53 protein-coding genes and 1 tRNA gene (2 of these 54 running past the window's edge) are annotated in these 57,671 nt (G+C 68.7%); 12 read left to right on the forward strand and 42 right to left on the reverse strand.

The annotated features are described in order from the left end of the window. From AB0J62_RS28725 to gltB, 10 genes are all read right to left on the reverse strand, one after another. Window positions 1-722, reverse strand: partial view of a branched-chain amino acid ABC transporter permease gene (locus AB0J62_RS28725; protein WP_363877547.1) — the beginning only. The gene continues 994 nt to the left of window position 1, outside the view; 722 of the gene's 1,716 nt are visible here — the first part of the coding sequence; it begins with the start codon at window positions 720-722; its stop codon lies beyond the left edge, outside the window. Continuing rightward, window positions 719-2,035 (reverse strand): branched-chain amino acid ABC transporter permease, encoded by a 1,317-nt coding sequence (locus AB0J62_RS28730; protein ID WP_363877549.1) that lies wholly within the window; start codon window positions 2,033-2,035, stop codon window positions 719-721. Before AB0J62_RS28730 ends, AB0J62_RS28725 begins: the two co-directional genes overlap by 4 nt. A gap of 84 nt (window positions 2,036-2,119) precedes the next feature. After that, on the reverse strand, window positions 2,120-3,361 hold the full coding sequence (locus tag AB0J62_RS28735) for a branched-chain amino acid ABC transporter substrate-binding protein (RefSeq protein ID WP_363877552.1): 1,242 nt from the start codon (window positions 3,359-3,361) through the stop codon (window positions 2,120-2,122). A 179-nt stretch (window positions 3,362-3,540) separates the two neighbouring features. Next, window positions 3,541-4,122 (reverse strand): response regulator, encoded by a 582-nt coding sequence (locus AB0J62_RS28740; RefSeq protein ID WP_134098654.1) that lies wholly within the window; start codon window positions 4,120-4,122, stop codon window positions 3,541-3,543. An 18-nt stretch (window positions 4,123-4,140) separates the two neighbouring features. Beyond that, window positions 4,141-4,713: a transcriptional regulator gene (locus AB0J62_RS28745; RefSeq protein ID WP_363877555.1), complete on the reverse strand. Its 573-nt coding sequence runs from the start codon at window positions 4,711-4,713 to the stop codon at window positions 4,141-4,143. A 236-nt stretch (window positions 4,714-4,949) separates the two neighbouring features. Further along, window positions 4,950-5,032: transfer RNA gene (locus AB0J62_RS28750), tRNA-Leu, on the reverse strand. A 785-nt stretch (window positions 5,033-5,817) separates the two neighbouring features. After that, a complete protein-coding gene (gene pyk, locus AB0J62_RS28755; protein ID WP_363877557.1) occupies window positions 5,818-7,269 on the reverse strand; it encodes a pyruvate kinase in 1,452 nt (483 codons plus the stop codon). Between the two features lie 99 nt (window positions 7,270-7,368). Next, entirely contained in the window at window positions 7,369-8,919 is a 1,551-nt protein-coding gene (locus tag AB0J62_RS28760; protein ID WP_363877559.1) for a metallophosphoesterase, read from the reverse strand. A gap of 19 nt (window positions 8,920-8,938) precedes the next feature. After that, a complete protein-coding gene (locus AB0J62_RS28765; RefSeq protein WP_363877561.1) occupies window positions 8,939-10,405 on the reverse strand; it encodes a glutamate synthase subunit beta in 1,467 nt (488 codons plus the stop codon). Beyond that, window positions 10,405-14,943 (reverse strand): glutamate synthase large subunit, encoded by a 4,539-nt coding sequence (gltB, locus tag AB0J62_RS28770; protein WP_363877563.1) that lies wholly within the window; start codon window positions 14,941-14,943, stop codon window positions 10,405-10,407. The genes AB0J62_RS28765 and gltB overlap by 1 nt, the downstream gene beginning before the upstream one ends. 249 nt (window positions 14,944-15,192) lie before the next feature. Between gltB and AB0J62_RS28775 the strand changes: the two genes are divergently transcribed. Continuing rightward, a complete protein-coding gene (locus AB0J62_RS28775) occupies window positions 15,193-16,023 on the forward strand; it encodes an aminoglycoside phosphotransferase family protein (RefSeq protein ID WP_363877565.1) in 831 nt (276 codons plus the stop codon). Here AB0J62_RS28775 and AB0J62_RS28780 read toward each other — a convergent pair. Continuing rightward, window positions 15,960-16,742: a hypothetical protein gene (locus AB0J62_RS28780; RefSeq protein WP_363877567.1), complete on the reverse strand. Its 783-nt coding sequence runs from the start codon at window positions 16,740-16,742 to the stop codon at window positions 15,960-15,962. The two genes, AB0J62_RS28775 and AB0J62_RS28780, sit on opposite strands and share 64 nt — an antisense overlap. A 26-nt stretch (window positions 16,743-16,768) precedes the next feature. Between AB0J62_RS28780 and AB0J62_RS28785 the strand changes: the two genes are divergently transcribed. After that, on the forward strand, window positions 16,769-17,794 hold the full coding sequence (locus tag AB0J62_RS28785) for a 1-aminocyclopropane-1-carboxylate deaminase (RefSeq protein ID WP_363877569.1): 1,026 nt from the start codon (window positions 16,769-16,771) through the stop codon (window positions 17,792-17,794). A 3-nt stretch (window positions 17,795-17,797) separates the two neighbouring features. Here the strand turns inward: AB0J62_RS28785 and AB0J62_RS28790 are convergent, their stop codons facing one another. From AB0J62_RS28790 to hisI, 13 genes are all read right to left on the reverse strand, one after another. Beyond that, window positions 17,798-18,622, reverse strand: coding sequence for a hypothetical protein (locus AB0J62_RS28790; protein WP_363877572.1), 825 nt, complete (start codon window positions 18,620-18,622; stop codon window positions 17,798-17,800). Between the two features lie 91 nt (window positions 18,623-18,713). Continuing rightward, window positions 18,714-19,439: a VIT1/CCC1 transporter family protein gene (locus tag AB0J62_RS28795; protein ID WP_363877574.1), complete on the reverse strand. Its 726-nt coding sequence runs from the start codon at window positions 19,437-19,439 to the stop codon at window positions 18,714-18,716. Then, window positions 19,432-20,472, reverse strand: a complete 1,041-nt coding sequence (gene lgt / locus AB0J62_RS28800; protein ID WP_363877577.1) for a prolipoprotein diacylglyceryl transferase — start codon at window positions 20,470-20,472, stop codon at window positions 19,432-19,434. The genes AB0J62_RS28795 and lgt overlap by 8 nt, the downstream gene beginning before the upstream one ends. 64 nt (window positions 20,473-20,536) lie before the next feature. After that, window positions 20,537-21,232: a thioredoxin domain-containing protein gene (locus AB0J62_RS28805; RefSeq protein ID WP_363877579.1), complete on the reverse strand. Its 696-nt coding sequence runs from the start codon at window positions 21,230-21,232 to the stop codon at window positions 20,537-20,539. Further along, on the reverse strand, window positions 21,229-21,708 hold the full coding sequence (locus tag AB0J62_RS28810) for a MauE/DoxX family redox-associated membrane protein (protein WP_363877581.1): 480 nt from the start codon (window positions 21,706-21,708) through the stop codon (window positions 21,229-21,231). Before AB0J62_RS28810 ends, AB0J62_RS28805 begins: the two co-directional genes overlap by 4 nt. Further along, window positions 21,705-22,322, reverse strand: coding sequence for an SCO family protein (locus AB0J62_RS28815; RefSeq protein ID WP_363877583.1), 618 nt, complete (start codon window positions 22,320-22,322; stop codon window positions 21,705-21,707). The genes AB0J62_RS28810 and AB0J62_RS28815 overlap by 4 nt, the downstream gene beginning before the upstream one ends. A 64-nt stretch (window positions 22,323-22,386) precedes the next feature. Beyond that, the gene (gene trpA, locus AB0J62_RS28820; RefSeq protein ID WP_363877585.1) at window positions 22,387-23,211 is read right to left on the reverse strand and encodes a tryptophan synthase subunit alpha; all 825 of its coding nucleotides are present in this window, start codon (window positions 23,209-23,211) and stop codon (window positions 22,387-22,389) included. Continuing rightward, window positions 23,204-24,415 carry a tryptophan synthase subunit beta gene (gene trpB / locus AB0J62_RS28825; RefSeq protein WP_363877587.1) on the reverse strand — a complete coding sequence of 404 codons (1,212 nt, stop codon included), beginning with the start codon at window positions 24,413-24,415 and terminating at the stop codon, window positions 23,204-23,206. The genes trpA and trpB overlap by 8 nt, the downstream gene beginning before the upstream one ends. Before the next feature lie 76 nt (window positions 24,416-24,491). Further along, window positions 24,492-25,298 (reverse strand): indole-3-glycerol phosphate synthase TrpC, encoded by an 807-nt coding sequence (gene trpC / locus AB0J62_RS28830; RefSeq protein WP_363877590.1) that lies wholly within the window; start codon window positions 25,296-25,298, stop codon window positions 24,492-24,494. Between the two features lie 13 nt (window positions 25,299-25,311). After that, entirely contained in the window at window positions 25,312-25,569 is a 258-nt protein-coding gene (locus AB0J62_RS28835; RefSeq protein ID WP_363877592.1) for an HGxxPAAW family protein, read from the reverse strand. Between the two features lie 55 nt (window positions 25,570-25,624). Then, on the reverse strand, window positions 25,625-26,155 hold the full coding sequence (locus tag AB0J62_RS28840; RefSeq protein WP_363877594.1) for a Trp biosynthesis-associated membrane protein: 531 nt from the start codon (window positions 26,153-26,155) through the stop codon (window positions 25,625-25,627). Next, entirely contained in the window at window positions 26,152-27,654 is a 1,503-nt protein-coding gene (locus AB0J62_RS28845) for an anthranilate synthase component I (RefSeq protein ID WP_363877596.1), read from the reverse strand. The genes AB0J62_RS28840 and AB0J62_RS28845 overlap by 4 nt, the downstream gene beginning before the upstream one ends. Then, complete coding sequence (gene hisI / locus AB0J62_RS28850) at window positions 27,651-27,980, reverse strand: phosphoribosyl-AMP cyclohydrolase (protein WP_363877598.1); 330 nt, start codon at window positions 27,978-27,980, stop codon at window positions 27,651-27,653. Before hisI ends, AB0J62_RS28845 begins: the two co-directional genes overlap by 4 nt. 64 nt (window positions 27,981-28,044) lie before the next feature. Here hisI and AB0J62_RS28855 point away from each other — a divergent pair, with 64 nt between their 5' ends. Then, window positions 28,045-29,148, forward strand: coding sequence for a dipeptidase (locus AB0J62_RS28855; RefSeq protein ID WP_363877600.1), 1,104 nt, complete (start codon window positions 28,045-28,047; stop codon window positions 29,146-29,148). Window positions 29,149-29,157: 9 nt separating this feature from the next. On the opposite strand, the gene AB0J62_RS28860 is transcribed toward AB0J62_RS28855, so the two are convergent. Continuing rightward, window positions 29,158-30,024, reverse strand: a complete 867-nt coding sequence (locus tag AB0J62_RS28860; RefSeq protein ID WP_363877602.1) for a GNAT family N-acetyltransferase — start codon at window positions 30,022-30,024, stop codon at window positions 29,158-29,160. Between the two features lie 165 nt (window positions 30,025-30,189). On the opposite strand from AB0J62_RS28860, the gene AB0J62_RS28865 reads away from it, so the two are divergent. After that, complete coding sequence (locus AB0J62_RS28865; protein ID WP_363877605.1) at window positions 30,190-31,197, forward strand: hypothetical protein; 1,008 nt, start codon at window positions 30,190-30,192, stop codon at window positions 31,195-31,197. A 129-nt stretch (window positions 31,198-31,326) separates the two neighbouring features. Beyond that, window positions 31,327-31,641 (forward strand): Fe-S cluster assembly protein HesB, encoded by a 315-nt coding sequence (locus AB0J62_RS28870; RefSeq protein WP_363877607.1) that lies wholly within the window; start codon window positions 31,327-31,329, stop codon window positions 31,639-31,641. A 184-nt stretch (window positions 31,642-31,825) separates the two neighbouring features. Here the strand turns inward: AB0J62_RS28870 and AB0J62_RS28875 are convergent, their stop codons facing one another. Both AB0J62_RS28875 and AB0J62_RS28880 read right to left on the reverse strand, forming a co-directional pair. Beyond that, on the reverse strand, window positions 31,826-33,622 hold the full coding sequence (locus AB0J62_RS28875) for an ABC transporter ATP-binding protein (RefSeq protein ID WP_363877609.1): 1,797 nt from the start codon (window positions 33,620-33,622) through the stop codon (window positions 31,826-31,828). After that, window positions 33,619-35,460 carry an ABC transporter ATP-binding protein gene (locus tag AB0J62_RS28880; protein ID WP_363877611.1) on the reverse strand — a complete coding sequence of 614 codons (1,842 nt, stop codon included), beginning with the start codon at window positions 35,458-35,460 and terminating at the stop codon, window positions 33,619-33,621. Before AB0J62_RS28880 ends, AB0J62_RS28875 begins: the two co-directional genes overlap by 4 nt. Window positions 35,461-35,553: 93 nt before the next feature. Here AB0J62_RS28880 and AB0J62_RS28885 point away from each other — a divergent pair, with 93 nt between their 5' ends. Continuing rightward, window positions 35,554-36,195 (forward strand): TIGR03085 family metal-binding protein, encoded by a 642-nt coding sequence (locus AB0J62_RS28885; RefSeq protein ID WP_363877613.1) that lies wholly within the window; start codon window positions 35,554-35,556, stop codon window positions 36,193-36,195. On the opposite strand, the gene AB0J62_RS28890 is transcribed toward AB0J62_RS28885, so the two are convergent. The 4 genes from AB0J62_RS28890 to AB0J62_RS28905 all read right to left on the reverse strand — a co-directional run bounded on the left by AB0J62_RS28890 (window position 36,181) and on the right by AB0J62_RS28905 (window position 40,997). After that, entirely contained in the window at window positions 36,181-36,762 is a 582-nt protein-coding gene (locus AB0J62_RS28890; RefSeq protein WP_363877615.1) for a VTT domain-containing protein, read from the reverse strand. The genes AB0J62_RS28885 and AB0J62_RS28890 overlap by 15 nt on opposite strands. Next, entirely contained in the window at window positions 36,759-37,523 is a 765-nt protein-coding gene (locus AB0J62_RS28895; RefSeq protein ID WP_363877617.1) for an MBL fold metallo-hydrolase, read from the reverse strand. Before AB0J62_RS28895 ends, AB0J62_RS28890 begins: the two co-directional genes overlap by 4 nt. A gap of 3 nt (window positions 37,524-37,526) precedes the next feature. Beyond that, window positions 37,527-39,632 carry an alkaline phosphatase family protein gene (locus AB0J62_RS28900; protein WP_363877619.1) on the reverse strand — a complete coding sequence of 702 codons (2,106 nt, stop codon included), beginning with the start codon at window positions 39,630-39,632 and terminating at the stop codon, window positions 37,527-37,529. A 66-nt stretch (window positions 39,633-39,698) separates the two neighbouring features. Then, entirely contained in the window at window positions 39,699-40,997 is a 1,299-nt protein-coding gene (locus AB0J62_RS28905) for a family 43 glycosylhydrolase (RefSeq protein ID WP_363877621.1), read from the reverse strand. A gap of 176 nt (window positions 40,998-41,173) precedes the next feature. Here AB0J62_RS28905 and dacB point away from each other — a divergent pair, with 176 nt between their 5' ends. Genes dacB through AB0J62_RS28920 form a run of 3 tightly spaced genes read left to right on the forward strand, consistent with a single transcriptional unit; the run spans window position 41,174 to window position 44,653 of the window. Beyond that, a complete protein-coding gene (dacB, locus tag AB0J62_RS28910; RefSeq protein ID WP_363877623.1) occupies window positions 41,174-42,745 on the forward strand; it encodes a D-alanyl-D-alanine carboxypeptidase/D-alanyl-D-alanine-endopeptidase in 1,572 nt (523 codons plus the stop codon). 40 nt (window positions 42,746-42,785) lie between these two features. After that, window positions 42,786-43,736: a GNAT family N-acetyltransferase gene (locus tag AB0J62_RS28915; protein WP_363877625.1), complete on the forward strand. Its 951-nt coding sequence runs from the start codon at window positions 42,786-42,788 to the stop codon at window positions 43,734-43,736. Beyond that, window positions 43,733-44,653: a GNAT family N-acetyltransferase gene (locus AB0J62_RS28920; protein ID WP_363877627.1), complete on the forward strand. Its 921-nt coding sequence runs from the start codon at window positions 43,733-43,735 to the stop codon at window positions 44,651-44,653. The genes AB0J62_RS28915 and AB0J62_RS28920 overlap by 4 nt, the downstream gene beginning before the upstream one ends. Here AB0J62_RS28920 and AB0J62_RS28925 read toward each other — a convergent pair. Together AB0J62_RS28925 and AB0J62_RS28930 are read right to left on the reverse strand one after the other, a co-directional pair. Next, window positions 44,616-45,248, reverse strand: a complete 633-nt coding sequence (locus AB0J62_RS28925) for a hypothetical protein (protein WP_363877629.1) — start codon at window positions 45,246-45,248, stop codon at window positions 44,616-44,618. The genes AB0J62_RS28920 and AB0J62_RS28925 overlap by 38 nt on opposite strands. Continuing rightward, window positions 45,241-45,714 (reverse strand): sigma factor-like helix-turn-helix DNA-binding protein, encoded by a 474-nt coding sequence (locus AB0J62_RS28930; RefSeq protein ID WP_363877631.1) that lies wholly within the window; start codon window positions 45,712-45,714, stop codon window positions 45,241-45,243. Before AB0J62_RS28930 ends, AB0J62_RS28925 begins: the two co-directional genes overlap by 8 nt. Before the next feature lie 76 nt (window positions 45,715-45,790). Between AB0J62_RS28930 and AB0J62_RS28935 the strand changes: the two genes are divergently transcribed. Continuing rightward, window positions 45,791-46,384, forward strand: coding sequence for an ArsR family transcriptional regulator (locus tag AB0J62_RS28935; RefSeq protein ID WP_363877633.1), 594 nt, complete (start codon window positions 45,791-45,793; stop codon window positions 46,382-46,384). Further along, on the forward strand, window positions 46,381-47,637 hold the full coding sequence (locus AB0J62_RS28940; protein WP_363877635.1) for an MFS transporter: 1,257 nt from the start codon (window positions 46,381-46,383) through the stop codon (window positions 47,635-47,637). The genes AB0J62_RS28935 and AB0J62_RS28940 overlap by 4 nt, the downstream gene beginning before the upstream one ends. A 77-nt stretch (window positions 47,638-47,714) precedes the next feature. Here the strand turns inward: AB0J62_RS28940 and AB0J62_RS28945 are convergent, their stop codons facing one another. From AB0J62_RS28945 to AB0J62_RS28965, 5 genes are all read right to left on the reverse strand, one after another. Then, on the reverse strand, window positions 47,715-49,331 hold the full coding sequence (locus AB0J62_RS28945) for an MDR family MFS transporter (RefSeq protein WP_363877637.1): 1,617 nt from the start codon (window positions 49,329-49,331) through the stop codon (window positions 47,715-47,717). Continuing rightward, window positions 49,331-49,837: a MarR family winged helix-turn-helix transcriptional regulator gene (locus AB0J62_RS28950; protein WP_134098576.1), complete on the reverse strand. Its 507-nt coding sequence runs from the start codon at window positions 49,835-49,837 to the stop codon at window positions 49,331-49,333. Before AB0J62_RS28950 ends, AB0J62_RS28945 begins: the two co-directional genes overlap by 1 nt. Window positions 49,838-49,917: 80 nt before the next feature. Next, window positions 49,918-50,373, reverse strand: a complete 456-nt coding sequence (locus AB0J62_RS28955; protein ID WP_130450943.1) for a MarR family transcriptional regulator — start codon at window positions 50,371-50,373, stop codon at window positions 49,918-49,920. A 2-nt stretch (window positions 50,374-50,375) separates the two neighbouring features. Then, on the reverse strand, window positions 50,376-51,137 hold the full coding sequence (hisF, locus tag AB0J62_RS28960) for an imidazole glycerol phosphate synthase subunit HisF (protein WP_363877640.1): 762 nt from the start codon (window positions 51,135-51,137) through the stop codon (window positions 50,376-50,378). A gap of 15 nt (window positions 51,138-51,152) precedes the next feature. Beyond that, window positions 51,153-52,364, reverse strand: a complete 1,212-nt coding sequence (locus tag AB0J62_RS28965; protein ID WP_363877642.1) for an aminopeptidase — start codon at window positions 52,362-52,364, stop codon at window positions 51,153-51,155. A gap of 145 nt (window positions 52,365-52,509) precedes the next feature. Between AB0J62_RS28965 and AB0J62_RS28970 the strand changes: the two genes are divergently transcribed. Then, window positions 52,510-53,733 carry an SGNH/GDSL hydrolase family protein gene (locus AB0J62_RS28970; protein WP_363877644.1) on the forward strand — a complete coding sequence of 408 codons (1,224 nt, stop codon included), beginning with the start codon at window positions 52,510-52,512 and terminating at the stop codon, window positions 53,731-53,733. Here AB0J62_RS28970 and AB0J62_RS28975 read toward each other — a convergent pair whose 3' ends face one another. The 4 genes from AB0J62_RS28975 to AB0J62_RS28990 form a co-directional block, all read right to left on the reverse strand. Further along, a complete protein-coding gene (locus AB0J62_RS28975; protein ID WP_134098564.1) occupies window positions 53,734-54,666 on the reverse strand; it encodes a lysophospholipid acyltransferase family protein in 933 nt (310 codons plus the stop codon). Then, the gene (locus AB0J62_RS28980; protein ID WP_363877647.1) at window positions 54,666-56,219 is read right to left on the reverse strand and encodes a lactate racemase domain-containing protein; all 1,554 of its coding nucleotides are present in this window, start codon (window positions 56,217-56,219) and stop codon (window positions 54,666-54,668) included. Before AB0J62_RS28980 ends, AB0J62_RS28975 begins: the two co-directional genes overlap by 1 nt. A gap of 81 nt (window positions 56,220-56,300) precedes the next feature. Next, window positions 56,301-57,500: a zinc-binding dehydrogenase gene (locus AB0J62_RS28985; RefSeq protein WP_363877649.1), complete on the reverse strand. Its 1,200-nt coding sequence runs from the start codon at window positions 57,498-57,500 to the stop codon at window positions 56,301-56,303. Continuing rightward, window positions 57,497-57,671, reverse strand: the final stretch of a protein-coding gene (locus AB0J62_RS28990; RefSeq protein WP_363877651.1) for an HAD-IB family hydrolase. The gene runs 2,117 nt beyond the window's last position; the window shows 175 of its 2,292 coding nt (coding positions 2,118-2,292); its start codon lies beyond the right edge, outside the window; the stop codon is at window positions 57,497-57,499. The genes AB0J62_RS28985 and AB0J62_RS28990 overlap by 4 nt, the downstream gene beginning before the upstream one ends.

Raw genomic sequence — 57,671 nt, forward strand, 5'->3', positions numbered from 1 at the left:
TTCTGCGTGAACGGGAACAGGAACGCCACCACGAACGCGGCCAGCGTCAGCACATTTTTGTGCCGCTGCCCGACGTGTCCGACGAAGCTCATCGCACCGGTGCGGAACAGCGCCGTCGCCACCACGGCGATGAACACCAGACACAGGATGAACGACCAGGCGTCCTGCAGGCCGAGCGCGTACGCCGCGGCGAACAGCACCGCGGCCATCAGCACCGCGATCAGCAGGATCTCCGCCCAGCCCGGCAGCCTGGCCTCACTCAGGTCCCGCAGCTGCCGCAACGGCAGCAACCAGCCCGAGACCGCGATCAGCAGGGCACCCACGAGCGAGATGTACGCGCCGGGGTTGACGTTGATCAGGCCGTCGGACTCGGTGCCGATCGCAACCAGGATCAGCACCATGTAGAGCGACAGACCGGCACCGAGGGTCCGGATGCCGAGCGTGGCGTCCAGCCACGCACCCAGCCTGGTCAGCGGACCCTTCTCTGCCAGCAGCAGCACCAGCGCGAGCACCGCGCCGATGATCGTGAGGATCTGCAGGCCGCCCGGGTAGAAGTTGATCGACAGGTCGTTCAGGATCTGGCCGTCGTAGCTCCAGGACAGGAACGATCCGGCGATCAGCAGCACCACACCGGCCAGGCCCATCGGCCACGCGATCGGGTTGCCCGGCCCGGCGGCCGGCGCTTCCGTTGCCTCCGGCACCGGAGTTTTCACATCCGTCATGCGCGGTCCACCACCCTCGCGCCGAGCAGGCCCTGCGGCCTGAAGACCAGAACCAGAATCAGGATGACGAAGGCCCACACGTCCTTCCAGGTACTCCCGCCGAACTGGCCCGGGATGTACTGCGTGGCCATCGCCTCGACCACACCGAGCACGAGACCGCCGACGACGGCGCCGTACACGTTGCCGATACCGCCGAGGACCGCCGCGGTGAACGCCTTCAGACCGGCGAGGAAGCCCATCCGGAAGTCGATGTTGTTGTTCTGCAGGCCCTGCGAGACGCCCGCGATCGCCGCGAGCACCGCACCGAGGGCGAACGCGACCACGATGATCCGGTCGACGTTGATACCCATCAACCGAGCCGTGTCCGGATCCTGCGACACGGCCTGCATACCGCGGCCGAGCCGGGTCCGGTTGATGAAGAACCACAGCAGTCCGGCGCAGACCACGAGCGCCGCGACCGTGAAGATCGCGGACCGCTGGATGGTCACGCCGCCGACCTGCAACGCGCTACCCGTCACCACGTCGAGCTGCGGGAACGGGATGCGCTGCTTCGCGCTCGGCCACTCGACCTTGTTGATCAGCTCCTTGAAGATGATCCAGCCGATCTCCGCGGCCAGCGCCGACGCGACTGCCGTGGCAGCCACGGCCTGCACGCCGATCTGGACCCGCGCGCCCTTCTTAGCGGCCAGACCGGCCAGTACGCCGGCCGCCGTACCGATGACAGCGCCGCCGACGATCGCGGCGACGACGTACAGCGCCGAGACGTCGGGGTTGATCAGCCGTACGACGATCCACACCACGACCGCGCCGACCGCGGCGCCGAGCAGCGGGGCCCGGTCGTTCCACTTGGACACCGGGTGGTTCAGGTTGACCTTGGCCAGCCGCGAACCGACGACGTACCCGATGGCGACCGCCAGACCGGCGAACACCACCACGGTCCAGCCCGGACGCTCGTAGAACAGGCGGATGAACTCCTGCAGGAACACCGAGATACCGATGGCGGTGATCAGCGGCGCCAGGCGTGGCGCGTTCCGCAGGGGACGGTACGCGACACGTTCCATCGACACCGCGGTGCCGACCGACGCGATCATCGCTCCGATGATCATGACCGGCAGGATCCACACGCCGGTGTGACCGTTGAAGAACAACAAGTACGTGGTCAGCGCGCCGAACGCGCCGATCATGAAGACCTCGCCGTGGGCGAAGTTGATGAGCTGCACGATGCCGTAGACGACGGTGTAACCCACCGCGATCAAGGCGTACAGCGAGCCCAAGGTCAGCCCGTTGACGAGCTGCTGGAAGAACTGGTCCACGTCGACCTCCCATCTGCCTCAGTTATGACACGCCACGGGGGTGGGAGGATCGCTCCCACCCCCGAGACATGAGGTCGACTTCGCTTACTTGTCTTCGAACGCCTTGGTCTCGACGGTGGTCCACTTGCCACCGGCAACCTTGTAGACGGTGAGCACCTTCGAGGTGGTGTCGCCGTACTGGTCGAAGGAGACCTTGCCGGTCACGCCGTCGAACGAGACCTTGCTCATCGCGTCGACCGTCGCCTGACGCGCGGACTCGACGTCCTTGGCGTCCTTCAGCGAGGTCTTCAGCGCCGCGATGATCGCGTTCGCCGCGTCGAAGGAGTAACCGCCGTACGCCGCGTACGGGTCCTTGTAGCCCGCCGCGTTGTAGTCGGAGACGAACTTCTTCGCCGACTCCAGCGTGTCGACCGGCGCACCGACCGAGGTGGCCAGGTCGTTGTCGCTGGTCTTACCGGCCAGGGTGATGTACTTCGGGTCGTAGATGCCGTCGCCGCCCATCAGCGGGACGTTCAGACCGGCGGCCTTCATCTGCTGCGAGAGCGGACCGGCCTGCGGGTACTCACCACCGTAGTAGACCGCCTGCGGGCCGGACGGCTTGATCGACGAGATCACGGCCTGGTAGTTCGAGTCGTCCGGGTTGATGGTCTGGGCCGCGACGACCTGACCACCAAGCTTCTTGAACTCCTCGGTGAAGGTGCCGACCAGGCCCTGACCGTAGGCCTTCTTGTCGTGGATCGTGGCGACCTTGGTGATCTTGGCCGTCTCGTACAGGTACCGGGCCGCGAACGGACCCTGCACCGCGTCGGTGGTGCAGGTGCGGAAGTACGTCGGGTACGGCCGCTTCGGGTCGGTCTGCCAGTTGGCGCCCTGGGTCAGGCCCGGGCCGGTGTTGGCCGGCGAGACCTGGACGATCTTCGCCGAGGCGAGAACCGGCTGGACCTGCTGGCTGACGCTGGTGTTCAGCGTGCCGACGACGCCGATCACGTCGTTGTCACCGGCAAGCGCGGTGGCCGCGTTCTTACCCGGGTCCGGCTTGGCCTCGTCGTCCTTCGGCACGACCTCGAGCTTCCAGCCCGGAATCGCGTTGGAGTCGTTGGCCTGCTTCACGGCCAGCTCGACGGAGTGCTGGATACCCAGACCCAGGGCCGACAAGTCTCCGGACAGCGGCGCGATGACGCCGATCTTGGCTGTCTTCGTCGAACCCCCGGAGCTCCCCCCGGAGTCGTTGCCACTGCGTGAGCCGCAGGCAGTCAGGGCCAACGACGCAACGATCAGCGACGCGCCGACCCTTACTACGGAACGCTGGTGCACTGTTCCTCCCATGTCTGGATAGTCCGGCAAATCCCCGGACTCCCGCGTTTGCCGCGAGCATCCGCAGGTTAGACCTCGCGTGGCTCTTCAGGCGATGTGACAGAGCGTGTGTTGTGAGGTCGTTACAGCGGTAAGCAGCATGAGTTCGAATGGTGCTGTACCACCGCTCAGCCCGTTGAGCGGAGAGTGATTCAATCGCTACTGCCAGCCTCGTCAACGACCAACTGCGCGACCTGACGCATCGAAACTCTTTTGTCCATTGCGGTTTTCTGGATCCACCGGAACGAGTCCGGCTCGGACAACCCGAACTTGGTCTGCAGGATCGACTTGGCCCGGTCGACCAGCTTGCGGGTCTCCAGCCGCTCGGCCAGGTCCGCGACCTCGCGCTCCAGCTCGGCGAGCTCGACGTACCGGGACGCGGCGATCTCGATCGCGGGCAGCAGGTCGGCCTTGGAGAACGGTTTCACCAGGTACGCCATCGCGCCGGCGTCCCGCGCCCGCTCGACCAGCTCCCGCTGCGAGAACGCGGTCAGCATCAGCACCGGCGCGATCCGCTCCCCCGCGATCTTCTCCGCCGCACTCAACCCGTCCAGCTTGGGCATCTTCACATCGAGAATCACCAGATCCGGCCGCTGCTCCTCGGCCAGCCGGATCGCCTCTTCCCCGTCCCCCGCCTGCCCGACGACGTCATACCCCTCTTCCGCGAGCATCTCAGCCAGATCCATCCGAATCAGAGCCTCGTCCTCAGCGATCACCACACGCTTAGCAGTCACGCCCACACCTTAGCGACCTCACCCCTTAACCCCCACGAACCCGTCCAACACCGCCACGGCATCCTTCCTGCTGACCGCGATGGTGTCTCTGCGCGACTGCCGCCAAGCAATGCCCAGCAGGTCCAGCGCGTCAGTCAGAATCTTCCGGATATCGTCGGACTGGTTCGAGAACTGGTAACGGACGTAGTAGTAGCGCTTCTCCCGTCCCGGCTTGCTCGCCCAGTTCACCACCCGGCAACCGTCCGAGTGGAACAGCCCACGCACGAGCTGTTCGGGGTACTTGGCAACTATCTCCCGCTGCCACTCCTCGAGCTCGATCTTCCGCAGATGCTTCCTGCCAGAACCGTGCTGCGGAAACACACACGGCCAGTGGTTCCACCGCGCCTCGACCCGAATCGCGCCACCGCCTCCGCGCATACAAGGACTCGCAGTCGGCTTCACGCGCCGGATGGTCTCGGCAATCTCTCGGTTGAGCTCTGTATAACGCTCGTCGTTGACGATCTGTAGGGTGAACACACCTCGACGGGCACGTGCGATTGATCCGTCCCCGAGGTACCACCCGAGCAACAGCGCGTATGCCGCTTCGTCCAACTCCGCCCCGTCACAGCGCGGGCAAGGCGTCGCGGGATAGCCCCAAGCCCCGCGAGCCCGGCCTTCCACTTGATATCGCCGCCGCCAGGTCCGAATGGTCCGCAACGCGACACCGTGGATCTCCGCGTTCACGCGATCAGGCACACCGGCGTCAGACATCCGCAACGCCGACTCGACCGTCTCCCGCGACCTGAAGTGAGCCATGCCACATCGTCGCGAAGACCACCGACAGTTTGTGCCGGGTGTGGGATTCGAACCCACACGCCCTTGCGAGCAATGGATTTTGAGTCCATCGTGTCTGCCATTCCACCAACCCGGCAAGGCTGCAGGAAAACTGTAGCGGTTCCCCGGCCTGTTTTCCGCATCGGGCTCGCCCACGCCGACCCCGCTACAGCCCACCCCATCACCACACTCGGCAATCACCGGCCCTGCAATCCACCACCGGCGGCCCGACCAACCACCCCCCGGCCTATGCCCGACTGGACCACCACCGACTCAACCAGCCGTGCAGCAACCAACCGCCTAGCCTGATCTCCTGGCGCGTCGTTCACCCGTCTTGCCTGTACCTCGCGCCCCCGGCAATCCGTCAGCTCCTCGCCGGAGCCGACCACATCTCAAATCTCGGCTCTTCGCCCTTGCTCTTTCCCTGCACGAGCCCCACCGAGCTATGAGCCGGCCGCTCAGACCAGCCACTTCTCCATCCCTGCTCTTGCTCTGCATGAGCCCTACCGAGCCGCCAGCCGGCCCACCCAAGCCAGCCACGTCTCAATCTCTGTTCTTCGCGCTTGCTCTTTCCCTGCACAAGCCCCCACCGAGCCGCCAGCCGCCCACTCAAGCCAGCCACTTCTCAGACCTCTGCTCTTCATGAGCCCTGCGAACTGACGGCCGCCCGGCCAAGCCAGCCACTTCTCAATCTCTGCTCTTCGCCCTTGCTCTTTCCCTGACGAGCCGAACCAACGGTCAGCTGACGCCCAGGCCGGGCATTTCATAGATCTCTGTCTTTGTTCTTGTCCTGCATGCGTTGGGGCGGACGGTCAGTTGACCGTCCGCCCCAGCTACATCTCTAGTTCTTCTTTGCTTTTGTGCTTGTTCCTGCTCGGAGTCCTACGGGTTTTGGCTGCGGTAGGCGGGGGCTATTCCTTCGATGGCGTCGCCCATGCGGTGGACTCGGAGGGCGTTGGTGGAGCCGGGGATGCTGGGTGGGGAGCCGGCGACGATGACGACCAGGTCGCCCTTCTGGAGCTTGCCGAGTTCCAGTAGGCGCTGGTCTACTTGGCGGACCATTTCGTCGGTGTGTTCGACGGTCGGGACGATGTACGTCTCGATGCCCCACACGACGCTCAGCCAGGAGCTGACCGACGGGACCGGGGTGAAGGCGAGCAGCGGCACTTCGGTGCGGTACCGCGCCAGCCGCAGCGCCGTGTCACCCGACTGCGTGAACGCGATCAGGTACTTCGCGTCCAGTCGCTCGGCGACATCCGCGGCGGCCCGGGCGATCACACCGCCCTTGGTCTTCGGCTCCCACTCGATCGCCTGGACGCGGCTGAGACCGTGCTCCTCGGTGGACTCCACGATCCGCGCCATCGTCTTGACGGTCTCGATCGGGAACCGGCCGACGCTGGTCTCGCCGGACAGCATGACCGCGTCCGCACCGTCGAGTACGGCGTTCGCGACGTCGGAGGCCTCCGCCCGCGTCGGGCGTGGCGCGGAGATCATCGACTCGAGCATCTGGGTGGCGACGATGACCGGCTTCGCGTTCAGCCGGGCCTGGTCGATGATCAGCTTCTGGACCAGCGGGACCTCCTCGAGCGGGAGCTCCACGCCGAGGTCGCCGCGGGCCACCATGAACCCGTCGAACGCCTCGATGATCTCGTCCAGGTTGGCGACCGCCTGCGGCTTCTCGATCTTGGCGATGACCGGGAGCCGCAGCCCCTCCTCGTCCATGATCTTGTGCACGAGCTGGATGTCGGCCGCGTCCCGCACGAACGACAGCGCGATCATGTCGGCCGGCAGGTGCAGCGCCCAGCGCAGGTCCTCGACGTCCTTCTCGGACATCGCCGGCACGCTGACCGCGACACCTGGCAGGTTGATGCCCTTGTGGTTCGACACCGGCCCGCCGACGGTGACCCGGCAGACCACGTCGGTCTCGCTCACCTCCTCGGCCACCAGCGCGATCCGGCCGTCGTCGATCAGCAGCTGGTCACCCGGCCGCACGTCACGCGGGAGGCCGTCGTACGTCGTCCCGCAGATGGTCTGATCGCCCGGCACCTCCCGGGTGGTGATCGTGAAGCGTTCGCCGTAGGTCAGCGTTGCCTTGCCCTCGGCGAACTCGGCCAGCCGGATCTTCGGGCCCTGCAGGTCGACCAGGATGCCGACGTTGCTCCCGGTCTCCGCCGCAGCGGTGCGGATCCGCTGGTAGATACGCTCATGCTCGGCATGGGCCCCATGGCTCAGGTTGAGCCTTGCGACGTCCATACCTGCTTGGACGAGTTCCGTGATGCGCTCCGGGGCGGCCGTAGCCGGGCCGAGCGTACAAACGATCTTTGCGCGACGCACGTCACAAAACCCTACTCCTGCAAACCACTGCCCCCGCTGGTCCACCCCCGTTACTGGACGGTTAACACCTGATGGCAATCGTCGGCAGAGCCTGAATCGTCAAGAACTCAAGGGGTTGTAGGGCCCGACCGTCACATCACCGCTGGGTTGCGCGGTGACCGTCTGCAGACCGACCGGCAGCCCTTTCTGGTACGTGATGAGGGTGACCTCACCCGGTTTCCGCAGCGTGTAGCCCAGCGCGAACGCGTAGGCCGCTCCCCCGGTCGTCCCGTTCGTGTACGTCGTGACCTCGCGGTCGCCGACCGGCCTGGTCGTGGGACCGACCTGGCGGTGCAAATGACCGGACACCAACAGCGACGCACACCCGCGCTCGGCGGTGGCTGCGTACGACGAGGGGTCGTGCACGACCATCGTCGAGATCGGCTTGTCCTCCGGCTGGTCGCAGGCGATGTCCGCGAGCCGCTGCGACTGGTGCTCGATCGTCTCGTCCCCCGGGGTGTCCGCGCTGCCGAGCCCGGTCTTGGTCGGGTCGCTGTCGCCGAGGAACCGGATCCCCTCGACCTCGACGGGCTTGCTGTCGAGCACGGTGAACCCGGCCTTGCGCATGAATTCCTCGACGTGTCCGCCGGCGTCGTGGTTGCCCGCCACCGCGACCACCTTGAAGTCCTTGAAGTGCTGGCGCAGCGAGTTGATGCTGAACGCTTCCCAGCTCTGTCCCGACGACGTGTCGTCACCGGCGTCGATCAGCAGCTTGGCGCCGCCGGCCTTCGCCACCTCGGACGCGAATCCGTCGATCCCGATGTTGTCGTGCCGGTCCGACACCAGCAGGGCGACCGTCTGCTCCTTGCTCGGCTGGTGGATCTCCGGCGCGACGTCGGCGACCCGGTTCTTGAGCCGGCCGTACAGCTCGGTGGACTTCCGGTACGTCTCGACCAGCGTCCGGATCACCCCGACGCCGCCGGTGGTCGAGAACCCGGACGCGACCTCGACCTTCTTCAGCCGGTTGTCGAACGACATCTCCGGCAGCAGCTTGAACAACGGCTGCCAGTGCGTCGGCGGTACTTCGGCCGGCCGCATCCGGCCGGGTCCGTAGATCGAGGCGATCGTGATCAGCATCGCGACCAGGACGACGATGGCGCGGTGCTCGAACCGGCGTTCGTGGCGGTGGACGAGGTGCCAGAGCTCGCGCCGGCGGCGTACGCCGAGGGCCGTCCAGAGCGTCGCGACCACGACGACAACCAGCAGACCGGTACCGGCTCCGGCGACCGCGTTGTCGACGGCCATCTGCTGGATGACCTGCTTGATCTGCCCGATTTCACCGTCGGGCTGAGACGCGATCAGGGTGTCGCGGGTGAGCAGCTCGGTGAGGTTGTCGGCATCCGTCTCCTGGACGTCGATGTTGACGCCGATGCTGCCCGGAGTGTCGGCCGGGATCCGCAGCCGCGGGAGTACGGCGCCGAGGTCGAGCGTCGCGTACCCGTCGAAGGTGGGCGACACCGTCGCCGCGTGCGCGCCGATCGTGACCCGCTCGGAGTCGTTCACGAAGCCGAGCAGACCCACCACGACCGACGTCACCACGAAGACCAAGCTGAGCGCGGCCCACGGCGCTATCGCCCTGAGCCGCGCTCTTGTCACCAACCGCTTGAACACACCTACAACCTAGCGAAGCTCACACGGCGAGCGGTCGTGCTGTCGGCGGGATCGGGGTCGGGAGGGTCGACGAGCCGGTGAGGTGACTGTCCACCCCGTTGGCGCAGGAGCGGCCCTCGGCGATCGCCCAGACGATCAGGGACTGACCGCGACCGGCGTCACCGCAGGCGAAGACGCCCGCGACCGAGGTCTGGTAGTCCTTGTCCCGCTTGACGTTGCCGCGCTCGTCGAGCTCGACGCCGAGCTGCTCGAGGAAGCCCTCGCGCTCCGGGCCGAGGAAGCCCATCGCGAGCAGCACGAGCTGCGCCGGGATCGTCCGCTCGGTCCCCTCGACCGGGTTGAACCGGCCCTCGGAGAACTCGACCTCGACCAGCTTCAGACCCGAGACGTTGCCCTCGGCATCGGCCTCGAAGTTCACCGTCGAGACGGCGTACACGCGGTCGCCGCCCTCCTCGTGCGCGGAGGCGACCCGGTAGATCATCGGGTACGTCGGCCACGGCTGGTGGTCCGGCCGGTCGTCGCCCGGGCGCGGCATGATCTCCAGCTGGGTCACCGTCCGGGCGCCCTGCCGGTGTGCCGTACCCAGGCAGTCGGCGCCGGTGTCGCCGCCGCCGATGATCACCACGTCCTTGCCGGTCGCAACGATCTGGTCGTCGACGGTCTGCCCGAGCGCGACCCGGTTGGCCTGCGGCAGGTACTCCATCGCCTGGTGGATGCCGCCGTACTCACGACCCGGCACCGGCAGGTCGCGGGCCGCGGTGGACCCGGTCGCGATGACGACAGCGTCGTACCGCTGCTTGAGCTGGGTGCCGGTCACGTCCACGCCGACGTTCACGCCGGAGCGGAAGACCGTGCCCTCCTCCTTCATCTGCTGGATCCGGCGGTCGACCTGGATCTTCTCCATCTTGAACTCGGGGATGCCGTACCGCAGCAGGCCGCCCGGGGCATCGGCGCGCTCGTAGACCGCGACCGTGTGCCCAGCGCGGGTCAGCTGCTGCGCGGCGGCCAGACCCGACGGACCGGAGCCGACGACCGCGATCGTCTTGCCGGTCAGCCACTCCGGCGGCTGGGGCCGGACGTCGCCTGCCTCCCAGGCCTTGTCGATGATCGCGACCTCGACGTTCTTGATCGTCACCGGGTCCTGGTTGATGCCGAGCACGCAGGCGGTCTCGCACGGCGCCGGGCACAGCCGCCCGGTGAACTCCGGGAAGTTGTTGGTCGCGTGCAGCCGCTCGATCGCGCTCGACCAATCGTCGCGCCAGACCAGGTCGTTCCACTCCGGGATCAGGTTGCCCAGCGGGCAGCCGTTGTGGCAGAACGGGATACCGCAGTCCATACAACGGCCGGCCTGCTTGGTGATGATCGGCAGCAGCGCCTTGCCGGGCCCACCGGGGTAGACCTCTTTCCAGTCCTGCTTGCGTTCCTCCACCGGCCGCCGGTCGGCGACCTCGCGCGGGGTGGTCAGGAATCCCTTGGGATCAGCCATCAGATGGCCTCCATCATCGCTCGCGTGGTGGCGTCCTCGTCCAGCCCGTCGCGCTCGGCGGCCGCCTTGGCCGCCAGCACCCGGGCATAGTCGCGGGGCATCACCGTGGTGAACCTGGCGGCCGCGGCAGGCCAGTCGGCGAGCAGCTTGGCCGCCCGTTCCGATCCGGTCTCCTCGAAGTGTCTGCGGACCAGGTCGTGCAGCAGTTCGGACTCGTCCGTGGTGACCGGGTGCAGATCCACCAGTTCCGGGTTCACCAGGGTGTGGTCCAGGTCGATCACGTGGGCCACGCCGCCCGACATGCCGGCCGCGAAGTTCCTTCCGACAGCGCCCAGTACGACGACGCGGCCGCCGGTCATGTACTCGCAGGCGTGGTCGCCGACCGACTCGACGACCGCGGTCGCACCGGAGTTCCGGACGCAGAACCGTTGCCCGACGCCACCGCTGATGAACAGTTCACCCGACGTCGCGCCGTACGCGATCACGTTGCCGGCGATGATCTGGTCGGCCGCGTCGAACCGCGCGCGGCGGTCCGGGCGGATGACCACGCGGCCGCCGGACAGGCCCTTGCCGACGTAGTCGTTGGCGTCACCCTCGAGTCGCAGGGTGACACCGCTCGGCACGAAGGCGGCGAACGAGTTGCCGGCCGAACCGGTGAAGGTCAGATCGATCGTCCCGTCGGCCAGGCCGGCCGCGCGGTACCGCTTGGTGATCTCGTGGCCGAGCATGGTGCCGACGGTGCGGTTGACGTTCCGGATCGCGAGCTGCGCCCGGACCGGTTCGCCGTTCTCCAACGCGGGCTGACAGATCCGGATCAGCTCGTTGTCCAGCGCCTTGTCGAGGCCGTGGTTCTGCTCGACGACCTGGTGCCGCGACGCACCTTCCGGCAGCGACGGCACGTGCAGGATCGGCGCCAGGTCGAGGCCGTCCGCCTTCCAGTGGTCGACCGCGCGCTGCACGTCCAGCACCTCGGCGTGCCCGATCGCCTCGTCAAGAGTCCGGAATCCCAACTCTGCAAGGTATTCCCGGACTTCCTCGGCGATGAACTCGAAGAAGTTCACGACGAATTCAGGCTTGCCGGAGAAGCGCTCCCGCAGTACCGGGTTCTGCGTCGCGACGCCGACCGGGCACGTGTCGAGGTGGCAGACCCGCATCATGATGCAGCCCGACACCACCAGCGGCGCGGTCGCGAAACCGAACTCCTCGGCGCCGAGCAGCGCCGCGATGATCACGTCCCGACCGGTCTTCAGCTGGCCGTCGGTCTGTACGACGATGCGGTCGCGCAAGCCGTTCAGCAGCAGCGTCTGCTGCGTCTCGGCGAGACCCAGCTCCCACGGACCACCGGCGTGCTTGAGCGACGTCAACGGCGCCGCGCCGGTCCCGCCATCGTGGCCAGAGATCAGCACGACATCCGCGTGGGCCTTGGAGACACCCGCGGCGATCGTCCCGACACCGACCTCGGAGACCAGCTTCACGTGGATCCGTGCCGCCGGGTTCGCGTTTTTCAGGTCGTGGATCAGCTGGGCCAGATCCTCGATCGAGTAGATGTCGTGGTGCGGAGGCGGCGAGATCAGGCCGACACCCGGCGTCGAGTGCCGGGTGCTCGCCACCCACGGGTACACCTTCGGGCCGGGCAGCTGCCCGCCCTCGCCGGGCTTCGCACCCTGCGCCATCTTGATCTGGATGTCGTCGGAGTTCGTCAGGTACTCCGCGGTGACGCCGAAGCGTCCCGAGGCGACCTGCTTGATCGAGCTCCGCCGGCTCGGGTCGTACAGCCGGTCGGCGTCCTCGCCGCCCTCACCGGTGTTCGACTTGCCGCCGAGCTGGTTCATCGCGATCGCCAGCGTCTGGTGCGCCTCGGCGCTGATCGAGCCGTAGCTCATCGCACCGGTGGAGAACCGCTTGACGATCTCGCTGACAGGCTCGACCTCGTCGATCGGGATCGGCTCCCGGTCGCTGCCGAACCCGAACAGACCGCGCAGCGTCATCAGCCGCTCGGACTGCTCGTTCACCCGCGACGTGTACTGCTTGAAGATGTCGTAGCGGCCGGTCCGGGTGCTGTGCTGCAGGCGGAAGACCGTGTCCGGGTCGAACAGGTGCGGCTCGCCCTCGCGGCGCCACTGGTACTCGCCGCCGATCTCCAGCTTGCGGTGCGCGGGCAGGATCCCGTCCGCCGGGTACGCGCGCAGGTGCCGCTGGCGTACCTCCTCGGCGATCGTGTCCAGGCCGACGCCACCGATCCTCGACGACGTACCGGTGAAGTAGATGTCGACCAGGAACGGGGACAGCCCGTTCGCCTCGAAGATCTGGGCGCCGGTGTACGACGCGACCGTCGAGACACCCATCTTCGACATGACCTTGAGCACGCCCTTGCCGAGCGACTTCACCACGTTGCGCACAGCCTGCTCGGGCTCGATACCCGGCAGGTAGGTGCCGTGCCGGCAGAGGTCCTCGACCGATTCCAGCGCAAGATACGGGTTGATCGCGGCCGCGCCGTACCCCATCAGGAGCGCGACGTGGTGCACCTCGCGGACGTCACCGGCCTCGACGACCAGACCGACCTGGGTGCGGGTCTTCTTCCGCACCAGGTGGTGATGCACCGCGGAGGTCAGCAGCAGCGACGGGATCGGCGCGCTGTCGGCGTTCGAGTGCCGGTCGGACAGCACCAGGATGCGGGTGCCGTCGCTGATCGCGGCGTCGGCCTCGGCGCAGATCTCGTCGAGGCGGGTCCGGAGCGCCTCGCCACCGCCTTCGACGTCGTACACACCGCGCAGGACCGTGGTGGCCAGGCCGGGCATGTCGCCGTCGAGGTTGATGTGGCGGAGCTTGGCCAGCTCGTCGTTGGTGATCACCGGGAACGGGATCACCACCTGCCGGCAGGAGGCCGGGCTCGGGCTCAGCAGGTTCGACTCCGGGCCCAGGGACGACGACAGCGAGGTGACGAGCTCCTCGCGGATCGCGTCCAGCGGCGGGTTCGTGACCTGGGCGAACAGCTGCGCGAAGTAGTCGAACAGCAGCCGCGGCCGGTCGCTCAGCACCGCGATCGGCGTGTCGGTGCCCATCGAGCCGATCGGCTCGGCGCCGGACTTCGCCATCGGGGTGAGGATGAGGCGCAGCTCCTCCTCGGTGTACCCGAAGACCTGCTGGCGCCGGGTCACCGACGCGTGGCTGTGGACGACGTGCTCGCGCTCGTGCAGGTCCTCGAACCGGATCAGGCCGCCGTGCAGCCATTCGTCGTACGGGTGCTCGGTCGCGAGCGCGTTCTTCACCTCGGCGTCGGTGATGATCCGGTGCGCGTCGACGTCGACCAGGAAGATCCGGCCCGGCTCGAGCCGGCCCTTCTCGGTCACGGTGGCAGGGTCGATGTCGAGCACGCCGGCCTCGGAGGCCAGGACGACCAGGCCGTCCTCGGTCACCCAGTAACGCGAAGGGCGCAGGCCGTTGCGGTCCAGGACCGCGCCGACCTTGGTGCCGTCGGAGAAGACCACCGACGCCGGGCCGTCCCACGGCTCCATCAGCGTCGAGTGGAACTCGTAGAACGCGCGCCGCTTCGGATCCATCGTGGTGGCGTTCTCCCACGCCTCCGGGATCATCATCAGCATCGCGTGCGGCAGCGAGCGGCCGCCGAGGTGCAGGAGCTCGAGCACCTCGTCGAAGGACGCGGAGTCCGAGGCGCCCGGCGTACAGATCGGGTAGAGCTGCTCGAGGTCGCCCGGGATCAGGTCGCTGGCGAGGAGAGCCTCGCGGGCGCGCATCCAGTTCCGGTTGCCCTGGACGGTGTTGATCTCACCGTTGTGGGCGATGTACCGGTACGGGTGGGCCAGCGGCCAGGACGGGAACGTGTTCGTCGAGAACCGCGAGTGCACGATGCCGATCGCCGAGGCGAGATCGGGGTCGGTCAGCTCGGGAAAGAACTTGTCCAGCTGGTCGGTGGTGAGCATCCCCTTGTAGGTGATGGTCCGGCCGGACAGCGACGGGAAGTAGGTGTCGGTCTCCTTCTCGGCGCGCTTGCGCAGCCGGAACGCCATCCGCTCCAGGGCCAGGCCGAGCACCCGGCCGGTCTTCGCGGTGACGAACAGCTGCTTGAACGTCGGCATCACCGAACGCGCGGTCGCGCCGAGCAGGTCAGGCGTGGTCGGGATGTCCCGCCAGCCGACGACACTCAGCTGCTCCTCGGCGGCTAGCTCCTCGATCCGGTTGATCGCCTTGGCGGCGTCGTCGGGATCGGCCGGCAGGAACGCGATACCGGTCGCGTAGCTGTGCGGCGCGGGCAGCTCGAACTCGCACACCTTGCGGTAGAAGGCGTCCGGGACCTGCAGCAGGATGCCGGCGCCGTCGCCGGAGTCCGGTTCTGCGCCGGACGCACCGCGATGCTCGAGATTGCGCAGCGCGGTCAGGGCCTTGGCCACGATGTCGTGGCTCGGTTCACCGGTCAGGGTCGCGACGAACGCAACACCACAAGCATCATGCTCGTGCTGCCCGTCGTAGAGTCCCTCGCTGGGGCGGTGCCGGTCAAAGATGGGGGGGCGACCATACATCCAGGAGCTCCCGTCGTCCTACGGTCAAACAACTGGCCGCGGGACAACATTGGCCCAAGCCGGGTGTCCCGAGACTACCTCATGACGCCCACCAGATGGACTTTCCGTCCACCGCGCAACGCCTTGATGACCCACAGTAAGCAAGCGCTCACTACTAGCCTCCTATCTTCCCAGCCCACCGCCCGCACAACCACCCACGAGGCCTGAAATTCACCTGTCGAGATCGCCGGATCCTGATAGGCCGTTCCCATGTACTGGCAGCTGTCCTGGCAGCCCTCCTCCGACTGGCAACCGCTGACCTCCGGCACCGGACAGGCCACCGGCGGCGTCTGGCTGACTCCCGGCGGCCAGGTGGTCAAACGCCTGCTGCCCGGCGTCGAGGATCCACGCCATCACGCCTACTGGGAGCGCCAGGCGCTGGTCGCCGAGTCCGGCATCGTTGCCGGTACGCCGGGGCTTCGGGCGCCCGCCTGCTTGGGTGTGGATCGAGACGCGGCGGGGATCACGCTGCGGATGGCCTACACGCCTGCCGCCTCCTGGACTGCAGAGGGGCTGGCAGGGGCTCTGGGGCGGTTCGCGGGCCTTTCGGTGGGTGAGCCTGACTGGGGTGCTCGGGACGTACTGCGGGACCGTCTGCGGACCGTGGAGCTGCGGGGTGGGTGGGATGCGCTGAAGCGGGCCGGCCTGAGTTCGCCGGCGATTCAGGAGCTGTGGGCACGGCGCGAGTCAGCGCTGGCCGTGCTGGACGGGCTTCCACGGGTGCCTACGCACGGAGACGCGCATCCGGTGAACCTGCTCGGACGGGACGGCGATGACGTGGTCGCAATCGATTGGGAGCAGTTCGGGTTAGGGCCCGCCGGGTTCGACCTCGGGTATTTGGCGCTCGCGGTCGACACCCCGCTGGACGCGTTGGTCGCCGCCCACGGTGGCGACGTACGGCGTGGGGCCGCGCTGGTGGCGGCGTACACCGGCGTATCACGCGCCGCGTGGGCACTCACGCAGCCGGACCCTGGATATCACGTCGAACGATTGACCAGGTTGTCGCCGATCGTCGACGAGGCGCTCAGCCACGCCTCGTGAAAAGCCTGGTAGGTCGGGAAGCGGCTGGTCGTGGCTTCGGAGAGGACGGCGTGGAGGGGTGGGGGCGGGGTGTTGAGGAGGAGCTGGGCCGTGCGTGCCATCACGTAGGCGGTGGTTCGGGTGTCGATGGGGGCGCCCAGGACGTGCTCCTCGGGAGCCATGTAGCGGCTGGAGCCGAACATGCGGCCCATCGTGTTGACGAACGGGCCGCGGTGGTAGCTGTCGAGGTCTATGACCGTCAGGCGTTGGGCCGGGAAGTCGTACAGCATCGAGGAGTCGTAGAAGTCGCCTTCGACCCAGCCGGCCGCGTCGAGGGCGGCGTGGAGGTCGTACAGCGTGTTGAGGGCGGCGAGGATCTCCCCGGTGGGGAGCGCCTTGAAGCGGTCGCGGGAGGCGCCGAGTAGTTCGCCGTCGCGCCATTCGTAGACGAGCACCGGGCCGGCCGGCGACTCGATCATCGCGTGCATGGTCGGCAGGGCGGGATGGTCGACCGAGCGCGCGAGTTCGACTGCGTTGCGCAGGAGGGCCACCCGGCCGTCGAAGTCGAGGAACGGCTGGGGGTCGGCGGGGTCGCCGGCGGTTTTGACGAAGTACCGGGTGTCGGCGGTCCGCACGCCGAACGAGATGTTGCCGGAGTCGTGGGCGGGGAAGCGGGTGAAGATGGTGCCTAGCTGGTCCAGGTAAGTAGCCGGGGGGACGTCGATCGCACCGGGGAACATCCCGCCGACCCTAGTGGAGGAACGCCATGGCACTGAGCGAATTTCCGAGGTATCCGTTGTTGTTCGGGCCCAGCCCGGTGCATCCGCTCGAGCGGTTGTCGGCGTACTTGGGTGGGGCGAAGGTGTGGGCCAAGCGGGAGGACTGCAACTCGGGGCTCGCGTACGGCGGGAACAAGACGCGGAAGCTCGAGTACATGATCCCGGACGCGCTTGCGCAAGGAGCCGACACGTTGGTGTCGATCGGCGGGTACCAGTCGAACCACACCCGCCAGGTCGCCGCGGTCGCCGCGAAGGTGGGGCTGAAGGCGGTGCTGGTCCAGGAGAACTGGGTGGACTGGCCGGATGCGCTCAACGACCGGGTCGGCAACATTCTGCTCAGCCGGATCATGGGCGCCGAGGTGCGGCTCGATCCGGCCGGGTTCGGGATCGGGTTCAAGGACAGCTGGAAGCAGGCTCTCGAGGATGTGCGGGCACGCGGCGGTACGCCGTACGCCATCCCGGCCGGCGCCTCGGACCATCGGCTCGGTGGACTCGGGTTCGCGCAGTGGGCGTACGAGGTAGAGCAGCAGGAGCGGGAGCTCGGGATCTTCTTCGACACGATCGTGGTGTGCTCGGTGACCGGGTCGACGCATGCCGGGATGATCGCCGGGTTCGCCGGGCAGGACCGGCCGCGGCGGGTGATCGGGATCGACGCGAGCGCGAAACTGCAGGAAACGCGTGATCAGGTCGAGCGCATCGCCCGGGCGACCGCTTCGCTGATCGGGTTGGGCCGCGAACTGCGGGACGACGAGATCACGGTGCTGGAGGGCTGGGCCGGGGACGAGTACGGCATCCCCGTGCAGTCGACGCTCGACGCGATCCGGCTGACCGGGCAGCTCGAGGGGATGATCATCGACCCGGTGTACGAGGGGAAGTCGATGGCAGGCCTGATCGACCTGATCCGGAACGGCGACATCCCCAAGGACTCCACCGTCCTGTACGCCCACCTCGGCGGGCAGCCCGCGCTGAACGCATACAGCGGGCTGTTCACCCAGAGCCAGCCGATCGCCTGACAGTCACCAGCCGCCCGCGAAGAAGCCTTCCAGGCCGGGTAGCGGATGGGCTGCAGTGGTCGCGTTCGCCAGCACGATGACGGCCAGCGCCAGCGCCAACAGCGGGACGAACACGCCGTACGCCGCCTGCAGTCGCCTGGACCGCCGCTCGGCCCGATCCGTCCGCCTGAACCCGCGCCACAACAGGACCGTGAGAACGACGAGCACGATGACCACGATCGTGCCCTCGACGGCCATCACCGCGTGGAACTTGACGTAGTCATCGGTGATCACTGCAAGAGCGGGCGAGTGCTGCCCGGTGGCCAACTGCTGCCTGATCTGGTCCAGCGTGCCGGGCAGCGGGCCGCCCGAAGCGCTCGGGGCGCCGAACAGCATCGGCAGCAGCGAGCCGAACGGCGCCGCCATTCCATGGATGTTGGCCATGACAGTCGCGAGCGAGACCACCGCGAGAGCTGTGGCCAGGACACCGCTCACCGCGAGACCCGCGGCCCGAAGACCGCCGACCCGGAGGAACGCCTGCCAGCTCAGCACCGCGAGAACGATGAAGACCGCCAGCAACGCCCCGCCGAGTACTGCCTTGGCGACGTGGTAGCGGAACCAGTAGTCGACGATCCTCTGCAGGTCGGAGTCGAAGCCTGCGTTGCCAGCATGCCAATAGCCGACGAATGCGCTGCGGAAGGTCGCGATGAGCTGCCCCTCGCTGGCGAGGTCAGTGGTCGCCCGGGTGCTCGCCAGCGGGGCCGGAGCCATCACGAAAGCGACGACGAGCGCCGCCGCGCTGGCCGCGACACAGGCGAGCGCGTGCCACGGGCGGAGGAAGGTGCTCATGCGCTCAACTTAGGCGGACCTGTCGGGTGCGAACCATCACTCTCGATCGACTCCGCAGGTAGCGCCGGCGATACCCCGCCGTCGGTTCCGGTCAGCCGATTCCTGGTCCGACCAGGGTGCCGACGAAGTAGGTGAGGGCGGCTGCGGCGGCGCCGAGGAGGAGCTGGCGGAGGCCGGAGTACCACCAGGAGCGGCTGGTGACGCGGGAGACGACCGCGCCGCAGACGAACAGGGCCGTCAGGGAAAGGATCAGGGACGGTACGACGCTGCCCGCGCCGAACAGATACGGCGCCAGCGGGATGAAGGCGCCGACCGCGAAGCAGATGAACGACGAGGCGGCCGCGATCACCGGGTTCGGGAGATCAGCGGGGTCGATGCCGAGCTCTTCGCGGACGTGTTCCTCGAGGGCCTGCTCCGGATTCGCGTGGAACTGCTTGGCGACCTTGCTGGCCAGGTCCGGGTCGAGGCCCTTCGCGCGGTACGTCTCGGCGAGCTCGATCTCCTCGTCGACGGGGTGCTTGTGGATCTCCTTGCGCTCGATCTCGATCTCGGCGTGGGCGAGCTCGCGCTGGGAGGCGACCGAGGTGTACTCCCCCGCCGCCATCGAGAACGCGCCCGCGGCCAGGCCGGCGAGACCCGCCAGGATGATGAACTTCGAGCCGGAGCTGGTGCCGCCGTCCATGCCGGCGATCAGCGCGAAGTTCGACACGAGGCCGTCCATCGCGCCGAACACGGCCGGCCGGAGCCAGCCGCCGTTCACATCACGGTGCGTGTGGTCCCCGTGATGCTCATTCGAAACCTGAGGCGACTCAGTCACGAGACCTATCTGAGTCGGTGCCGTTCTTCACGTCAACCTTCGGCTGCGCTTCCGCCTCGGCTGCCGGCTCTCCGGCCGGGGGCTCGTTCGGAGTCGGTGCGTCGGGTGCCTCGTCTGTGGTCGCATTCGCGTCTGTCGCCGCTTCGGTCGGCTCGGCGGAGGCGTCCGTGGCCGGTTTGCCGGCGGCGGGGCCGGTGGCGATGTCTTCCTGGCCGGGGTGCCGCTTGGCGCTGACGATGAAGGCGACTACGGCGAGGACGAACAGGATGAGGGCGGTCCAGACGTTCAGGCGCAGGCCCAGGAAGTGGTTCACGGTGTCGATGCGCATGTTCTCGATCCAGGCGCGGCCGGCGGTGTAGCCGGCGACGTACAGGAAGAAGGCGCGGCCGTGGCCCAGTTTGTAGCGGCGGTCCACCAGGATGACCAGGGCGACGACACCCAGGTTCCAGACCGCTTCGTACAGGAACGTCGGGTGGAAGGTGGCGAAGTCGGCGTACCCGGCCGGACGGTGTTCGGGTGAGATCTCCAGGCCCCACGGCTTCGTGGTCGGGCGGCCGAAGAGTTCCTGGTTGAAGTAGTTGCCGAAGCGGCCGAACACCTGCGCCAGCGCGATCCCGGGCGCCATCGCGTCCGCGACCGCCAGGAACGGGACCTTCGCACGCCGGCAGGCGATCCAGGCCCCGAGCGCGCCGAATCCGACCGCGCCCCAGATGCCGAGCCCGCCGTGCCAGATCTTCAGCGCGTCGATCGGGTGCCGGCCCTCGCCGAAGTACAGCTCGGCGTCGGTGACCACGTGGTAGATCCGCGCGCCGACCAGCCCGAACGGGATCGCCCAGAACATGATGTCGGCGAGCACCGGCGCGGACCCGCCGCGCGCCACCCAGCGGCGGCGACCGAGCCAGTACCCGACGAAGATGCCGGCCAGGATGCACAGCGCGTACGCGCGGATCGGAAGGCCGAAGACGTGCCAGACACCCTGGCTCGGGCTGGGGATGAACGCCGGAACCATCACGGCGGGAATCAGACTAGACATGGCAAGGGGGAACGCTACTCGACCGACCAGACCACTGCCAGGAACGCACGGTCACGATGGGGCCTCAGCTTGCAACCGCGTCGACGGCGTTCTGCAGCCCCTCGGAGCTGAGCTGGTCCGGCGGCAACTGCTTGCCGTTGACGTAGACCGTCGGCGTCCCGGACACGCCGCGCTCGTCGGCCGCCTTGCCCACCGACTCGAGCCAGCCCGCGTAGGTGTTGTTCTGCAACGCCTGCTGGAACTTCTCGTCACCGACGTCGAGCTGCTTGCCGAGTTCGATCAGCTGGTCCGTGGTCCAGGACTTCGAGAAGTCGCCGTACATCTCGTCGGCGAAGCTCAGCGCCTTGCCGTTGGCGGCAGCCGCAGCGAAGGCATTGGCCAGCCGCGGCGAGGCGTCGGGATTCACGAACTGCAGCGGCCAGTAGGTCAGCGTCGCCGTACCATCCTGGACGAGCTTGTCGACGGTCGCACCACTCGCCTCCTCGAACTCCGCGCAGTGCGGGCAGCGGAAGTCGAGGTACAGGTCGATGTTGACCTTCGCGCCGGCCTTGCCGACCGTGATGCCCTTACCGGACGTGCCCGGGCCGGTGATGACCGTGGGCTCGGGCCGGCCGTTCGAGCTGACCTCGACCTTGGAGTGACCGCGGTAGTACTGCACGCCGACCCCGCCGGCGAGCGCCAGGACCAGGACGATCACCACGACGATCCCGGGTGAGATCCGGCGCTTGTTCTGCTGCAGCAGCGGATTGGTGGTGCTCACGACGCGGTGACTCCTTGCCGTTCTGGTGATTCAGCTACGACTGCGAACTTGCTGACCGGGTACAGCCACAGCCAGACCGCCAGCGCCAGCAGGCCGACGTCCCGGAGAATCTCCTGCAGGTACTTCGTCTGCCCCGCGGCGACCTGACCGCCGCCGCCGAAGCAACCGCAGTCGATCGACAGGCCGCGCGCCCAGGCGGACGACACCGCGGCGATGAACACGATCATGAAAACACCCGCGGCGACGGCCGACGCGCGGACACCGAAGCCGACGATCAACAGCAACCCGATCGCGATCTCCAGGAAAGGAAGCCCCCAGCCGACCGGCTGGACCAGTGACGAGGGCAGCAGCTCGTACGCCCGGACCGCCTGGGCAGCCGTCTCCGGATCGGTGACCTTCAACGCGCCGGCGACCAGCATCACACTGCCGAGGACGAGCCGCGCGACGAGCGAGACCCAGGGGAACCAAGCCTTCACTGGTTGTCCGCCACCAGCTTGCCGAAGTCGTGCGCCAGATCACCGATGGCGGCGTTGGACAGCCAGATCACGTTGGCCTTGTCGTTCTTGCCGAAGCCGATCACCTGCGCTCCATGACCGACCTCGTACCCTCCGGACGGAAGCTTCTGCATCCCTTCCACCGGTACGCCGACCGCCTTCGCGACGTCCTTGATCGACGTCAGCGACCCGGTCAGCCCGGTGAACGACGGGTCGAACCGGTCCAGGTACTTGCGGATCACCGGACCGCTGTCGCGCGACGGGTCGGTGGTGATGAACAGCATCTGGATCTGGTCGCGCGTCGACTGATCGAGCTTCGTCAGCGCCGACGCCACATCGGCCATCACCGTCGGGCACACGTCCGGGCAGTTCGTGTAGCCGAAGAACACCAGCGTGACCGGCTTCTTCGTCGACGTGACCAGGTTGAACGGGTTCCCACCGGTGTCGGTCAGCGTGGTCGCGGGCATCGAGTACGGCTGGTCGAGCGTGGCGCCGCGCAACCCGTTGGGGTCCTGGCTGCTGCGGATGATCGCCCCGCCCGGATTGTCGGCCTTCTCTTGCTTGCCACTGCAGCCCGCGAGGGCGAGCAGAGCCACCGCGGCCAGGAGAAGGGCCCCTCCCTTGATCGGCCGCACAATTCTGGTTCGACTCACGGCGGTTCTAACGTTCGGCGGGCGCGCGGGGTTCCCGGCGTACGCCCTCGGCCAGGTCCTCGGTCAGTGCCCGGACACCGGCCGCGCCGCCGTCGCCCAGGGCTCTCACGAGCGCCGCGCCGACGATCACCGCGTCCGCGAAGGCACCCATTCCCGCAGCCTGGTCGCCGTTCGAGATCCCCAGCCCGACGCCGACCGGCAGCTCGGTCGCCGCCTTGACCCGCGCCACCAGCGGCGCCGCGAGCTCCGACGGCTTGTCCCGGGCGCCGGTGACACCCATCACAGCGGTCGCGTAGACGAAACCGCGACAGGCGGCCGTCGTCATCGCGATCCGCGCGTCCGTCGAGGACGGCGAGACCAGGAACACCTTGTCCAGTTCGTGCTTGTCCGCGGCCGCGATCCACTCCGCGCCCTCGTCCGGGATCAGGTCCGGCGTGATCAGGCCCGCTCCCCCGACGCCGGCGAAATCGGCGGCGAAGCGGTCCACGCCGTACCGCTCGATCGGGTTCCAATACGTCATCACCAGCACCGGGACGTCGGAGTACGCCGCGATCTTCTCGACCGTGCTGAGGACGTCGCGGGTCCGTACGCCGCCCGCGAGCGCGATCTCGGTGGCCCGCTGGATCGTCACGCCGTCCATCACCGGGTCGCTGTAGGGCAGGCCGAGTTCGATCACGTCCGCGCCGCCGTCGACCAGTGCCTTCAGGCCGTCGAGGGCGCCGTCGTACGACGGGAAGCCGGCCGGCAGGTACCCGACCACGGCCGCCCGGCCCGCGGCGTTCGCGGTCCGGATCGCGACGCCGGCCTTGCCCAGGGCAACGAGCTCACTCATCGCCGGCCTCCGTCCCGCCGAGGCCGAACCAGGTGGCGGCCGTGTCCATGTCCTTGTCCCCACGACCGGAGAGGTTCACCAGAATAGTTGCCTCAGGCCCCAATTCCTTCGCGATGTCGAGCGCGCCGGCGACCGCGTGCGCGGACTCGATGGCCGGGATGATGCCCTCGGTCCGGGACAGCAGCTGGAACGCGTCCATCGCCTCGGCGTCGGTGATCGGCCGGTACGATGCGCGCCCGGTCTCCGCCAGCCACGCGTGCTCCGGACCGACGCCTGGGTAGTCCAGACCCGCGGAGATCGAGTGCGACTCGATCGTCTGCCCGTCGTCGTCCTGCAGCAGGAACGACCGCGCACCATGCAGTACGCCGACCTGCCCGGCGGTGATCGTCGCCGCGTGCCGACCGGTCTCGAACCCGTCGCCGCCCGGCTCGATGCCGTACAGCTTCACCGACTCGTCCGGGATGAACGCGGTGAACAGGCCGATCGCGTTCGACCCGCCGCCGACCGACGCGACCGCGGCGTCCGGCAGCTTGCCGAGCAGCTCGAGCGACTGCTCCCGCGCCTCGTCGCCGATGCCGCGAACGAAGTCGCGGACCATCGCCGGGAACGGGTGCGAGCCCGCCGCCGTACCGAGGATGTAATGCGTCTTGTCCACGCTGGCGACCCAGTCGCGCAGCGCCTCGTTGATCGCGTCCTTCAGTGTCCGGCTGCCGGTCTTGACCGAGATCACCTCGGCGCCGAGCAACCGCATCCGGGCGACGTTCAGCGCCTGGCGCTCGGTGTCGACCTCGCCCATGTAGACGACGCACTCCAGGCCGAGGTACGCGCACGCGGTCGCCGTCGCGACGCCGTGCTGGCCGGCGCCGGTCTCGGCGATCACCCGCGGCTTGCCCATCCGCTTGGTCAGCAGCGCCTGGCCGATCGCGTTGCGGATCTTGTGCGCGCCGGTGTGGTTCAGGTCCTCGCGCTTCAGCAGGATCCGCGCGCCGGCCGCGTCGGACAGCCGGGTCGCGTCGTACAGCAGGCTCGGGGCGCCGATGTACTCGCGCAGCATCCGCTCGAACTCACCGGTGAACTCCGGGTCGGCCATGGCGTCGCGCCAGGCCTGGGTGAGCTCGTCGAGCGGCGCGATCAGCGCCTCCGGCATGAACCTGCCGCCGAAACGGCCGAAGTGCCCGAACTGGTCGGGCAGCACAGTAGACATCCGACAAACCTTCCAAACCCGGCACTAAGGCGCGGGAGAGTTTCGGCCCCGCACCGTTTGGACCGGGCGGGAAGTGCTAGTGCCGCTGCTGGATGGCGGGGTGCGATCCGGCGGCGACGAGGTCGGCGACCGAGGCGCGAGGATCGCGGCCGGTCACCAGGGTTTCACCGACGAGGACGACATCGGCCCCGGCGCGCGCGAACTCGATTACATCATGCGGCCCGCGGACCCCGGACTCGGCCACCCGGACCAGCTCGGTCGGGATCGTCGGCGCGACCCGCGCGAACGTGTCCCGGTCGACCTCGAGCGTCTTCAGGTTGCGGTTGTTCACGCCGATGAGCTGAGCGCCGGCGTCCACCGCACGCCGGGTCTCCTCCTCGTCGTGCACCTCGACCAGCGGGCACAGGCCGATCGAGTGCGCACGCTCGATCAGCGAGACCAGGGCCTCCTGCTCCAGCGCGGCCGCGATCAGCAGGATCATGTCGGCGCCGGCCGCCCGGGCCTCCCAGAGCTGGTACGACGAGATGACGAAGTCCTTGCGCAGGACCGGCACGTCGACCCGGCCGCGGACCGCGCGCAGGTCGTCGAGGCTGCCGTTGAACCGGCGCTCTTCGGTGAGGACCGAAATAGCGGACGCGCCGCCCAGTTCGTATTCCCCGGCCAGCGCGGCGGGGTCGGTGATCTCGGCCAGCTCACCCTTGGACGGGCTGGACCGTTTCACCTCGGCGATCACCGCGATCCCGTCACCGCGGAACACCGGCATCGGGTCCTTGGCGTCGGGCTTGCGCTGGGCCTCCTGCTTCAGATCGTCCAGGCTGACCCGCGCCTGGCGCTCCGCAAGGTCCTCGCGGACCCCAGCGAGAATGTCGTCAAGCACAGTCATGTCCGTCCGCCCCTCAGTGGTCGCCGTCAGTCGGGACCCCGAAGCCCAGCAACTGCAGCACCTTACCGGCCAGCGCACCGAGCACCGCGATCGCGACGGAGATCCAGAACAGCACCCAGTTCGGCCCGAGCACCATCGCGATGGCGCCGAGCGTGAACGCGACCAGCACGATCACCACCGCGGTCCACGCCGCGGGGCTGTTGCCGTGCAGATCGTGGGGAGCTTCCTCCTCGATCCGATTGGCTCCTTGATCCGCCACCGTATTGTCCATGTTGGCGCCACTCCTCCTCGTCGTCCTGTCCTATTGTGGCGGTAGCCCGCCGCGATCAGAGAGTCGGGTCCTCCCCGGCGTCGATCGCCTTCCACTGATCGGCCGGTGAGGCAGCCGGATCACGCTCGTATCGTGCCGTCGGCCGCCGCCACCGGTGGGCCGTCGCAGCGGTGATCAGACCCGCCGCGACCAGGGCGATGCCGCCTGCCAGTGCGAACCACGGCGCCACTCCCAGGCTCTGCGTGACCTGGTCGGCGATCACATCGCTCAACTCGGGCCGCAGCCTGCTCAGCTCGGCGCCGCCAGGGCGCACGGTCAGCGCGACGATGACCGCGACCGCCCCGAGCAGCGCCACCAGACCGCCCAGAACTCTCCGCAGCAGCGTGCCGGCCAGCTTCGTGACCACGACCGCGACCACCGAGGCCAGCGCCAGCGTGACCGGCGCCTTGGTGATCGTGTAGCCGTTGAACACCACGTCGGCGCGCCCGTTGCCCGGGTTGGCCGAGACCCACGTCAGGTATCCGGACAGGCCGAGCAGCACCAGCGCCACCAGCGCGAGCAGGTCGACTATCCGTTGCGCCTTCATACGTCACTGCATACGTCGCTGAAGGTTCCCGCGACCGCGATCGCGTTGAGTACGGCGGCCGCCTTGGTCCGGCACTCCGCGTCCTCCGAGGCCGGGTCGGAGTCCGCGACGATCCCGGCGCCGGCCTGCACGTACGCCGTTCCGCCGCGCAGTACCGCGGTCCGGATCGCGATCGCGGTGTCCGCGTCGCCGGCGAAGTCCAGGTAGCCGACCACCCCGCCGTACACGCCGCGGCGGGTGACCTCGAGCTTGTCGATGATCTCCATCGCCCGCGGTTTCGGTGCCCCGGACAACGTTCCGGCCGGGAACGCGGCGGTGAGCGCGTCGAACGCGGTCATGCCGGCCTTGAGCTGCCCGGTGACCGTCGACTCGAGATGCATGACGTGGCTGTAGCGGCGCACGTCCATGAAGTCGACGACCTCGACCGTGCCGGGCGCGCACACCTTGCCGACGTCGTTGCGGCCGAGGTCGACCAGCATCAGGTGCTCGGCGCGCTCCTTGGCGTCGGCTCGCAGCTCCTCCTCCAGTGCGTGGTCCTCCTCCGGTGTCGCGCCGCGGCGGCGGGTGCCGGCGATCGGGTGCAGGATCACCTTGTTCTCGGTGACCTTGACCAGGGCCTCCGGGCTCGAGCCGACGATGTCGAAGCCGTCGAGACGGACCAGGTACATGTACGGGCTCGGGTTGGACCGGCGCAGCACCCGGTAGATGTCCAGGGCGCTCGCGGTGGTCTGCAGCTCGAACCGCTGCGAGACGACGATCTGGAACGCCTCGCCGGCCCGGATCTCCTCCTTGGCGTGCTCGACGGCCTCCCGGTACTCCGCGCTGGAGCGCTGCCGGTGCGGGTCGGGCTGCGCCCGCCGGTCGGCGCGGACGACGTACGACGGGGTGGGCTGCGCCAGGTCGCGCTCCATCGCGTCGAGCCGCCGGACGGCGTCGGCGTACGCCTCGTCGACGCGCTCGTCGGAGTCGTCCCAGTTGACCGCGTTCGCGATCAGCCAGATCTCGCCGGTCTCGTGGTCGAGGGCGGCCAGGTCGGTCGCGAACAGGAAGGTCAGCTCGGGCAGGCCGAGGTCGTCGGTCGTTGTGTCGGGCAACCGCTCCAGCCGGCGGACGGCGTCGTACCCGAGGAAGCCGACCATGCCCCCGGTCAGTGGGGGCAGGTCGGGCAACCGCGGCGTGTGCAGGATCTCCAGCGTCTCACGCAGCGCCTTCAGCGGGTCACCGGTCTGCGGGAGGCCGACGGGCGGGTTGCCGGTCCAGACGGCCTCGCCGTCGCGCTCGGTCAGCGTCGCGGCCGAGCGGACGCCGATGAACGAGTAGCGCGACCAGACCCCGCCGTTCTCCGCCGACTCCAGCAGGAACGTGCCCTCCCGCTCGGCGGCAAGCTTGCCGTAGACACCGATCGGCGTCTCGGCGTCGGCGAGCAGCCGCCGTGTCACCGGGATGACCCGGCGGTCCTTCGCGTACTCACGGAAGGTCTCGAGCTCGGGCGCTGTCATGCCGCCACCTCGATCTCGCCGTTGTCGAAGCAGCTGCGGGTGCCGGTGTGGCAGGCCGGACCCTCCTGGTCGACGAGGACGAGCAGGGTGTCGGCGTCGCAGTCGACGAGGATCTGCTTCACATGCTGACGGTGGCCGCTGGTCTCACCCTTGACCCAGTACTCCTGCCGGCTGCGGGACCAGAACGTGCCCCGCTTGGTCTCCGCGGTACGGCGTACCGCCTCGGCGTTCATCCAGCCCACCATCAGGACCTCGCGCGTGTCGTACTGCTGCACCACCGCCGGGATCAACCCGGCCGCGTCGAAGGTCAACTCGTCGATAGTCACCCACCCATTGTCTCCGATCCGGGGTTGGCTGTTGACCACGGTCCCGAACTGACAGGATGGCGGGATGACGAGTGAGGCGCGGGTCGCGGACGTGTTGCGGGAACATCCGGTGATCGACGGGCACAACGACCTGCCGATCGCGTTCTACGAGTTGTGCGACTACGACCTCGACGCGCACGATCTCGCAGGCTCGGTGCCGGAGCTGCACACGGACCTGCCGCGGCTGCGGGCAGGACACGTCGGCGCGCAGTTCTGGTCCTTGTGGGTGCCGCAGGACGAGCACGCGGTACGGCGTACCTTCGAGCAGCTGGACTTCGTCCTGCGTTTCGTCGAGCGGTTCCCGGACGACCTGCAGCTCGCGTCGTCGGCCGATGACGTGGACGCCGCGATCAAGGCCGGCCGGATCGCCTCGCTGATGGGGATGGAGGGCGGTCACTCGATCGGCGAGTCCCTCGGCGTACTCCGGGTGATGCGCGAGCTCGGCGTGCGGTACATGACGCTCACGCACAACAACAACGTGTCCTGGGCCGACTCCGCCACCGACGAGCCGGTGCTCGGCGGGCTGAACGACTTCGGCGAGCAGGTCGTCCGCGAGATGAACCGGATCGGCATGCTGGTCGACCTCTCGCACGTCTCCGCGGACACCATGCGGCACGCACTGCGCATCACCAGCGCGCCGGCGATCTTCAGTCACTCGTCGTCCCGCGCGATCTGCAACGTGCCGCGGAACGTGCCCGACGACGTACTCGAGACGCTGGCCGCCAACGACGGCGTGTGCATGGTCACCTTCGTCCCGTACTTCGTCTCGCAGGCATACGTCGACTGGCTCGACGGCATGCACGCGCTGGCCAAGGAGCGCGGACTCGAAGGCAAGGAACACCGCAAGGAGATCGAGGAGCTGTACGGCGTACCGCGCCCGGACATCACGCTCGCGGACGTGGTCAAGCATGTCGAACACATCCGCGAGGTGGCAGGCATCGACCACATGGGCGTCGGCGGGGACTACGACGGCTGCCCGGAGTTCCCGGTCGAGCTGCCCGATGTGTCGTCGTACCCGGTGCTTTTCGGCGCGCTGGCTGACCGCGGCTGGAGCGACGAGGACCTCGGGAAGCTTGCCGGCGGCAACATCCTGCGAGTGCTGCGGGCCGCGGACGACGTGGCCGCCTGACGGTGCCGGCTAAGCGTTGCGGTTCTGCGCCCTGATCTCGGGCTGCGGCTCGAGACCGGCGGCCTGGTACGTCGCGATCGCGCCGTCGTTGGACGCCGGCGTACAGGTGTAGACGCTCGACGCGCCCAGCTCCTGCAACGCACGGGCACACGCGAGCACCATCGCCGTGCCGTAACCACGCCCGCGGTGCAGCCGATGCACGCCCATCGGCTCGATGTAGCCCGGACGTCCTTCGCCGGCTGACCACACGGTCGCGGCCGCCACGGACTCGCCGAGCTTGTTCCGCGCAATCAGGCACCGCGCTTCGGCGTACGGCATGCCGTCGGCCATCGCGAACCAGCGGTCGTCGGTGAAGGTCGACCCGTCGAACGAAGCCCGCTGTACGCCGGTCCGCTCGTGCGCATCCTCCGCACCGACCACGTCGACCCGCAGCTCCGGATCCGGCACCGGGCCGCTCAGGCTGCGCAGCAGCGGGACCCACGGCTTGTCCGCGTCCCACCCGTCCTTGAAGAGCAGATCCTGGACGAGCGCTCCCATCGGCGTCTCGACCGCCACCCTGCCGTCGATCAGTACGCCGGTCTCCGGCGTGGACACGTCCTCGACGATCCGCCGCGCCAACTCGTCGTCCCGCTGCAGCTCCGGCGCGATCGCCATCCGCAGCCAATCAGGCTCGTCCAACATCCCCACCGCGACGATCTCCCCGTCCCGCCGCCAGACCCGGGTCGCAACCGCCGTCGCCTCCGCACCGAACCGCCAGAACCACCCCAGATCCCCCGGATGCAACTGCACGGGCAGACCGTCCCGCTGCCACTCCCGCAACACCCCCACAACCTCGCCCAACTCACCGATCCCCGCCGCACTCAACGCAATCGCCATACCCCGATCCCACACCATGCCGGGGACAGTTCGCATCGGGGTTCTTTGAGCACCCACCAACCAAGGATTCCCGCGGACTTTGGTTGGTGGGTGCTCAAAGACGCTTTTCCACAGGGAGCGCGGAAGGGCGGTGCGGGGTGGCTTGGGCGCGGGGAGAATGCGGCGGTGGATCGGCTTGACGACGTCGTGCGGGAGAGGCTTCGGTTCGCGGCGCGGACTCCGGTACGGCGGGGCGTGCTGCGCGAAATCGGACTGGGAGACGCCGACCTCCGGCGCTTGGTACGCCGGAAATGGCTGCACCATCACCACGGCCACTACATCGACGGACGCGTCGACGGACAGCTCGCGGTGATCGCTTGTGCGGCTGCGGCGTACCCGGACTCGGTGGTGAGTCATTTCAGCGCGGCCCGGCTGAGCGGGCTCCGGGTCTGGACAGACGCCCGGCGCTCGTCCACACCCCCGGTCGACGCGACGTGGCTGACCCGTCCACCGACTGCCATGCGCAATCAGCGCCGCCCGGACGTCGTCGTACGACGAGCTGGTCTGACGACCGGTGATGTGTCACACCAAGCTCGGCTGTCCGTGACAAGCCTCGCCCGAACCGTTGTGGATCTCGCCCGGGAGCTGCCCCTCCGGGAGGCGATCGTCACAGTCGACCACGCGCTATCCCTCGATACGCCGGTTACCGATCTGCAGGCCGTCGTCGCTCGTCAACAGCACTGGCCCGGGATCCGGAACGCCCGCGCGGCGATCGACTTCGGCGATGCGAGAGCCGAATCCGTGCTGGAGTCGCTCGCACGTCTGACCTTCGCGGTGGCCGGGTTGCCCGCACCGGTGCTTCAGGTCCAGTTCTTCGACGGATTCGGCTGGATGCCCGAGCGGGTCGACTTCTATTGGCCTGACTTCCGCACGATCGCGGAGGCCGACGGGCTGGCGAAGTACGACGCGGACACGGCTGAGGAGCGACGGCGCCGGATGCGCGCGAGCCATCGCCGCGACCAGCGCCTCGCCGATCGGGGTGTCGAGCTCGTCCATTTCGGCTGGGAAGACGCAGTCGCCACGCACTCCGACCTCTCCGCACGCCTTCGCGCCGCGTTCATCCGCGGCACCTCCCGCACCACCGCCCCTCCCATCTGGCGAGTCGCGCCCCACGTCCCCGCCCAGGTCGCCTGACCTTGGGCACGGGTCAACCATTCTCGCGGCAGACCAGTGGTTGGTGGGTGCTCAAGGTGGGGTGGGGTTTGGCACTGGGGGGATCGGGCACGGGACGGGCTCAAGTGTTAACCGACGGATGGAGTGGCTGTGCTGACCCTGACTGAGAACGCGACGCTGGTGATCAAGAGCATCACTGGGGTCGAAGGCGCGCCGGAAGGGGCCGGGGTGCGGATCTCGCAGGAGAACCCGGCGGATCCGGCACTCGCGGTGACCACGACAGAGGCTCCGCAACCAGGTGATCAGGTCGTCGAGGAGGCGGGCGCTCGGGTGTTCCTCGAGCACAACGCCGCGAACGCGCTCGACGACAAGATCCTGGACGCGGCGGTCGACGACAAGGGCGGTGTCGAGTTCCTGCTGGTGCCGCAGCCGGGCCCGGGCAACGGGGCCGTTCCGACCCCCTGAGGACGAGCGACGAGCTGATCAGGCACTGACCGCGCCTGATTGGCTACCGTCCGCGCCGGCCGGGATCCTTACCTCTGGATCCCGGCCGGCGCGCACGCGTCTGCCCCCGGACCGCGCTGCTAGATCGCGCTGCTGAACCGCGCTGCTGGTTGGTGCTGCTGGAAGTCGGTGCTGGACGTCGCTGCTAGATCGCGCTGCGCTGGGCGATCCAGCTGTCGTGGAGTTGCGTGTACACGCCACCGGCGCCGACCAGCTCCGCGTGCGGTCCGCGTTCGACGATCTTCCCGTCGTCGAACACCAGCACCTCGTCAGCGGCCTCGGCCGTCGAGAGCCGGTGCGCGATCGTCACCGACGTACGTCCGGCCATGAGCCGCTCGAGCGCCGCGTTGACCCGCACCTCGGTGCCCGGGTCGACCGCGGACGTCGCCTCGTCGAGCACGAGCAGATCCGGGTCCGCGATGTTCGCGCGGACCAGCGCGACCAACTGCCGCTCCCCCGCCGACAGCGATTCACCGCGCTGGCCGACCGGCGATTGCAGACCGTCGGGCAACGACTCCAGCCAGTCCGTCAGCCCGAGCGACTCGAATGCCGTCACCAACTCCGCGTCGGTCACCTCGGGCCGGCCGAACCGCACGTTCTCGGCCAGTGACGCGTCGAACAGATACCCGTCCTGCGGCACCATCACGACCCGCTCGCGCAGTGACTCGAAGGAAATCTCGCGAGCGTCCACCCCGTCGAGCCTGACCGCTCCCGACGTCGGGTCCATCAACCGGGTCAGCAGCTTCGCGAACGTCGTCTTCCCGGAGCCGGTCTCGCCCACGACCGCGACCCGCCGATGCGGCGCGATCCGTGCGTTGACATCGCGCAGTACCAGCTCGCCTTCCGGATAAGCGAAATCGACGTGGTCGAACTCGACCGTGATCGGCCCGCGCGCCTGCTTCACGCCGTCCTCGCCGGGGTCCACGACGTCGGCCGGCGTCGCGATCACGCCGAGCACCCGCCGCCAACCGGCGAACGCGCTCTGCGCGTCGGTCAGCACCTGCGTCGCGATCTGGACCGGGTCGGAGAACAGCGACACCAGGAACATGAACGCGAGCAGCTCGCCCAGCGTCGCCTGCTTGTCCACTCCGAGCAGTACGCCGACCGTCAGCACGCCCGCGTTCGCGAGACCGGCCGCCAGACCACCGATCGAGAAGGTCAGACCGGTAATCGCCTGCGCCTTGGTCGCGGTCTTGCGGTAGTCCTCGATCGAGGCGTCGATGCGGTCCTGCGTCCGCTTCTCGATCGCGTACGAGCGGACCACCTGCGCGCCGACGACCGGCTCCGAGATCGCCGACAGCATCTCGCCGACCTTCGCCCGGACCACGCCGTACGCCGCGGACATCGCGCGCTGCAGGTACTTCAGGCTGGCGAACAGCGGGATGAAGCACAGCAGCACGACCAGCGCGAGCTGCCACGAGTAGAAGAACATCACCACGGTCGCCAGCGCCATCTGCCCGAGGCTCACGATGAAGATGAACCCGCCGAACTGCAGGAACTGCGACACCGTGTCCACATCGGACGTCACCCGGCTGACGAGCGCGCCGCGCCGCTCGGTGCTCTGCGTGAGCACCGGCAGGTCGTGCACGTGCCGGAACGCCTTGAGCCGCATCGTCGCCAGCCCCGACTCCGAGTTGATCGCCAGCCGGACAGTCGTCAGGTACGACGCTCCGGCGGTCAGGATCACGCCCAGCGCGCAGACTAGGCACATCCAGGCGACGTACGACATGTCCGGACCGTTGGGGCCGGACAGTCCCTTGTCGATCGTCTGCTGCACAGCGATCGGTACGACGATCCGCCCGGCGGTCATCGTCAACGCGAGAATCCCGGTCAACCCCCACCCACGCGCCAACTCGGGTGAGACCTTCAACCCGTCCTTGAGGGTCTGCAGACCACCCGCATTGTCGCCATGGTCAAGCCGAGACGCTTCCGCGGCACTCACGCTGTCGCTCCTTCAGCATCGAGATCGAGCTCCGCCTCTTCCAGCCGGCGCTCGGCGTCCTTCTCGTACGCGTCGACCAGGTCCCGGTACGCCGGTGTCGACGACTGCAGCTCGGTATGGGTGCCGTGCGCGAGGATCCGGCCGTCGTCCATGAACAGCACCTCGTCGGCGAGCGAGATCGTCGCCTTCCGGTACGCGATCACCAGCACGGTCGTCGCCGCCCCGGCGTCGTCGTGGACAGCGCTTCGCAGCCCGGCCAGGATGCGTGCCTCGACCTGCGGGTCGACCGCGCTCGTGGCGTCGTCCAGGATCAGCAGCCGCGGCCGGCGTACGAGGGCACGGGCCAGGGCGATCCGCTGTCGCTGGCCGCCGGACAGCGTCGTACCGCGCTCGCCGACCTTGGTGTCGAGTCCCTCCGGCAGCGCCTTCACGAACCCGTCTCCCTGCGCGATCCGCAGCGCGTCCCACACGTCGTCGTCGCTGTAGTCGCCGCCGAGCGTGATGTTGCCGCGGATCGTGTCGTCGAACAGGAACGCGGTCTGCGCCACCAGCGCGACCGAGCCGGCCAGTTCGTCGCGCGCCAGGTCCCGCAGATCGATCCCGTCGACTTTGACCGCGCCCTGCTCCGGGTCGACGAGCCGAGTGAGCAGCGTGGTCAACGTGGACTTGCCGGCGCCCGTCGGCCCGACGACCGCGACCGTCCGCCCGGGCTCGATGGTGAAGTCCATCCCGGCGAGGACGTCCCGCTCGGGCAGGTATCCGAACCGTACGCCGGCGACCTGGAGCCGGGCCGCCTTCGTCGACGTGAGCCGGGCCTCGCCGTACTCCATGCCGCCCTCGGCGGTCAGCACGCGCTGCACCCGGTCCCAGCCGACGACCGACCGGGGGAGCTCACCGAGCACCCAGCCGAGCGCGCGGATCGGGAACCCGATCAGCGTGAACAGGAACGCCACCTGCACGACGTCACCGGCATCCGCGCCGCCGGACCGCACCCGGCCGACGCCGACCAGCAGTACGGCGAGGACGCCGAGCCGGGGCAGACCGTCGATGACCGGGTCGAACATGCCGCGGGCCTTGTTCACCGCGATGTTCGCGTCGCGCAGCGCGTTCGTCGGGCCGCGGAACCGCTCGGTCTCGGCGGCCTCCCGGCCCAGCGTCTTCACCACGAGCGCGCCGTCGAACGACTCGTGCGCTACCTCGGAGACGTCGGCGCGGAGCTGCTGCGCACGGGTCGCGAGCGGCTGCAGGTAGCGCTGGAAGATCACGTTCGCGATGAAGACCAGCGGGAACACCAGGCATCCGACCAGGGCCAGCCAGACGTCTGCCGCGAACATCGCGATCGTCGCGAAGACCAGCATCGCGATCACGCCGATCGCCATCGGCAGCGGCGCGATCACGAACCAGGTCGACTCCACGTCGGCGTTCGCGTTCGACAGCAACATGCCGGTCGAGTGCTGGTGATGCCACTCGAGCGGGAGCTTCAGGTACTGCCGGGTGACGCGGTTGCGGTACGTCGCCTGCAGCCGGAACTGCATCACCCCGGCCCCGAGGCGCCGCCCGACGACGCCGATCGCGTTCAGGATCGCGATCCCGAGGAACAGCGAGATCAGCGTGAGGATCGCGCCGGTGGTGGTCTCGCCGCTCTCGAACGCGGGCCGGATCACGTGATCGGTCGACCAGCCGAGGGCCCAGCCGCCGGCCACCGTCATCCCGCCGTACAGCATGCTGGCGAGCACGGACAGCGCGAAGATGCCCGGCTCCTCCCAGATCGCGACCCGCAGCACCCCGAACCCCCGCCGGGTGACGCTGCCCTTGTCGGGGACTTTCGGGACAGGCAAGACACACTCCAGGCAGTCAGGTGCATACGTGGGACACAGGCATGACAACGATTGACATTCTGCCACCCGCACCCGACAACTACGATCGAGTATGTGACCGACTACAGCCGGGTAGAACGACTTGCGCTCAGTGACCTGCTCGACCAGCTGGGGCCTGATCAGCCCACGCTGTGTGAAGGGTGGGACACCTACGACCTCGCGGTCCATCTGTACGTCCGGGAGGCTGATCCGATGGCCGGTCCGGGGATCACGATCGCGGCGCTGGCCGACACGACCGAGCGAAGAATGAAGCGGGCCAAGGAGCGCTACAGCTTCACCGAGGTGGTCGACAAGGTCCGTAACGGACCGCCACGGGTCTCCATCTACGCCCTGCCGAAGATCGGTTCGCAGCTCAACACGACCGAGTACTTCGTGCATCACGAGGACATCCGTCGCGCGCAACCCGCGTACGACGTTCGCGCGCTGCCCGCCGATCAGCAGGAGGGCCTGTGGAAGGCGGTCCGGCTGGCGTCGAAGGCGATGAACCGGAAATCGCCGACCGGCCTGGTCCTCAGACGGCCCGACGGGACGACGACGGTGACGAAGCGGCCGACCGAGCTCGGTTCGGTGACCGTGACGGGTGAACCGGCTGAGCTGGTGCTGTTCTGCTTCGGGCGTCAGCAGGTGGCCGACGTAGAACTGGACGGCGAGGCGGAGGCTGTGGATCAGCTCCGCAACGCGTCATTCGGGGTGTGACCTCCGCCGGGCGCGCTGGACCAGGCTGCTGACGACGGTGGTGAGGATGACCAGCACGATCGCCGCCAGCACGCCCTGCCACGGCTCGTCGAAGAGGGCGTAGCCGAGCAGTCCGATCGCCATGTAGACCGCGGCCCACAGCGAGGACGCGGCCAGATCGACCAGCGCGAACCGTTCCCACGGATACCCGGCCAGGCCGGCGGCCAGCAGCACGGGCACGCGTCCGCCGGGGATCAGCCGCGACGTCAGCAGTACGCCGATCTCGTGCTCGGACAACCTGTCCCGGAGCGCGTCGAGCGATGCGTTGTCCCGCAACCACCCGATCCGCTTGGCCAGTCGCTCGCCGCCGAAGCGGCACCCGGCGTACACGATCAGGTCGCCTACATAGGCCCCGGCGGCGCCGGCGATCAGCACCCCGACCAGACCGATCGGGTTGCTGTGCGACGCCAGTACGGCGCCCGCCGAGACCGCGGCGCCCGTCGGCAGCACGGGAAGCACCGCCCCGATCAGCACCGCCCCCGCCAACGCGAACAGATACCAGACGTCGAACTTGGCGTCTCCGCTCACGCCTGCACCTCGAGCGATTCGCCTGGCACCAGGAGCTCCACCTTCACCGCGGGGTCCACCTCGGCCATCGCGGCCCGGAACCTGTCCCCCGGTGGCAGGAACAACTCCGGTCTGACCCAATCGAAGCCGATCGGCCAGAACGTCCCGAAATGTACCGGGACCGCCCTCGAAGCGCCGACCCGCCGCACCGCCTCGGCGGCCCGGACCGGATCCAGATGCCCCGGGCCGAGCGACGGACCCCATCCACCCACGGGCACCAGGGCAAGGTCCACTTGACCGGCCTCCGCCGCCAAGCCGTCGTAGAGGTCCGTGTCGCCGGCGAACCAGACACTGGGCGAGCTGTCGATCCGGTAGCCCACCGCTTGCGCGAAGTACGACGACCAGGGCAGGCGGCGCCCGTCGTGATGGGCCGTGACGACGGTGATCTCGAGCGACCCGATCGTGATTTGATTGCCCGGGGCAACTTCGATGCAGCGGTCGGAGTACGCCGGTCCGCTGTCCGCGTGGATCAGCTTCGCCGCGCCGCGCGGCACCACCAGCGCGGCGTCCGGCGCGATCATCGGCAGCGAGGTGAGGTGCAGGTGGTCGGCGTGCAGATGCGAGACCAGGACCGCGTCGCAGTGCCGCGCCTCGGGTGACGGGTTGGGGCCGCGGCGGCGGCGCAGGTGCGCGATCCGCGACGTCAGCACCGGGTCGGTCAGGAGCCGCGTGCCGTTCGCCTCGATGGTGGTGGTGGCGTGCCCCCACCAGGTGATCCGCACGCTTCAGGCCTCAACCTTCGACTCGACCGGTTCCTTCAGGTCCTTGCGGTGCCCCAGCTGCTCCAGCCAGCCGACCAGCACTTCGTGGACCGCGTCGGAGCCTACGGGAGCCTCGTGCAGCTCCCAGCGCGACGGGTGCACCAGGACCGCGTCGGTCTGCCAGCCGCCGATCCCGCCGTGGCAGCCGACCAGCTCCTCGAACGCCGCCACCTCGTGCGTGTAATCGTCCAGCCTGCTGACCACGACCAGATCCCCGTTGTGCGCCATCTCTGCCTGCCGGAGCATCGACGCGGCCGCGAGTTCGCCGAACGGCGCGAGCGGGTCCTCCCCCTCGACGCGGCCGGACCGCAGTACGCGAACTCCGGCCCGACCGATCGCGACCGGTCCTTCGGCGAGCGAGTCGACCACCACGAATCCGATGCCGGGATGCATGGCGAGGCCGGGGATCAGCTTCGGATGCATCAACTCGATCTCTTCCAGCGGCACCCGGCCGGGCGTGGTGGCGAGGTAGAGCAGCGCCAGGTTCCCGGACGCGGTGACGACCATCTGCTCGTCGGGGGCGACCACCGGCTCGCAGTCCTTCGGACCGAGCTGGACCTCGCCGGTCTTCACGTGCAGCGCCTTCCGGGTCACCGAGCCGGCCACGCTGCGGCGCATCGCCAGCTCGGTGAGGAACGCGTTCACCGGGCCCCAGCCCTCGGACTTGCCGACCGCCGCGACCGGCTCCTTGGTGGTGTCGACCAGGTCGTCGACGACCTCGGTCAGCGTCCGGCCGTACCGCTGGTGGAACGTCGAGCCCTGGCTCTGGCCGTGGTCGGACAGCACGACGATCTCGTACGAGTGGGGCAGGATGTCGATGATCCGCTTGAGGGCGCCGAGCACGCGGTCCAGGCCTTCGAGGGTCTGCAGCGACTCGGCCCGGGTCGGGCCGGCGTGGTGCGCGACCTCGTCGTAGTCGACGAAGTCGCAGTAGATCACCGGCGTGCCCTTGACCAGCTCGTCGGTGATCAGCGAGACGTTCAGGTCGCGGAGCAGCACGTTGGTGATCGCGCGCAGGAAGATGTATCCGCCGCCGCGTTTCACCCGCGGGACCAGATGCCGGACGCGTTGCCGCCGGGCCTGGTGCAGCTCCTTGATCATCTCCGCGACGCACAGGATGAGCCCGCGGGCGGCGCCCTGCGGGCTGGAGAAGAACCGGACGTACCCGCGGCTGCGGCTGTTCGGCAGGCCGGCCCGGCTGAACACCAGCTCGCACTTCTCCGCGTCACCGGACCAGTTGTTGCTGATGCTGACTCCGCCGTCCGCGAGCAGACCGCGTCCGGTCGACATCCGTTCCTCGAGCTCCGCCGCGTCCCGGCCACGGTTCGTGACCATCACCCGGCCGGTCTCCTTCTCGTACCACCGGAATGCCGGGATGTGCTTCGAGCCGCCGTGCAGGATCCCAGCCTGGCTCGCGGGCGTGGTCGCCGGTACGCCGGTATGCCAGGCGAGCATCGAGTGGCTGCCGTCCCGGATCCAGCCGCCGAGGTTCGGCAGGTTGCCGGCCAGGACCATCCAGTTCAGCAGCGGCGCGGACAGCCCGTCGATCTGGATGATCAGCATGCCGGTCTTCGGCGCGGGCTGGATCCGCCGGGCCCGGCGGTGCACGACCCGCATCACCTCGGCGACATACGCGTCGTCACTGCCGGCGTACGCGACCCAGCCGACGAAGGCGCTGATCGAGGACATCCAGATCGCCACCAGTACCGGCGCCTCGACCCCGCCGTGCAGATCCACGCCGGGGTCGACGGTGATCGCGAGATAGACGACCCCGAATTGTGACAGCAGCCCGCCGATCAGGACGCCGAGCGAGCCGATCAGCACCGCGACGCCGGCCAGCACCCAGCGCATCAGCACCGAGAACACCGCCAGCAGGACGACCAGCCGCAAGATCGGCAGCCGGCCGTCGCTGCTGATCTGCGGCAGCGTCCAGAACGTGATCACCAGCGAGATCAGCGACGCGAGACCGCCGTACAACATCGCCCGCAGGCCGCGGCCGGTACGGCGGAGATCGAGCCACATCGGTCGCCGCCGCCGGTCGTCGTACACCTGTTCTGGTGGTTTCGCCATCGCTTGTGTCGTGCTCCCCGTCCGTCTCCCTGTGCAGTACGAGACTACGGGGTCGCGCCGACGGAACTACTGCACTTCGAGGTAGTCGACTTCGGTGTAGAGGTTGCCCTTCGTCAGCCGGATCGTGTTCCAGCCGGCGTTGAGCGTGACGGACACCGAGCTCTCGTGCCAGTTGTCCCATCCGGTGACGGGGTAACTGATCGAGCCCGCGTTGTTGCCGTTGACAACGAGACCGTGGCTCGCGGTGGACGCCGACCCGTTTGCGTAGCCGACATGCAGGGCGTAACTGCCCGCGACCGGCGCGAAGACGGTGTTCTCGACCCAGGAGTCGGCGTAGTCGATGTACGCGACCACCTTGCCGTCCGAGGCGCCGGCGGCGTTGGCGCGGACGCTGCAGTGGTTGAGCGTGCCGCGCTCAGCCTCGTACCGGACCCGGCTCCCACGGACCACCGGGTAGTCGTTCGCCCAGCCGATGTCGGCGACGTACAAATGCCGCTGGTTGCCGACCCAGCCGTGCAGGAAAATCTTGTTGCCGACGACGTCCGCTCCGCCGGGTCCGCAGACCGCATTGTCGAACGTCGCCGTCGTCATCAACGGCCGGTACGCCGTTGTCCACGGACCGCTGAGGCTCGTCGAGGTCGCGTACGACGTGAGGTAGTTGCAGTCGTTGTAGCCGCCCCCGGAGAAGAACAGCACGTACTGGCTGCCGCGTTGGACCAGGTCCGGCGCCTCGATGACGGCGCTCGACGTGAGCATCGCGGTATTGCCGCCGACCAGGCTCCGGCCGTTGTTCGCCGTACGCGTGAGCCAGAGTGTCGACGGCTGGCCGATCGCGTTGCCGTCGTTCTTCCAGACCAGGTAGCGGGTGCCGTCGTTGGCGACGAACGTGTTGGGGTCGATCGCGCCGCCCAGGTCCAGCGGGCAGATCAACGGCGTCGTACCGACGGGCTGGAACGGGCCGAGCGGCGAGGTCGCGGTGGCGACTCCGATGCACTGATGGCCCGATGCCTTGTGCCATGCGGTGTAGGTGAGGGTGTAGGTGCCGTCCGCGTTCGGGTAGACGTCGGGTGCCCAGGTCCGGCCGGGCTGGGCCCAGGCGGCGGACGGGCCGCCGGGCATCGCGTCGCCGCGGATCGTCCACGGTCCGTTCGCGCTCGGGGCGGTCGCGACCGGGACGGTGCCGCGGCCGTTGTTGGTCGAGTACGCGTACCAGGTGCCGTTCTGCTGGAACACGTCCGGATCGGGGAAGTCCTCACCGACGATCTCGCTCGGGAAGACCGCGCCCGCGGCCGCATGAGCGGGCACGGACAGCAACGAAGTCAGGCTGAGTGCGGCCACCAAGGCCGCGAGAAGCCGTCTGGTCATGACACTCCTCAGGTGGGGGCGGATACCTGTCCGACGAACTTTTCCATCGATTCACCTGAAAGACACCCCCTCCCTTCCTTTTTTCGTTCCTTCCTTCCGTCGATCCCTGGACCTGGAGTCCATCCGGGGTGGAGACTCCGGCTAGTTGTTTTCCGCCTGGTTTGAGGGAGTGTCTCGTGAGTCATTTACCGAGAGTGTCGGGGCGCGGGTTGGTCGCGGGCCTGGCCGCGGTCGCGGCGGTTGTCGGCGGTGTCGCCACGCAGTCGAGCGGCGCGCCGACCGCAGTACAAGAGACGGCTTTGCAGCAGCGGCTCGACAGTCTGCTGAACGACAGCCGGTACGACGGGTCGCAGGTCGAGCTCGTGGTCCGCGACGCGACCACCGGCGAGACGCTGTACAACCGCAACGGCGACCAGCGGATGCTGCCCGCCTCGAACACCAAGCTGTTCACGTCGACGGCCGCGATGCATGTGCTCGGCCCGTCGTACCGCTTCCACACCGACGTACTCGCCACCGCACCCGTCCGCGGTGGGAAGCTGCGCGGTGACCTCTACCTGAAGGGGTACGGCGACCCGACCGCACTGGAGTCCGACTACGTCGGCCTGGCCAAGCAGCTGAAGGCGGCCGGCGTCCGACGGGTCGACGGCGACCTGATCGCGGACGACTCCTACTTCGACCACGTCCGGCTCGGCGACAGCTGGGCCTGGGACGACGAGCCGTTCTACTACAACGCCCAGATCTCCGCGCTGACGCTCGCCCCGAACACCGACTACGACTCCGGTACGGCGATCGTCGAGACCCGTCCCGGGGCCGCGGCCGGGGCGCCGGTGAACCTGAACCTGGTCCCCGCGAACGGCGTGCTCAAGATCGTCAACACCGCGACGACCGGCGCGGCCGGGACCTCGAACACGATCAGCGTCGATCGCGATCATGGCACCAACGTCGTGCGGGTGACCGGGTCGATGCCGCTCGGGTCCGCGGTCGAGCAGGACTGGGTGACCGTCTGGGAGCCCGAGCTGTACGCCGCCGACGTGTTCCGCCGGGCGCTGACCGCGCAAGGCATCTCGGTCAGCGGTCACATCAAGAACGCAACGACCCCGGCCGGCGCTTCCCGACTGGCCCGGGACGAGTCGATGACCGTCGGCGAGCTGCTCACGCCGTTCCTCAAGCTCTCGAACAACATGCACGCCGAGACGCTGGTGAAGGCGATGGGCGCGGTCGTGGAGGCCGACGGCAGCTGGCCGGCCGGGCTGGACGTGGTGACGAACTACGCGCAGAGCGTCGGCGTCGACACCAGCCGGATCCGGCTGTCCGACGGCTCCGGCCTGTCCCGCAAGGTGAACGTGACCGGTGACGCGATCACCGACATCCTGATCGCGGCGCGCAAGGAGCCGTGGTTCCAGCAGTGGTACGACGCCCTGCCGATCGCCGGCAACCCGGACCGGTTCGTCGGCGGCACGCTCCGCAGCCGGATGCAGAACACCCCGGCGGCGAACAACCTGCACGGCAAGACCGGATCGCTCACCGGCGTCACAGCCCTGTCCGGCTACGTGTCGAACAAGGACGGCCGCAAGCTGGTGTTCTCGATGATCAGCAACAACTACCTCGTCAGCCCGCGCTCGATCGAGGACGCCGTCGGCGTCACGCTCGCGTCGTGGTCCGACCAGGCGCCGCCTCCCCCGGCCGCCGTCAGCAACTTGAAGGCCGCCCAGACCACGTGTGACCTGGAGTGGGACAAGGCCTGCTAATCAGGTCGACAGTACGGCGGTCGTTCACCACCATGAGTGCATGACCGCCGTACTGCCATCCGCGTACACCGTCCGTCCGCCGGCCAAGGAGGACGCGCAGGCGCTCCTCGAGCTGGTGTCGGACTACAACACCCCGGTGATCGGCTTCGCCGACTACACGCTGGAGGATGCGGAAGATCAGCTCACCGAGCCTGGCTTCGACCCGTCGACCGACGGCTGGCTGGTGTACGACGGTTCTCGGCTGATCGGATACGGCACAGTCTTCGGCAAGGGCGACCACCGCCAGCTCGAGCTGGACCTGGTCACCACAGACCTGGCCGTGGAGGCCTACCTGTTCGAGCGCATCCTCGGGCGCGCGGCGGAGTTTGCTCGGATGTACGGGCATCCGTCGATCCAGCTGGACGCAGTCAACTACCAGCTGGACGCCGCGCGCCGGGACCGCTTCGCCGGCTGCGGTTTCGAGCCCGGTACGACGTTCCACCGGATGCGGATCGATCACGCCGGGCCGGTTGCCGCACCGGAGGTTCCGGCCGGGGTGACGGTACGGCGGGGTGCGCCGGACGAGGCGGGTCAGCGCGCGGGGCACGCCGTACTGAATGAGAGTTTCAAGGGCCAGTTCGGGTTCACGCCGCGGTCGTTCGAGGAGTGGCACGCCGCGCAGGAGAACTTCTCCGCGTTCGACTGGTCGCAGCTGACGTTGCTCGAACTCGACGGTGAGGTCGTGGCGATCCGGTCGTGCACGAGCCAGTTCGTCGAGGACGAGAACTGCGGCTACATCGGGCGGTTGGGTGTGCTGGAGAAGGCGCGCGGCAAGGGCCTGGCGAAGTTCCTGCTGCGGGATCAGTTCGCGCTGGACGCGGCGGCGGGCCGAGCCGGCACGATCCTCCACGTCGACACCAACAACCCGACCCCCGCCCTCGGCGTCTACCTGTCGGTCGGAATGCAACCCGTCCTGGTGATGGAGGTCCTGCGCCGCGAGGTAACCGCATGAGCCTTCCCGCCGGTTACACCTCCCGCCCGATGGTCCTGGAAGACGCATCACTCATCGCCGACCGGTCCGCGGCGTACACCTCCGCGCTCCTGGGCTTCCCCAAACACAGCCCCGAAGACGTCGCCAACTACCTCCGCGACCCAGGCATCAACCTCACCACCGACGGTTGGGTGGTGCTCGACCCCGACGGCCAGTTCGCCGGCTCCGCAACCGCGGTCACAACCAACTCCCACGTGAACGTAGACATCCTGAGCGACCACCCAGCCGTCCTCCACTGGCTCCTGACCCAAGCCGAACACCGCACCGGTGATGAGGTTGTGGTGCGCGTGGGCGTGATCCGGCAGGACCAGTTGCTGCCGAACGTGCTGGCTGAGCGCGGGTTTGTGGTGGGTACTTCGGTGCAGCGGATGCGGATCGGGTTCGACGGGGCGGTCGCGGCGCCGGCTGTGCCGGACGGGGTTGTCCTGCGGCGGGGGGCGCCGGACGAGGCGAGCAGGCGGGCGGCGCATGGTGTGTTGGTCGAGGCGTTCAAGGAGCAGCCGGGAGCGTTGCCGCGACCGTTCGAGGAGTGGGTGGAGTCACGGGAGAGCCGGTCGACGTTCGACTGGTCGCAGGTGACGATTGTCGAGCTGGACGGGCAACCGGTCGGCGTGACCGAGTGCAACGACAACTTCGTCAGCACCGACAACTGCGGGTACGTCGGCCGCCTCGCCGTCGTACCGGCCGCCCGCGGACGCGGGCTCGCCAAGTTCCTCCTCCGCACCGCTTTCGCCACCGACGCCGCAGCCGGACGCGACGGCACGATCCTCCACGTCGACTCCAGCAACCCCACCCCGGCGGTCGCGCTCTACACCGGCGTCGGCATGCGCCCCGACCTGATCAGCGACATCTGGCAGCGAACGAGCCGGCCGGTCTGAGGCAGTCGCGACCCTTCAGGACAACGCGTTCGCCGGTCGTTCCGGCGTACACCGTCCGGTTCCCGAGGGGTGTCTTCAGGTCGAGCTGGAGAGTCGTCGGCGCGGGACCCGGATTGTTGCACTGGTGGCCCTCGTTCTGGTCCGGGGCGATGCCGTACCGGTACGCCGCGATCCGCACCGACCCGCCGTCCTGGGACAGGATCCGCACCACTGTGTTCGGCAGGCACGGCTCGATCGCGACCTCGTCCGGCTCGACTCCCACTGTCAGCACCGAGACGAGCTCCGGATCCACCCGTGCCCACCTGACCGTGATCTCGCCCCGGAGCAGGATCACCGTAGTACCGAGCTTGTACTGCCGCGGCGCCGGCCCGTCGACTGCGTACCTCGGCAGCTCGAGCCCGAGCGTCGGCTCGGTCGCAGCTCTCGGATAGCCGACGACGCCGGCGATCCCGGCCACGATCACCATCGCCACGACCGCGGCGGACACGACGTACCGTCGGCGCCGCAAATCGCGGGCGGCCCGCTCGAGCTCCTCGAACGGCGGCGCCTCGTCCGGCGTCCGCTCCGCGACGTACCCGACGAGCAGGTCACGCATCCTCGAGCACCCGCCCGAGTGCTCGCCGAGCCCGGGCCAATCGCGCATTCACCGCGCCGACCGGGAGCTCCAGATCCAGAGCGATCTGCTCGACCGGCAAGTCCATCACGTCATGCAGTACGACGACCGCCCGCTGCTCCGGCGTGATCCCCGCCAACGCGGCCGCTACGTCACCGGCCGGTGCACGCACCGGATCCGGACGACCGATGAGCCGGGCTGCCAGACGCGGCACCACCTCGCGACGACGCAAGCGGCCGACCATCGTCCGTACGGCGACCCCGCGCACCCACGCCTCCGGATCCTCGTACCGGCGGATGGCATCCCAGCGCGCGAGCAGCCTCGCGTACGCATCCTGCGCGACCAGCTCGGCGTCCAGGCGCGATCCCCCGATCGACACCAGTACGCCGATCAGCGGCGGCCAGGTCTGCCGGTACAGAGCGGCAATATCCGCCCTTCGGTCGTCCACATCCTCAGTGTCCCGCCGTACCAGGACCCGCGACAGAGGGTTGCCCGCGCAAGATCTGAGAGATTACTCTCGAAACATGTCTCTCAGAAATCCGTACGGCGATTTCGAGATCACCGACCCGCAGGCGATGCGTGCGTTGGCGCATCCGGTCCGGCTCGCTGCCCTCAGCTACCTGCAGAAGAACGGCCCGGCCACGGCCACCCAGCTGTCCGAACACGTCGGCGCGTCCCCGTCCGTCACCAGCTGGCACCTGCGGCACCTCGCCGGCTTCGGCCTGGTCGTCGACGGCCCGCCGCCGAGCGGCTCGGACCGGCGCCAGCGCTGGTGGAACGCGGTCGCCCGCGGCTTTCGGTACGAGATGCCGGACACAGCGGATGGCATCGAGGCCGGCCGCCTGCTGCGGACCGAACTGATGAACCAGGCACTCGAGGCGGCCCAGCAGTGGATCGCGGAGACCGAGCCGAACCTGGCCCCCGAATGGAGCAAGCTGGCCGGTTCGGCGAACACGCTGCTGGTCATCACGCCCGAAGAGGCCGAGGCGATCGAGTCCGCGATCGAGCAACTGTTCGCGCCGTACGTCCAGCGTCGCGACGCCAACGAGGCGCCGGACGACGCCCACCCGGTCCGCTACCTCCGCATTTCCTTGCCTGAAGCAACGGACTCGCAATGAGCACGCTCTCCGCCACCAGCCTGTGGCGCGACCGCCAGTTCCGCACGTTCTGGTCCGCGCAAACGATCTCGGCGTTCGGCGACCGGGTCACCGAGCTCGCCTTGCCGTTGATCGCGGTCACGCTGCTCGACGCCTCCCCGAGTCAGGTCGGCTTCCTGACCGCGGCGGTCTGGCTGCCGAACATCGCCTCGCTGTTCATCGGCACGTGGGTCGACCACCGCCGCGACAAACGCCCGCTGATGATCGCGGCCGACCTGATCCGCACCGTCCTGCTGCTCTCGCTGCCGATCGCCTACTGGCTCGATCTCCTTGCCCTCGGCCACCTGTACGCGATCGCGATCCTGGCCGGCACGGCGCAGGTCGTGTTCGGTACGGCGTACGCGTCGTTCTTCGTGCGACTGGTCGACCGCGACCAGTTCATGGAGGCGAACAGCAAACTCTCCGTGACCCGCTCGCTCTCGTTCATGGCCGGACCGGCCGTGGGCGGCGCGCTCGTCCAAGCGCTCACTGCCCCGGTCGCGGTCCTCGTCGACGCAGTGTCCTTCGTCTTCTCGGCCATCCAGATCAGCCGCTTGAAGATCACTCCGGGCGTATCCGAGGAGTCGACCGAGCCACTCCTCCGGCGAGCTCGGGCCGGCATGCGCTACGTGCTCAAGCACCCGTACCTCAGCCGCAGCCTGGCCAGCGCGACCACGGTCAACTTCTTCAACCTGATGAGTACGGCGCTGCTCGTGCTGTTCGCGAGCCGCATCCTCGGGCTGTCCGCGGGGACGATCGGCTTGGCGTTCGGCATCGGTGCGTCCGGCGGTCTGCTCGGCGCCGTCAGCGCGTCGCCACTGAGCCGGCGGTTCGGCGCGGGTCCGGTGATTGCGGCCGGCGCGATCATCTTCCCGGCGTCGATCGCGATCGCCGCACTCGCGGACGGTCCGACCTGGGTGAAGGCGGTCGCGCTCGGTGCGGCCGAGTTCATCGGGGCGTTCGCGGTGATGTGTTTCGACGTACCGCTGAACTCGTTGCAGGCGGCCGTGATCCACGACCACATGCGGAGCCGGGTCGCGGGCGCGTTCAGCAGCATCAACTACGGGATCAGGCCGCTCGGCGCGGTCGTCGGCGGGTTCCTCGGCACCTGGATCGGTGTCCGCGAAACCCTCCTCGTGTCCGCAGCCGGCGGCCTGCTTGCCGTGCTGTGGCTGATCGGCTCACCGATCATCCGCACCCGCGAACTGACCGGCCTGGAGCCTCCCGAGCTCTAGGGCATGTCCCCCCATCCCACGCCGTAGCGAGCAGGTGCCGAGTGCCGCGCAGTAGGCGTGGGATGGGGGGTCATGCTCTAGTCGTGCACGCTGCTGTCGACCAGGTCCTCGACGTCGACCTTCTTGACGGTCTTGCGGAGCGGAACCTCCTTGATGAACAGCACCGCGATCAGCGCGACAGCCGCACACGCGGCCGCGATCAGGAAGATCCGCCCGGTCGCATCGCCGTACGACTGCCGCACCAGCTCGGCCAGCTGCGGCGGCAGGTGACCGACGTCGAGCAGGCTCGTGCTGCCGGAGCCACCCTCCTGGAGCTTGCGCGCCGCCTCGGCACCGCCGGGACCGGCGAGCACGCCGGCGACGATCAGGCTCTTCACGTGAGCCGCGAGGACAGCGCCCAGCGCGGACACGCCGACCGCACCGCCCAGGCTGCGGAAGAACGCCACGGTCGCACTCGACGCGCCGATCTCGCGGACATCCACGGTGTTCTGTACGGCGAGGACCAGGTTCTGCATGGTCATGCCCATACCGAGACCCATCGCCAGCATGCCGAGTCCGACGTACCAGTACGGCGAGCTGTGGTCGATGGTGCCGAGGATCAGCAGACCGACGAGCAGTAGTACGCCGCCGGAGACCAGGTACCGCTTCCACTTGCCGAAGCGGCTGATCAGCTGGCCGGAGCCCGCCGAACCGAAGAACGAGCCGAGCATCATCGGGATCGTCAGCAGGCCGGCCTCGGTCGGGCTGTAGCCGCGAGCGATCTGGAAGTACTGCCCGAGGAACAGCGCGCTGCCGAACATCGCGACACCGACCGCGAGGCTGGCGACGATCGCCAGTGCGGTGGTCCGCTCGCGGACGACCTTGAGCGGGACCAGCGGCTCCTTCACCCGGTTCTCGACCATGACGGCGAAGAACCCGACGAGCAGCGTGCCGCCGACGAACAGCGCGGACTGCCACGACATCCAGGCGAAGTCCGTGCCGGCGAAGGTCACCCACAGCAGCGGCAGGCTGGCCGCGATGCTGATCAGGACGGCGCCGACGTAGTCGATCCGGACCTCACGCTTGATCAGCGGCAGGTGCAGGTACTTCTGCAGGATCACCAGGCTGACCACGGCCAGCGGGACGCAGACGTAGAAACACCAGCGCCAGCCGAGCCAGGAGGTGTCGACGATGACACCGCCGATGAGCGGGCCGCTGACGGTCGCGACCGCCATCACGGCACCCATGTAGCCGGAGTAGCGCCCGCGGGACCGGGGCGGGATCGCGGCGCCGATGATGGCCTGGGCGAGCGCCATCAAACCGCCCATCGCGAGGCCCTGCAGGACGCGGGCGCCGATCAGGAACGGCACGTTGTGGGACAGGCCGGCCAGCGCTGACCCGATCACGAAGACCGAGATCGCCAGCTGGACCAGCAGTTTCTTGCTCACCAGGTCCGCGAGCTTGCCCCAGATCGGCGTGGACACCGTGGTGGCCAGCAGGCTCGCTGTGAGGACCCAGGTGTACTGCGTCTGGGAACCCTCGAGGTCGGCGATGATCGTCGGCAGGGCATTGCTGACGATCGTCGAGCTCAGCATCGCCGTGAACAGCGCGGCGAGCAGGCCGATCAGGATCTCGAGGATCTCGCGGTGGGTGAGTTCCGGCGCGGCGGGCCCGGAATGGGACGCCCCCTGCTGCCGGGTCTCGGTGACAGTCATCAGTCTCCAGTCGATTGTGTGCGCCTCACGACCTGGTTGACCTCGGTGATCGCGTGCGCGATCCGCTGCATCGTCTCCGCAGCGGACAGCAGCGCATCGTCGTCGAGGTCGGCCAGGGCCGCACGAAGGTGCTGGGTGTAGGACGAGTAGAGGGCCTCCAGCTGGGCCTTTCCGGCGGGCGCCAGGCTGACCAGCCCGACCCGGGCATCGGCCGGGTCGGGTCGACGGCTCACCAGTCCGTCGGCCTCCAGCGCTGCTACCTGCCGGCTCACCACCGACGCGTCGACGCCGAGCTTGGCCGCGATCTCCCCGCCGCGCTGCTCGCCGCCCTTGTACAGGATCTTGAGCACGCTCGCGTCGGACCGTCGCAGCCCGCTGTCGGGCATCAGGTGCCGGTGTTCGATACATCGCACCGCGCGGATCAGCGAACTGACCCCTTCGAGGACCTCCTGCGCCGGTGCGTCCCGCTCTACCCCCGGGACAAGGGGTTGCTGAGCTAGTTGCATAACCCAACTATATACTCGGATAGTTGGTTTCCACAACCATATGCCCAGGCTGTGGATAACTGGTTACACGGGGTGAGCCCTCAGCCGAGGTCGGTGTTCAGGCGGGCCAGGAGGCGGCCCAGATCCGCGAGGTCCGTCGGGTTCCAGCGGTCCAGGATCGCGCGGAACTCGGTCTGGCGTTGGGTGCGCATGGCCTCGTAGCGCTCGGCGCCGGTGGTGGTCAGGCGAAGCAGGCGGGCGCGGCCGTCGTCCGGGTCGCCGACGCGCTCGATCAGGCCGAGGTTCTCCAGCTGGGTGATGCCGCGGCTGACGGTCGACTTGTCCAGGCCGAGGACCTGAGCCACATCGGAGGCCCGTACGCCGGCGCCGTTGCCCGTCCCCATCTCGATCTGGGAGATCAGCGCGTACCCGGCCGCGTCCATCTCGGGGTGGACCCGCCGCGCCAGCCGGAGCGATGCCGAGCGCGAACGGCGGAACAGCGCAGACAGCTCCTGCTCGATCGCCGCGACCATCTCCTCCGAACGCTCCACCTGCATGCTCACCGAACCACGATCCCCGCGTCGCGGAGGGCCTTCTTCACGTCGGCGATCCGGAAGTCGCCGAAGTGGAACACGCTGGCTGCGAGCACGGCATCCGCGCCGGCCTGGACCGCGGGCGGGAAGTGTTCCGGCGCCCCCGCTCCCCCGCTGGCGATCAGCGGTACGTCGACCACCGCGCGCACCGCCTTGATCAGCTCCAGGTCGAACCCCTGCTTGGTCCCGTCGGCGTCCATCGAGTTCAGCAGGATCTCCCCCGCGCCCAGCTCGCAGCCACGCTGCGCCCACTCGATCGCGTCCAGTCCGGCCGACTTCCGCCCGCCGTGGGTCGTCACCTCGAACCCGCTCGGCTGCTCGGCGGACCGGCGTACGTCGAGGGACAGCACCAGCACCTGGTTACCGAAGCGGTGTGCGATCTCGCGGATCACGTCGGGCCGGGCGATCGCGCCGGTGTTGATGCCGACCTTGTCCGCCCCCGCGCGGAGCAGCCGGTCGACGTCGGTCACCTCGCGGACGCCGCCGCCGACGGTCAGCGGGATGAACACCTGTTCGGCGGTCCGCCCGACCACGTCGTACGTCGTCTCGCGCGATCCCGACGACGCGGTGATGTCGAGGAACGTGAGCTCGTCGGCGCCCTCCGCGTCGTACACCTGGGCCATCTCGACCGGATCGCCGGCATCGCGCAGGTCGGCGAAGTTCACGCCCTTCACGACGCGTCCCGCGTCGACGTCCAGGCAGGGGATGACTCGTACGGCAAGGCTCACGCGGAAAGGGTACCGTCAGCCACCCAGGACCCAGACGTCGTCACGCAGCAGGACGACCGGTCCGTCGGGTGTCGTGGCGGTGACCGTCAGCCCGTCGCCGCCGACCACGACGTCGGTGTGGACGGTCGCGTTGTTCAGCCCCCGCTCGGCTCGCTCCTCCGGCGTCAACTGGATGCCGTCGGCAACGGCGAACGGGAAGCTCTGTCCCCAGGCGATGTGGCTACCGGCGTTCTCGTCGAACAGGGTGTTGTGGAAGACGATGCCTGCCTGCGCAACCTTCGAATCCTTGTCGACCAGGGCGACCTCGCCGAGGCTGCGGGCGCCGGGGTCGACATCGAGCTGCGCCCGAACCAGGTCGGCGCCGGTCGTCGCATCCACGTCGGTGATCCGACCGTCCGTGAAGGTGAGCTGCAGCCCCTCCACGAGTTGGCCCGCGATGACGACAGGCTTGGTCACCCGCGCGACGCCGTCCGCGCGGCGGCGGTCGGGGCTGGTGAAGACCTCTTCGGTCGGGATGTTCGGCAGGTAGGCGATCCCCGCGGGATCTGTCACCGAACCGCCCGTCCAGCGACAGTCGGGCAGCAGGCCGACTCTCAGGTCGGTCGCTTCACCGGCGTAGTGGAGCTCGGTGATCTGCAGCTTGTCGAGGGCCGCACACCGCTCAGCCAGGACGGCGGAACGCTCCCGCCACGCGGCCACCGGGTCAGCCTCGTCGAGCCGCATCGCCCGGGCGACCGCATCCGAGAGCCGGTCGACGTCGGGTTCGCCGTACACCTGGGTTGCCCAGCCGGAGTTCGGCGCGGCGATCACGGTCCAGCGCCACCGTCCGCTCATCACCGCCTGCTGCCGAGCAGCCATCTCCTGCCTCCGTACGGCGGCCACGCGGGCGGGGTCGATCCCGGCGTACAGGCCCGAGTCCGGCGTACCGGTCAAGGCGATCGTTGCGATCCCCTCCTCTACCCAGCCGCGGATGCGCTCGAGCGACCAGGGCCGGTCGGCGCTCAGCGTCTCCAGGTCGGAGTGGACCAGATCCGACCGGCGCACGTGCCCGTCGGACCAGAGCACCTCCACCCATTTCGCGCCGGCGACATACGCACGCTCGACCACAGCCCTCGCGATCTCCGCCTGGGCGATGTCGGCGTTCACCACAACGCCCTGCCCCGGTTGCACATTCACGCCAACTCGAACAACCAGATCGGCGAAACGCTGCAGCAACTCGTCATCCATCTCGGCTCCCACCTGTTCACGTTGGCGTGAACATTGTCGGACCCCCGACCCGGGTGGCGAGTGGCCGTCACCGAGCCGGTGTGAAATTAGTTGCACTGACACTAGTAGCAATGTAACTATCGATTCTCCCATCGAGAGGATCGACATGCGCACCACGAAGTACCTCGCCGCCGGCGCGATCGCCGTGGCCCTCACCGCCGGGACGATGTTCACCCCATCGGCCGAAGCACAACCGCGGGACACGGCCTCGTCAGCTGGCTGGTCAGCTGCCTGGGCGAGCGCGATGCAAAGACCCACCGCCGCCGACGGTAACTGGAGCCGGGCCGGATTCGACCACCAAACGATCCGGCAGACGGTCCGGATGAGCACCGGCGGCCGGAGCCTGCGGATCCGGCTGTCGAACCTGTACGGGACCAAGCCGCTACAGATCACCGGCATCACGGTGGCCGGCGCCGACGTGACGTTCCACGGCTCACGCCGTACGACGATCGCCCCCGGCCGGACGACGACATCGGATGCGGTGGCCGTCTCCACCACGGCCGGGGAGCAACTCGTTGTCTCCCTGTACCTCGACGGCGCGACCGGACCGGCGACCTTCCACGAAGACGGGCTCACCACGACGTCCACCTCCGCCGGCAATCACCTGCACGACAGCGCGCCCGGCACCGCGACCAGCCACGCGTTCTACTACCTCACCGGCGTCGACGTCACCGGAGCGGTGGGAACGATCGTCACCTACGGCGACTCGATCACCAACGGGCACAACTCCACGCCCGGCGCCGATCACCGGTACTCCGACGACCTGGCGCAGCGACTCGGGAAGACACGGCTCGGCGTGGCCAACGTCGGCATCAGCGGAAACCTGTTGCTGCACGAGCTGCCCTGTTTCGGCGAGGTGGGTGTGACGAGGTTCCGGCGCGACGCACTCGGGCAGCCCGGAGTTCGCGCGGTGATCGTCGAGGAAGGCGAGAACGACATCTGGGACAGCGAGTTCAACTTCGGCTGCGGCGTGACGCCCAGGATCACGGCGGACCAGCTGATCGCCGGCTACCGCAGCATGATCGCCGCCGCCCACGCTCGCGGAGTGCGGATCATCGGCGGCACGATCACCCCGTTCAAGGCCGACTACATGAAGCCCGACGACTTCGCCCGGGCCGAGGCGATCCGGGCGCAGACCAACCAGTGGATCCGGACCTCAGGTGAGTACGACGCGGTCGCCGACTTCGCCCGGGCCGTCGGGGATCCGGCCGACGAGCAGCGGATCGACCCGGCGTTGGACTCCGGCGACCACCTGCACCCGAACGACGCCGGGTACGCGGCGATGGCCGTGGTTGCGTCCGAAGCGCTCTCCGGACGCAACCAGCGGTAGCTACTTCCAGGCGCGGCGGCGGCCGTCGGTGGACTTCATCGGGCGGGTCGACTCCCACACCCGGCGCCAGCGGGCGGCCTCCGGGCCGGTCTGGGACGGCGAGGCGCCGAGTGCGGCCCGGCGGCGGGCCTCGTACCAGGTGGTCGATTCCTCGTCGAGCAACGCCGACACCGCGGCCGCGATCCGCGGCGCGAAGTCGCGAGCGCTCTCCCCTTCGGCGGCGTGCAGTGGGTCGCCGTACCGGACGTGCACCGCGGGGCGGCCCGGGACCGGCCAGCCGCGGCCGCGCGGCATCGCGGCGAACGAGCCCTTGATGCCGACCGGGATGATCGGGACGTTGTGCTCGACGGCGAGGTACGCCGCGCCCATCCGGAACCGCTGGATCCAGCCGTCCGGCGAGCGCGTCCCCTCCGGGAACACGACCACGTTCCAGCCGTCGGCGAGCAGGTCGCCCGGGGTCGAGCTGAGGTTGCCGCCGCGGCGCTCGATCGGGAACGTGTTGAACACGATCGCCGACCCGGCCGCCCGCCACCAGGTGTCGAAGAAGTAGTCGGCCGCGGCCGCGAACGCCGTCTTGCGCCGCATCGCGTCCGGCAGCGACAGCAGCAGCAACGGGGTGTCCAGGTGCGACGAGTGGTTCGCGACGATGATCGCCGGGCCGTCGAGCTTCAGCAGCGAGTCGAGTCCGCTCACCTGCGGGCTCACCTCGAAGTTGAGGATCGCGTTCAGCGGGCCCTTCTGGATCAGGTCGCGGACCGCGATCGCGCCCGGCGTACGGGCCCACTTGGTCGGGAAGACCGTGGACTCCTTCGGGATCACGTACGGCTCGGCCGACCGCGGCACCTGCGGCCGTCGGCCCCACCGCCACCCGCGCGCGACCTGCTTCACGTCACGCGCGGTGTCGCGGCTGAACTTCACCAGGCTGGTACCCATCAGCGCACGTCCGCGAGCAGGTGCGGCGGGTTGTGCAGGTACGTGATCGAGGGCGACCGGCCGACCGAGTGGCTGACCATCTCGAGCGCGTCCTGCAGCGTCGACGCGGACCGGAAGCCCATCCGCTCGACGGTCTTGCGGTTCGCGCCGACCCAGACGATGTCGCCGCAGTGGTCCAGCGCGTGCGAGATCCAGTACCACATGTAGAACGGGTGCACGCCGTGGTACGCGTACGACGTCCGGTACAGGTGGATGTACCACGGGTCCTCGGCGTACTGCTTCTCGAACTTCGCCTCGATCGTGGCCGGATCGGTGCTCTCGGCAAGCACTTCCTCGAAGAAGTCGACGTACGACGGATGGTGCAGCTGGCTGAACTCGTAGTCGACCGGGTGGTACAGGATCACCGCGCCGTCCTTGCGGACGACCGGGTTGCCCCGGTACGAGTTGAAGTAGTACCCCAGGCCCATGCAGGCCGCGAGGATCGGGTTCATCACCGAGTTCACGTTGTACGGGCCGACGAACGGCACGCCCATGATCGCGACATCGGACTGGCCCTGTACCTCGACCAGGTGCTGGCGGTGCACGTTCTCCAGCGTCTTGTCGTGCACCGGCTCGATCTTGCCGGCGTGCACCCCGGTCAGGCCGTAGGTCGACCGGACGTCGGTGAAGATCTTGTGCCGCAGCTTGCCCGGCGCGGCCGCGAGCGCGCGCTTGGTGCCGAGCATCGAGGCCTGGTCCTTGAGCGACCACTCCCACTCGCGCTTCTGCAGGAACTCCAGCGGCCCGCCGAAGATGTCGTTGTTCAGCGTGGTCTCGATCTGGAAGACCTTGACGTGCTGGGTGAGGATCTCGCCCATCCGCCAGGCCGACTCGTGCATCTTGGACCGCTTGTGGTCCATGAACGACCGCGAGTGGATCATCGTGTGGCTGTTGTGGTGATGCTTCAGCGACTTGTACGACGCCAGGCCGATCGACGTCGACTTGTGGCCGCCGTCCATCGCCACCAGGTTCACGTTCACGTAGACGAGCAGGTCCGACTCGGCCGCCCGCTTGGAGATCTCGACGTCCTCGCCGTGCCTGGTCTGGCCCAGGTGGGTCAGGTTCGCGCTGTCCTCGGCGTCGAAGTTGTAGAGCCTGCCGTCGGGGAAGAACGACCGGAACACCCGCTCGCCGACGATGTCGCGCAGCTCGTTCGGGGTGAGCCGGCGGTGCAGCGCGTTGGCGGAGATCAGCTCGACGTCGTCGACGCCGGCCTGCGCGGCCAGCTCGAGCACGGCCTCGATGATGCGCTGCCGGATGTCCGGCTTCTTCATCGGCGGCAGCGGGATCGAGATGTCGTCGAACGCGATCGTCAGCCGCATCCCGGCGCGCAGCAGCTCGGGCAGCGGCTCGGACTCGATCGGGTTGAGCAGCGCGTTCTGGATCGCCTCGTCGACGTCGCGCACCGGCGGCAGCGCCTCCGGCGGGTACACCACCCGGGTGCCGAGCGGGAACCGCTCGAGCAGGAAGCCCTCACCGTTGTGCACGAGCAGCGGCGGGGTGCGGTCGTCCACCTCAAGCACAAAACCTGGCCGGGACATGTCAGAACCTCTCTCGTCGTACGTACTGCGCTGTTTCCAGTACTGTCACGGCCCTCATGAGGCCCTCACATCGAACGCAACCTTGACTGTTCCCAGCCGGCCGGCGGAGTGCGCGTGGTCGAGCGCCTCACGCCAGCGGTACAGCGGGTACCGCGCACCGACGATCCCGTCCAGCGGGGCTCGTCCGGCCAGCTCCAGCGCCGTCTCGAACGCCGGGCGGCCGTTCGGCTCCTCCCGCGCGGACGCGTAGGTGCCGGTGACCTCCAGCTCGCGGAACCACACCGGCGACAGGTCGGCGCCGCTGGCCGGCATCCCGGACAGCACCACCCGGCCGCCGGCCTTGGTGACCCGCAGGACGGTGTCGATCGAGTCCTTGCTGCCGACCGCGTCGACCGCGACGTCGACACCGCCGAGCAGGAACTCGCCCGCGCCGAAGTCCGGCTTCAGCCGGAACGCACCGGTCGATCGCCGTACGCCGCGGAACACCTCGTCGGGCGCGACCACATCGCTGGCGCCGAACGCCCGCGCCAGTTCACGCTGCTTCGGGTGCTTGGCGACCACGGTGATCCGGCCGGCCTGCGTCAGCTCGCGCAGCGCGAGCGTGGCGAACAGCCCGACCGCGCCGGCGCCGCTGACGAGCACCGACTGGCCCGGCTGGACCTTGGCCCGCAACGCGGCATGCACCGCACCGGACAGCGGCTCCACCAGCACGGCCCGCTCGTCCGACATTCCGTCCGGTACGGCGTACAGCTGGCTGCGGTGGGCGACCAGCAGGTTGCCCCAGCCGCCGCCGGTGTCCTGGCAGAACCCGGTCTGCAGACCCGGCGCGACATGGCCGACCGTGATCCGGTCGCACCGGTTGGTGTTCCCGGTGACGCAGTTCTCGCACAGCTCGACGCCACGCGCTTCGCAGGTCAGCACGGAGTCCATCACGACCCGCGTGCCCTTCGGCAGGTCCTCGCAGTCGTCGAGCAGCTCGCCGACGATCTCGTGACCGGGCACGAACGGCATCGACACCACGGCGGAGAAGTACAGCTTGGTCGAGCCGGTCACCATGCCGAGGTCGGAGCCGCAGATGCCGGACAGGATCGGCCGGATCCGTGCCCAGCCGGGCCGCTCGGCCTTCGGCTCGTTGATCGTGACGAGGCGCAGCGGCGCGGCCGGTCCGGTCAGGATGCCGGGGATACGACCGCCGACCGCCTTGGCCGCCAGGAACTTGGCCGGCGACCGGTACATCTCGAGAGCCAGCATCATCGAACGTTCACCCCAGGGAGCTCCAGACGGGACGACGTGGACGGGGTCTTCCAGTCGACGATCTGCCAGCGCGCGGCCCGGGCGGCCCGGAACAGCGACACGTCCGGCGAGACGGCGACCGGATTGCCGACGGTCTCCAGCATCGGCAGGTCCGAGTGGCTGTCGGCGTAG

Source organism: Kribbella sp. NPDC049584 (assembly GCF_040675555.1).
In the GTDB taxonomy this organism is placed as follows: Bacteria; Actinomycetota; Actinomycetes; order Propionibacteriales; family Kribbellaceae; genus Kribbella.

Bases quoted from the DNA above. Each gene is read 5' to 3' on its own strand.
- AB0J62_RS28735 (WP_363877552.1), bottom strand. From the start codon at position 3,361: ATGGGAGGAACAGTGCACCAGCGTTCCGTAGTAAGGGTCGGCGCGTCG.
- AB0J62_RS28765 (WP_363877561.1), bottom strand. From the start codon at position 10,405: ATGGCTGATCCCAAGGGATTCCTGACCACCCCGCGCGAGGTCGCCGAC.
- gltB (WP_363877563.1), bottom strand. From the start codon at position 14,943: ATGTATGGTCGCCCCCCCATCTTTGACCGGCACCGCCCCAGCGAGGGA.
- AB0J62_RS28775 (WP_363877565.1), top strand. From the start codon at position 15,193: ATGTACTGGCAGCTGTCCTGGCAGCCCTCCTCCGACTGGCAACCGCTG.
- AB0J62_RS28780 (WP_363877567.1), bottom strand. From the start codon at position 16,742: ATGTTCCCCGGTGCGATCGACGTCCCCCCGGCTACTTACCTGGACCAG.
- AB0J62_RS28785 (WP_363877569.1), top strand. From the start codon at position 16,769: ATGGCACTGAGCGAATTTCCGAGGTATCCGTTGTTGTTCGGGCCCAGC.
- AB0J62_RS28790 (WP_363877572.1), bottom strand. From the start codon at position 18,622: ATGAGCACCTTCCTCCGCCCGTGGCACGCGCTCGCCTGTGTCGCGGCC.
- lgt (WP_363877577.1), bottom strand. From the start codon at position 20,472: ATGTCTAGTCTGATTCCCGCCGTGATGGTTCCGGCGTTCATCCCCAGC.
- trpA (WP_363877585.1), bottom strand. From the start codon at position 23,211: ATGAGTGAGCTCGTTGCCCTGGGCAAGGCCGGCGTCGCGATCCGGACC.
- trpB (WP_363877587.1), bottom strand. From the start codon at position 24,415: ATGTCTACTGTGCTGCCCGACCAGTTCGGGCACTTCGGCCGTTTCGGC.
- trpC (WP_363877590.1), bottom strand. From the start codon at position 25,298: ATGACTGTGCTTGACGACATTCTCGCTGGGGTCCGCGAGGACCTTGCG.
- AB0J62_RS28835 (WP_363877592.1), bottom strand. From the start codon at position 25,569: ATGGACAATACGGTGGCGGATCAAGGAGCCAATCGGATCGAGGAGGAA.
- AB0J62_RS28840 (WP_363877594.1), bottom strand. From the start codon at position 26,155: ATGAAGGCGCAACGGATAGTCGACCTGCTCGCGCTGGTGGCGCTGGTG.
- AB0J62_RS28845 (WP_363877596.1), bottom strand. From the start codon at position 27,654: ATGACAGCGCCCGAGCTCGAGACCTTCCGTGAGTACGCGAAGGACCGC.
- AB0J62_RS28855 (WP_363877600.1), top strand. From the start codon at position 28,045: ATGACGAGTGAGGCGCGGGTCGCGGACGTGTTGCGGGAACATCCGGTG.
- AB0J62_RS28860 (WP_363877602.1), bottom strand. From the start codon at position 30,024: ATGGCGATTGCGTTGAGTGCGGCGGGGATCGGTGAGTTGGGCGAGGTT.
- AB0J62_RS28900 (WP_363877619.1), bottom strand. From the start codon at position 39,632: ATGGCGAAACCACCAGAACAGGTGTACGACGACCGGCGGCGGCGACCG.
- AB0J62_RS28905 (WP_363877621.1), bottom strand. From the start codon at position 40,997: ATGACCAGACGGCTTCTCGCGGCCTTGGTGGCCGCACTCAGCCTGACT.
- AB0J62_RS28915 (WP_363877625.1), top strand. From the start codon at position 42,786: ATGACCGCCGTACTGCCATCCGCGTACACCGTCCGTCCGCCGGCCAAG.
- AB0J62_RS28920 (WP_363877627.1), top strand. From the start codon at position 43,733: ATGAGCCTTCCCGCCGGTTACACCTCCCGCCCGATGGTCCTGGAAGAC.
- AB0J62_RS28925 (WP_363877629.1), bottom strand. From the start codon at position 45,248: ATGCGTGACCTGCTCGTCGGGTACGTCGCGGAGCGGACGCCGGACGAG.
- AB0J62_RS28935 (WP_363877633.1), top strand. From the start codon at position 45,791: ATGTCTCTCAGAAATCCGTACGGCGATTTCGAGATCACCGACCCGCAG.
- AB0J62_RS28940 (WP_363877635.1), top strand. From the start codon at position 46,381: ATGAGCACGCTCTCCGCCACCAGCCTGTGGCGCGACCGCCAGTTCCGC.
- AB0J62_RS28945 (WP_363877637.1), bottom strand. From the start codon at position 49,331: ATGACTGTCACCGAGACCCGGCAGCAGGGGGCGTCCCATTCCGGGCCC.
- AB0J62_RS28950 (WP_134098576.1), bottom strand. From the start codon at position 49,837: ATGCAACTAGCTCAGCAACCCCTTGTCCCGGGGGTAGAGCGGGACGCA.
- AB0J62_RS28955 (WP_130450943.1), bottom strand. From the start codon at position 50,373: ATGCAGGTGGAGCGTTCGGAGGAGATGGTCGCGGCGATCGAGCAGGAG.
- AB0J62_RS28965 (WP_363877642.1), bottom strand. From the start codon at position 52,364: ATGGATGACGAGTTGCTGCAGCGTTTCGCCGATCTGGTTGTTCGAGTT.
- AB0J62_RS28970 (WP_363877644.1), top strand. From the start codon at position 52,510: ATGCGCACCACGAAGTACCTCGCCGCCGGCGCGATCGCCGTGGCCCTC.
- AB0J62_RS28975 (WP_134098564.1), bottom strand. From the start codon at position 54,666: ATGGGTACCAGCCTGGTGAAGTTCAGCCGCGACACCGCGCGTGACGTG.
- AB0J62_RS28985 (WP_363877649.1), bottom strand. From the start codon at position 57,500: ATGATGCTGGCTCTCGAGATGTACCGGTCGCCGGCCAAGTTCCTGGCG.